Below are 41333 nucleotides of genomic sequence, written 5' to 3'. Positions count from 1 at the left end.
GGCCTCGGCGGCCGAGCGCTGGGCAGTCGGCCGATCGGGGCGCTCGTCGCGCGCAGGCGCCGGCGCGTCGACGCCGAGCACGGAGCGAGCGCGGGCGACGTGGGCCGTCTCGGCGATGACCGCGTACCGCGTGGCGAGCACTTGCATGACTGAGGTGAAATCGCGCCGCCGGCGGTTCACCGAATACGAGACGACGCCGAAGATCATGCCGAACCCGGCGCCGAGCAGCACGGCCGAGATGAGGATGCCGACGGAGGCCCCGGTCGGCGAGAAGATGAAGAGAAGCAGCCCGAGGAATGTGCCGAACCAGGCTCCCGACAGTGCGCCGGCGCCGGCTGCCCGGCCCCAGCTCATGGTGCCCGTGATGCGCTCGACGCTCGTGAGGTCGGTGCCGACGATCGCGAGCTCTTTCACCGGGAACTCCGCCTTGGCGAGGGCGTCGACCGCGGACTGGGCCTCGGCATAGGTCTCGAAGCTCGCCACCGTCTCGCCGCTCGGCAGGGTCGGGAAGGTGCGGCCCATGCGGCCGCCGAAGGGCGATTGATTGGTCACCCCGTCATTCTCCCATGCTCCCCGGTGCAGGGCTCGGAAGCAGCCCGCGGGGGCTAAGTTGGAAGCGTGAGCGCCACGAGAGTCTTCGTCGCCCGGCTCGCCGGGTGCGCCGTCTTCGACCCCGCGGGCGATCGAGTCGGCAAGGTGCGCGACGTGCTCGTCGTGTACCGCAAGAACGACCCGCCACGCGTCGTCGGCCTCATCGTCGAGATCCCCGGCAAACGCCGCGTGTTCGTCTCGATCGGCAGGGTCACCTCGATCGGCGCCGGCCAGATCATCACGACTGGCCTCATCAATCTCCGCCGCTTCGAGCAGCGCGGCGGCGAGGTGCGCGTCATCGCCGAGATGCTCGGCCGCAAGGTCGCCTTCAACGACGGCTCGGGCACGGCGACGATCGAAGACGTCGCGATCTCCGAGCACGATCCGGGCGAGTGGGAGGTCGAGCAGCTCTTCGTGCGCCGGCCCAAGGGAGCCTCGCCGTTCTCGAAGGGGCAATCGGCCTACGTCACGTGGCGCGAGGTGCGCGAGACGACCGCGAGCGGTGAGGCGCAGTCGGCCGAGCATCTCATTGCGACCTACTCCGAGCTGAAGCCGGCCGACCTCGCGAGCACCCTGCTCGACCTGCCGGCGCTGCGCCGCCAGGAAGTCGCGGAAGAGCTCTCCGACGACCGGCTCGCCTCCGTGCTCGAGGAGATGCCCGAGACCGACCAGGTGGAGATCCTCTCCCGACTCGGCGACGATCGGGCGGCCGACGTGCTCGACCACATGCAGCCCGACGACGCCGCCGACCTCATCGCGCAGCTCCCCGAAGAGCGCGGTGAACACCTACTCGAGCTCATGGAGCCCGAAGAGGCCGACGACGTGCGATTCCTCCTCTCCTACGGCGCCGACACCGCCGGCGGGCTCATGACGACCGAGCCGATCATCGTCTCGGCCGATGCCACCGTGGCCGAGGGGCTCGCCCTCATCCGCCGCCACGACCTGCCGCCCGCGCTCGGCGCGGCGGTGTGCGTGACACTGCCGCCCTACGAGCCGCCCACCGGCCGCTTCCTCGGCCTCGTGCATTTCCAGCGGATGCTGCGCTATCCCCCGCACGAGCGCCTCGGCACCCTCATCGACCAGGGCCTCGAGCCCGTCACGGCCGACACCTCCGCCGCCGAGGTCAGCCGCATCCTCGCGAGCTACGACCTCGTGTCCGTGCCGGTCGTCGACGAGAAGCACCGACTCGTCGGGGTGGTGACGATTGACGACGTGCTCGACTACCTCCTGCCAGATGACTGGCGAAGTCATCCCGAAGAGGAGGGTGTGGGCAGACGCGCTGCTGCGCGAGCCCAGCTGACGACGGGAAGCATCCCGATCCCACACGGAAGGAGGGCAGGAGATGGCACGCGTTGACGTCGAGGACCGCCGGTTCGACACCCCGAAGGGCATCCGCCGAGCGCCCTCCTTCCGCGGGTCGGGTGACAAGGACCGATTCGGGCGCTTCACCGAGTGGGTGGCCCGTGCGATGGGGACCCCGGGCTTTCTGCTCGGGTTGTCGGTGTTCGCGATCGGCTGGATGCTGTGGAACACGTTCGCACCCGAGCACTACCGCTTCGACTCCGTCGCGATCGGCTTCACGGCGCTCACCCTTGTGCTCTCGCTGCAGGCCTCCTACGCGGCGCCCCTCATCCTCCTCGCGCAGAACCGGCAGGACGACCGCGACCGCGTGCAGATCGAGCAGGACCGGCAGCGCGCCGAACGCAATCTCGCCGACACCGAGTATCTCGCTCGCGAGGTGGTCGCCCTGCGCCTCGCGGTCAAGGAGCTCGCCTCGAAGGACTTCATCCGCGGCGAGCTCCGCACGATGATCGAGGAGCTCGACCGACGCGACGACGAGGAGACGGAACATGCCGTCTCCTGAATCCGACGCGATCGAACGGGCCGTGCACGCGGCGCTCACCGGCGTCATCGACCCCGAGATCCGAAAGCCCGTCACCGAGCTCGACATGGTCGAATCCGTGACGGCGGGCGACGACGGTCGCGTGCACGTCGTGATCCGGCTCACGATCGTCGGATGCCCCGCCTCCGACCGCATCGAACGCGATGTGCGCCAGGCCGCCGAGTCCGTCGCGGGCGCCGGCATGGCCGACGTCACGCTCTCGGTGATGACGCCAGAGCAGCGCGCCGCGCTGACGGAGCGGCTCCGCGGCGGCCGCGCCGCTCGCGGCAATCCCTTCGGCCCGGGCAGCCTCACGCGCGTGATCGCGATCACGAGCGGCAAGGGCGGGGTCGGCAAGTCCACGATCACCGCGAACCTCGCGGTGGCGCTCGCGGCGCGCGGCCTCTCGGTCGGGCTCGTCGACGCCGACGTGCACGGCTTCTCGATCCCCGGCCTCCTCGGGCTCGTCGACGAGGCGGGCGTCGCCGCGCGGCCGACCCGCGTCGACGAGATGATCCTGCCGCCCGTCGCGCACGGCGTGAAGGTCATCTCGATCGGCATGTTCGTCGAACCGACGGAACCGGGCGGGCGCGCGTCATCCGTCGCCGTCGCCTGGCGCGGGCCGATGCTGCACCGAACGCTCAACCAGTTCCTCACCGACGTGTACTTCGGCGACCTCGACGTGCTCCTCGTCGACCTGCCGCCCGGCACCGGCGACGTCGCGATCTCGCTCGGCCAGTTGCTGCCGAACGCCGAGGTCGTCGTGGTGACGACCCCGCAACCGGCGGCGGCGGACGTCGCGGAGCGCTCGGGCGTGGTCGCTCGCCAGACCGGCCAGCGCCTCGTCGGCGTCGTCGAGAACATGGCCGGATTCGTGCAGCCCGGCGGCGAAGTGCTCGACCTCTTCGGCTCGGGCGGCGGCTCACTCGTCGCCGAGCGGCTCTCGGAAGGCCAGACGGCACCCGTGCCGCTCATCGCGAGCGTGCCGCTCAGCATCGCGCTGCGGCAGGGAGGAGACGCGGGCACGCCCGTCGTCATCGCCGCTCCCGACGACCCCGCGGCGCGCGCTATCGAGCACGTCGCCGCGTACCTCGCGGCGCTGCCCAGGGAGCTCGAAGGCCGCCGGCTCGACGTTTCGGTGCGGTGACCGCATGCGCCGCGCCCGCCGCCTCAGCCGGTTCGCGTTCGTTGCCGCTCTCCTGACCGTTCCCGCCCTGCTCGCGGCCTGCACCGGGGCCGCTCCCGGGCAGCCCGGCGACTCGTCGGGTTCCGGCGAGCCCAGCCGCCTCGTGGCATCGATCAAGCAGGGCCGCCTCGACATCGAGGCGCGGCGGCTCGTGGTGCGCCTCTCGAACACCGGCGACACAGCCCTCACGATCGAGGGCTTCGAGTTCGAGGCGGCCACGCTCGCTCCCGGAATGGTACGCACGAAGCCGCTCGAGCTCGCCCCGGGCGAGACGATCGACGTGCGCCTCGACCTCTCGACGAGCGTGTGCGATGTGGAGGTCGGCCCGGCGAGCGTCGTCGCCGACGTGAGCGCGGCCGACGAGGCCGACGCGGCCGACGGCGCCGGGGCCGGCACCCGGGTGACGCTCACTCCCGACGACCCGTTCGACACCCTCGCGCGGATCAATGCCGCAGAGTGCCTCGGCGGGGCCGTGGCGGAGGTCGCCACGTTCACGATGCCCGAGCACCTCACGTCGACGGGATCGGGCGCCGAGCGGCGCGCGTCCATCGACGTGCTCGTCGAGCCTGCGGCATCCGGCACCGACTCACTGCACGTCGAGCGCGTCTACGGCACGACCCTGCTGAACGCCGAGGACGGCATCGATTGGACGCTCGGCATCGACGTCGCGCCGGGCGACGCTCCGTTCACGCTCTCGCTGCCGGTGCGGCCGGCGCGCTGCGACGCGCACGCGATCGCCGACGACAAGCGGGGCACGATCCTGCCGTTCGCGATCGCTGCGGGCGAGCACAAGGGCCGGCTCGATCACCCGTCATCCGACACGCTCAAGGCCGAGCTCTACGCCTATGTCGCCGAGCGCTGCGGCCTCGAGCTGCCGGGCGGCTGAAGCCTGCCTCTTCCGCGGCGCTCGGCGCCGAGCCGTCTCAGGGCCGAGCCGTCTCGGGGCCGAGTGGGTCAACTGTCCTAGACTGTGCGCATGCGCGCCATGACGGCCTCACCCGAACTCTTCGCGAGCCTCACCGACGATGTCGTCGCCTCGGGCTCCGACACCGTCCCCGTCGCCACTCCCTCGACCGGCGAGACGCTCCACGAACTGCCGCGGTCGAGTGCCGGCGACGTGCACGACGCCGTCGCGAGGGCCAGGCTCGCCCAGCTGGCTTGGGCGCGCGCCGGCTTCGCTGAGCGCCGCAGGGTGCTGCTGCGAGCGCACGACCTCGTGCTCGAGCGTCGCGAGCTCCTGCTCGACCTCATCCAGCTCGAGAGCGGCAAGACGCGCGGGCAGGCCTTCGAGGAGGTCTTCGGGGCCGCCTCGCTCACGAGGTACAACGCCCTCGCGGCACGCAGAGTGCTTCGCGGCCGGCGGCGGCGCTCGGGCGTTCCAGTGGTGCTCACGACGAGGGTGCGGTATCGCCCGAGGGGCGTCGCCGGGGTGATCACCCCATGGAACTACGCGCTGAGCCTCGCCGCTATGGACGTCGTGCCCGCACTCGCGGCCGGGTGCGCCGTCGTGCAGAAGGCCGACGACCAGGGCGCGCTCTCGATCCTTGCCCTGCGGCGCGCGTTCATCGACGCGGGCGTGCCCGAGGCGCTGTGGGCCGTCGTCACGGGCGAGGGGTCCGAGGTGGGCGAAGCGCTCACCGACGTCGCCGACTACATCTGCTTCACGGGCTCGACCGCGACCGGCCGCAGGATCGGCGAGAAGGCCGGTCGGCGGCTCGTGGGCGCGTCCCTCGAGCTCGGCGGCAAGAATCCGCTCATCGTGCTCGACGACGTCGATCCAGAGCAGGCGGCGACGGATGCCGCGTACGCGTGCTTCGCGGCCATGGGCCAGTTGTGCGTCTCGATCGAGCGCATCTACGTGCACCGCGCCGTCGCTCGCGCATTCACGCGCGCCCTCATCGATCGGCTCGAACAGGCCAAGCTCGGGTCGTCCCTCGACTACGGGAGCGACTTCGGCTCGCTCGCGAGCGCGGCACAGCTCGCGCGCGTCGAGGCGCACCTCGGCGATGCGCTCGCACTGGGGGCGACGGTGCTCACGGGCGGGCGCCCGCGCACCGACGTGGGGCCTTGGTTCTTCCAGCCGACGGTGCTGATCGGGGTGACGCCGTCCATGCACGTCTACGCCGAGGAGACGTTCGGCGCGATCGCCTCGCTCTACATCGTCGACAGCGAGGAGGAGGCCATCCTTGCGGCCAACGCGAGCGAGTACGGGCTGAACGCCGCGGTGTTCACGGGATCGACGAGGCGCGGGCAGCGCGTCGCGAACGCGCTCGAGGCGGGCAACGTGAACATCAACGAGGGCTACCGCGGCAGCTACTCCTCCTTCGCGGCTCCCATGGGCGGCATGAAGCAATCGGGCGTCGGCCGGCGCAACGGCCCCGAGGGGCTGCTGCGATTCGTGGAGCCGGTCACGATCTCGGCGATGACCGGAGTACTGCAGCTCCCGCGCACCGGGCGCGAGTTCGGGGCGCTCGAGCAACCGCTGCTGCTGCTCGCATGGGTGCTCCGCGGCATCCGGCGCCGCTGACGCGTTCGCTCGGTGAACGCCAGCCGGCTAGTTAGGTGGCTTCGGAGTCGAACGGCGCCTGCTCGTCGGCGCCGAGGGCGTCTCGCTTGCGCTTGCGCTGCAGGTAGGCGGAGTTCTCGTTCACCGCCGCGCGAGCGACGACGGGCTTCTCGGGCTCGTCGGCGAAGGGATCGGCGTCGACGAGGGCCTCACGGATGATGCGCCGCGGATCGTATTGGCGCGGATCGAGCTTCTTCCAGTCGACGTCGTCGAAGTCGGGGCCCATCTCTTCGCGCATGCGGTCTTTCGCACCGGTCGCCATGTCGCGCAGCGACCTCACGAGGCGACCGAGCTGAGCGGCATAGTGCGGCAGCCGTTCTGGGCCGAGCAGGAAGACGGCGATCACCCCGATGATGAGGAGCTTCTCGAACGTCAGACCGAACACCACTACAGGATAGTCGGCGGCGAGGCGTGCGAACGCCAGCTCGCGACGCCTCTAGACTCGGGGGCTGAGAGATGCACCCGGGAGCCGCCACGTGTCTGATCACGACCTGAACTGGAAGTACGTCGACGAGTCGGTCGTCGAGACCGAATCGATCGTCAAGGCGCGCCAGCAGTCGCTCGAGCTCGGCATCGAGCCCGTCTCGCCGGCCATGGGCGCGCAACTGGCCGTGCTCGCCGCCGCGACCCGAGCTGAATCGATCATCGAAGTCGGCACGGGAGTCGGCGTCTCTGGGCTCTGGATGCTGCAGGCCGCCCGGCGCGCGCTGCTCACCTCGATCGACACCGAGACCGAATACCAGCAGCACGCCCGCCAGAATTTCGCCGATGCGGGCATCACGGCGGCGCGAGTGCGCCTCATCGCCGGGCGCGCGAGCGAGGTGCTGCCGCGCATGAACGAGAGCTCATACGACGTCGTCTTCATCGACGCCGACGGCCCCGCAGTGATCGAGTATGCCGAGCACGGACTACGGCTCGCGAAGCCCGGCGGCATCGTGGTCGTCGCGCGGGCGCTCTGGAGAGGCAGGGTCGCCGACCCGGTGCGACGCGATGAGGCGGCGAGTGCGTTCCGCACGCTCATCGGAGAACTTGCCGCATCCACCGCGGTTGCCACCGCGATCTCCCCGGCCGGCGACGGCCTGCTCCAGATCGTGAAGCTGGGTGCCTGAACCGCTTCGGCTCAGGCTGGGTTCACTACGCCACTGAGCACGTTGTAGAGCTCCTTGGCCTCAGCGTCGTTCACCGAGACGACGAGGCGGCCGCCTCCCTCGAGCGGAACTCGAACGATGATGAGGCGACCCTCCTTCACAGCCTCCATAGGCCCGTCTCCGGTGCGTGGCTTCATGGCCGCCATTGAGCTACCCCTTTCGTGGCTGATCTTCCCATTATCGGCTATCGCGGGTGGTGCTGGGAAATCGCGGTGAGCCTGTTGAGTGCCATGGCGGCGCAGCGGATGCCCCGTCGACGGCCGTTTCGTGCGCCGATTCCTACGCCCATCAGGGCGGCGTCCAGTCGAGGCCGTCGATGCCCCAGGCGATCAGGAGCCAGCCGATCTGCAGCAGGAGGGAAAGCGCTACCACGCTCCAGCGGTACCATCTCGCCCTCGGCAGTGCGAGCGCGCCCACGAGCGGGAACATCGGAGCGACGATGCGGAACGTGCTCGACTGCGGGAAGAAGACCGCGAGCAGGTACACCGCGTAGCTCGCGAGCCAGAGCCGCAGGTCGATGCCGAGGCGGCGCACGGCCGGCGTGAAGAGCACGAGGGCGAAGAGCACCACGACAGCGATCACGGCGATCGTGCCGAGCGGCTGCCCGACCCACCATCCGCCCGATTGGAACCACGCGGTGAACGGCACGAGCTCGTGGTAGCCGATGTACGCCGAGCGCCACGCGAGCTCGGTGTCGGTGTACCCATGGAACTCCCCGGTGGCCGCCCACACGATCGCCGGCCAGGCGAGTCCAGCCAGTCCGGTGAAGACGGCGACGGATGCCACGAGTACGCGCTCCCGCACCGGGAACGGATCCTTCCGTCGCGTGAACCATCGCCACAGCCAGTGCAGCCCGAGCGTGAGCGCGAAGGCGAGAGCCCCGGGACGCGTGAACGACCACACGACGACGACGGGCATGAGCCATCCGTACCGCCGGTCGACGAGCAGCAGCAGCGCGAGGGCGAGCAGCAGGAATCCGAGCGACTCGGCGTAACCGAACTGCATGATCGGCGACACCGGGGCGACCGCGAAGAGCACCACGGCGAAGAGCGCGCGGTCGGGTTCGAGGAAGCGGGACATCAGGCGATGCAGCACGAGCGACGCCCCGAGCCCGGCGAGGACCGCGACCACGACCGACGCCACGTTCCACGGCGCTCCCAGCCAGGTGACCGCGCCGACGAGCACGGGATAGACCGGCAGGAACGCCCAGGCGTTCTCGGCGACATGACCGGTCTCGGTGAGCGGCAGTTCGGAGGGATACCCGCCGAGCCAGATGATCTGGTACCAGCGCGCGTCCCACATGTTCGCGTACTCGAAGTAGCCCGGCTGCGCACCTGTCCACGGGTTCGATCCCTGCCGGCTTGCGAACACGAGCACGATGACCGTCGTGATCGCCCTGGCGCCGAAGTAGATGAGGGCGACCTTCGCCCACCACGGTGCGAGGCGCCATCGCACGCGAGTCGACCAGCGGTTGACGCGGAACGGATCGCGCTCCCGCTCGGCCGGCACGGACGAGGTCACGTGGCTGCTCGGCTCAGACGTCGCTCGAGAGCCACGCGCGCAGCGCCCGCTCGCACGAGAGGATCTGGTCGACGCTCACGCGTTCGTCGTCGGCGTGGGCCTTGAGCGGGTCGCCCGGGCCGTAGTTCACGGCCGGGATGCCGAGTGCGCTGAAGCGTGCGACATCCGTCCACCCGTACTTCGGCTTCGCCTCGCCGCCGACGGCACGCACGAACTGCTGGGCGAGCGGCGCGTCGAGCCCCGGCCGGGCGCCCTCGGCCTCGTCGACGACCGTGAGCTCGTACTCGGGGAACATCTCCTTGATGAGGTCGATGGCCTCGGCGACGGTGCGATTCGGCGCGAAGCGGTAGTTGACGTGCAGCATCGCCTCGTCGGGGATGACGTTGCCGGCGATGCCGCCGGTGATGCCCACGGCGTTGAGCCCCTCGCGATAGGCGAGCCCGTCGACGTCGATGGTCTCTGCTTCGTAGGCGGCGAGCCGGTCGAGCGCCGGCACGAGCTTGTGGATCGCGTTCTCGCCGACCCAGCTGCGTGCCGAGTGCGCCCGCAGGCCGTAGGCACGCAGTTCGACGCGGAGGTTGCCGTTGCATCCGCCCTCGACCTGCCCGTTTGACGGCTCTCCCAGGATGGCGAAGTCGCCCTCGAACAGGTCGGGCCGGTGCCGGGCGAGGCGGCCGAGGCCGTTGAGCTCGGCCGAGACCTCCTCGTGGTCGTACCACATCCACGTCACGTCGACGGCGGGCGCGACGAGCTCGAGCGCGAGCTTCAGCTGCACGGCGACGCCGGCCTTCATGTCGACCGTGCCACGGCCCCACAGGAAGGGCTCGCCGGCGATCGTCTCGAACCGGGTGGGCAGGTTGTCGTTGATCGGCACGGTGTCGATGTGGCCGGCGATCACGACGCGGCGTTCGCGACCGAGGTTCGTGCGCGCGACGACCGTGTCGCCGTCGCGCACGATCTCGAGGTGGGATGCCTCAGCCAGTGCGTCCACGATGAGATCGGCCAGCAGCGTCTCGTGACCCGAGACGCTCGGAATGTCGCAGATCGCCTGCGTGATCGCGACGGAGTCGGCGGTGAGGTCGAGTGCCGGCCAGGCTGCAGCGGGAGTGGACATTCCACAAGTCTAGGAGGGCCCCGATACGCTGGAGACATGCCCTCGAACGACGCCTCCCTTCCTCCTGCCCCGCGATCGGCATGGGGCCATGGTCTCGCGACGATCGCCGCCGACGGCACCGTGCTCGACACATGGTTCCCTGCACCTGCGCTCGGCGCGCCCGACGCCTCGGCGACGCCCGTCGAGCTCGAGGCCCTCGCCGGGGGCGACGAGCGCCGAGCCGTCACCGTCGAGGTCGTGGTGGTCTCGATCGACCTCGACGAGGCGCCCACGAGCACCTCAGACGCCTACCTCCGCCTGCACGTGCTCTCACATCTCCTCGTCCGCCCCAACGAGGTGAATCTCGACGACGTCTTCGCCCACCTGCCCGCCGTCGTCTGGACCAACGCCGGCCCGGTGCATCCGGCAGACTTCGACCGTCTTCGACCGACGCTGCAGCGCGCGGGCATCCACGCGACCGGGCTCGACAAGTTCCCGCGCCTGCTCGACTACGTGACGCCCGAACGGGTGCGCATCGCCGATGCCTCGCGCGTTCGCCTCGGCGCCCACCTCGCGCCGGGCACCACCGTCATGCACGAGGGCTTCGTCAACTTCAACGCGGGCACGCTCGGCACCTCCATGATCGAGGGCCGCGTCTCACAGGGCGTCGTCGTGGGCGACGGCTCCGACATCGGCGGCGGGGCGTCGATCATGGGCACCCTCTCGGGCGGCGGCACGCAACGCGTCGCGATCGGCGAGCGCGCCCTCCTCGGCGCCAATTCCGGCATCGGCATCTCCATCGGCGACGATTCGGTCGTCGAGGCCGGCCTCTACGTCACGGCGGGCACGAAGGTCATCGTGCTCGGCGCGGCCGGTGAGCGCCCCCGCACCGTGAAGGCGGTCGAGCTCTCCGGCGTTCCGAACGTGCTGTTCCGCCGCAATTCGCTGAACGGCCAGGTCGAGGTGCTCTCTCGAACGGGCGCGGGAGTGGCCCTCAACACCGCGCTGCACGCCTGACGTTCGGCGCCGGGCTTCTCGGATACAGTGGGGTCCGCGGGCCGCCGGCGGGCGGCCGTCGCCATGCGCATCACGAGGGAGTGACGTGGGTACGGATGCACCGAGAACGCGCCGGCACGGGGGGCTCACGTTCCTCATCGGACTGCTCGTCACCGTGCTCGTGCTCGGCGTCGCGGGCGCCGGCCTCGGCTGGTGGACCGTGCAGCGCTCGTTCCCGACGACGAGCGGGCGCGTCGAGGCCCCGGGCCTCACGGCGGCCGTGACCGTGTACCGCGACGACGCCGGCATCCCGCAGCTCGTCGCCGAGACCGACCACGATCTCTTCTTGGCCCAGGGGTATGTGCACGCGCAAGACCGGTTCTGGGAGATGGACTTCCGCCGTCACGTCACCTCCGGCCGGCTCGCCGAGCTCTTCGGCCAGTCGCAGGTCGGCACCGACGCCTTCATCCGCACGCTCGACTGGCGCGGCGTGGCCGAGCAGGAGTACGAGATGCTCGACGAGCCGTCGCGTGCCCTCTACGACGCCTACGCCGAGGGGGTGAACGCCTACCTCGCCGAGCGCGACGGGGCTGGCCTCTCGCTCGAGTACGCGGTGCTCGGCCTGCAGAATCCCGGCTACTCCCCCGAGCCCTGGTCCCCCGCCGACTCGATCGCGTGGCTCAAGGCGATGGCCTGGGATCTCCGCTCCAACCTCGCCGACGAGATCGACCGGGCCCTGCTCGCCTCGGTGCTGCCGCCGGAGGAGGTCGCCCGGCTGCACCCCGACTACGCATGGAACGCGCAGCCGACGATCCTCGACGGGCCGGTGGCCGCGCCGGCTGGAGCCGACATGCGGCCGCTCGAGGTGCAGCCGCCCGACGCGAGCGCGTCCGCCGACGCCGAAGCCGATGCAGACGCCGACGGATACGCCGACGCGCTCTCCTCACTCAGTGCGATGCTCGACGAGGTGCCGTCGCTCCTCGGCCCTGAGGGCTCCGACATCGGCTCCAACTCGTGGGTGATCTCGGGCGTGCTCACGGAGTCGGGCATGCCGCTGCTCGCCAACGACACGCACCTCGGACCGGCGATGCCGTCGATCTGGGCGCAGATGGGGCTGCACTGCCGCGAGGTCAACGCCGAGTGCGCGTATGACGTCTCGGGATTCACGTTCGCGGGGCTGCCCGGCGTGATCATCGGGCACAACGATCGCATCGCATGGGGCCTCTCGAATCTCGGGCCCGACGTCGCCGACCTCTACCTCGAACGCGTCGACGGCGACGCCTACGAGCTCGACGGCGCCATGGTGCCGCTCACCCTGCGGGAGGAGACCATCGAGGTCGCGGGCGGCGAGCCCGTCGAGATCACCGTCCGCTCCACGGCACGCGGGCCGATCGTCACCGACATCGATGCGGACTTCGAGCGCCTTGCGACCGACTACCCCGCGGCATCCGGCCAATCCGAGGGCGAATACGAGGTGTCGCTGCAGTGGACGGCACTCTCCCCGGGCAACACTCCACAGGCGATTCTCGCACTCGATCGTGCTCGCGACTGGGACGGCTTCCGGGCCGCGGCCGCGCTCTTCGACGTGCCCGCCCAGAACCTCATCTACGCCGATGTCGAAGGCAACATCGGCTACCAGGCCCCTGGCCGCATCCCGGTGCGCACGTCGGGCGACGGCACGGTGCCCCTCCCCGGTTGGACGAGCGAGAACCGCTGGGCGGGAACGATCCCGTTCGACGAACTCCCGAGCGCGCTGAATCCGCCCAGCGGATACCTCGTCACCGCCAACAACCCCATCGTCTCGTCCGGCGAAGCCCTGCTCACCAAGGATTGGGACATGGGCTACCGCGCCGAGGCGATCGACCGGCTCCTCGGCGAACGCATCGCGGCCGGAGAGAAGCTGACCGCCGACTCGCTCGCCGAGATCCAGCTCGACACGAGCGACCCGAACGCCGCGGCGTTCCTGCCCGTGATCGCCTCACTCGAACTCAGTGGCGACGCGGCGCGTGGCGCCGACCTCCTCGACGGCTGGGATGCCACGGCTGACGTCGACAGCGCCGAGGCGGCGTATTTCAGCGTCTTCTGGAGGACACTGCTCGACGAGATGTTCGGCGAACTGCCCGAGGGCACACGACCAAAGGGCGGCGACCGGTGGTTCGCGGTCGTCGGCACACTGCTCGCGGAGCCCGACGCCCGGTGGTGGTCGAACGCCGAAGCGGGAGTCGCCGGTCGCGACGCGATGATCGCGCGAGCGCTCGAGCTCGCGTGGAGCGAGGCGGAGGCCCGCATGGGCGGCGACACCGACTCGTGGCGCTGGGGCCGCCTGCACACGCTCACCCTCACGAACGCGAGCTTCGGCGAGTCGGGCATCGCGCCCATCGAGTGGCTCTTCAACCGCGGGCCGTACGAGCTCGGCGGGGGCTCGTCGATCGTCAACGCGATCGGCTGGGACGCGAGCGTCGGCTACGGCGTGCACTGGGTGCCCTCGATGCGCATGATCGTCGACCTCGGCGACCCGGATGCCTCACGCTGGGTGAACCTCACCGGGGCATCCGGCCACGCCTTCCATGCGAACTACGCCGACCAGACGCCGCTCTGGCAGAGCGGTGAGACGCGGCCGTGGCCGTCGACGCTGGAGGCGATTCACGACGCCGCGCGCGACACCCTGCAGCTTCGGCCGCCTCAGCGTGCCGAAGGGTAGTGCCGCTCGGGCTCGCCGACGTAGAGCTGCTGCGGGCGCCCGATCTTCGACTGCGGGTCGAGGTTCATCTCGCGCCAGTGCGCCATCCAGCCGGGCAGGCGCCCGATCGCGAACAGCACCGTGAACATGCGCGTCGGGAAGCCCATGGCCTTGTAGATGACGCCCGTGTAGAAGTCGACGTTCGGGTAGAGGCGACGCTCCTTGAAGTAGTCGTCTTCGAGGGCGAGCTGCTCGAGCTCTTTCGCGAGGTCGAGCAGCGGGTCGTTCACGCCGAGCCCGGCGAGCACCTGGTCGGCCGACTCCTTGACGAGCTTCGCACGCGGGTCGTAGTTCTTGTAGACGCGGTGCCCGAAGCCCATGAGCTTCACGCCGTCTTCCTTGTTCTTCACTCGCTCGACGAACTTCTGCACGCCCTCACCCGAGTCGCGGATGCGGGCGAGCATCTGCAGCACGGCCTCGTTCGCGCCGCCGTGCAGCGGGCCCGAGAGCGCCTGGATGCCGGCGGAGATCGACGCGTAGAGGTTGGCCCCGGTCGATCCGACGAGGCGAACGGTGGAGGTCGACGCGTTCTGCTCGTGGTCTTCATGGAGGATGAGCAGGCGATCGAGTGCCTTCGAGAGCACCGGGTCGATCTCGTAGCGCTCGGCCATGTTGCCGAAGTTCAGCTTCAGGAAGTTGTCGACGAAGTTCAGCGAGTTGTCAGGGTAGAGGAAGGCCTGCCCGATGCTCTTCTTGTGCGCGTACGCCGCGATGACGGGCAGCTTCGCGAGCAGCCGCACGGTCGTGAGCTCGACGTGGTCGGGGTCGTGCGGGTCGGACGTGTCCTCGTAGTACGTCGACAGCGCAGAGACGGCACTCGAGAGGGTCGACATGGGGTGCGCGGTGTGCGGCAGCGACGAGAAGAACCGCTTGAGGTCTTCGTGCAGCAGCGTGTGGTGCCGGATCTTCTCGTCGAACTCGCCGAGCTGGTCGGCGGTCGGCAGCTCGCCGTAGATGAGGAGCCACGCCACCTCGAGGAACGTCGAGTTCGCCGCGAGCTCCTCGATCGGATACCCGCGGTAGCGCAGGATCCCCTGCTCGCCGTCGATGTAGGTGATCGACGACCGCGTCGACGCGGTGTTCACGAAGCCGTAGTCGAGAGCCGTGAGGCCGGTCTGGCGCGTGAAGGTCGAGAGGTCGAGGCTCGAATTGCCGTCGACGGCCGGGGTGATCGGGAACTCGGCCGTGCCGCCCGGGAAGGTGAGGGTGGCGGTTCCGGGGGTCTGCCCGGCCGCCTTGTTCACGACGTCGCTCACGGCGCCTCCTGTGATCGTCACTTGTCGGTCACCTGCTTTCCGGCCCGTCGCCGGTCGGCGACCGCGGCCCGGACTACAGCCTAGACGGGCTCGAGGCACACTGTGGCATCCGCCAAAGCATCAGTGCTTCCATTGGCGGTGATCACAGCGAGGGCCGGATGTCACGTCGCGGGCGCACTGCGCAAACGCCCTGCCGCGACCTCCACGCGTTCATCGCTCGCCGTGAGCGACAGTCGCACGTGCTCGGGAAAGTGCACGGCGTAGAAGTAGCCGGGGCCGGCCACGATGCCGAGATCCGCGAGCCGGGCGATCGAATCCCAGCCGTCGCGGCCCTCGGTGGCCCACAGGTAGAGGCCGCCTTCGCTGTGGTCGATGCGGAATCCGGCCGATTCGAGCGCCGGCCTCAGAAGATCGCGACGCACACGATAGCGCTCCTTCTGCGCCGCGACGTGCTCGTCGTCGCCGAGGGCGGCGACCATGGCCGCCTGCAACGGTGCCGGCAGCATCAGGCCGGCATGCTTGCGCACGTTCGTGAGCCTGGCGATCGTGTCGCGGCATCCGGCGACGAACGCGCCACGGTAGCCGGCCATGTTCGATTGCTTCGAGAGCGAGTAGATCGCGAGGGTGTGCACGTCGTCGCCGTCGGTCACACGGGGGTCGAGGAGGCTCGGCACGGGTTCGGTCGCCCAGCGGCCGTCCCAGCCGAGTTCGGCGTAGCACTCGTCGCTCACGATCACGGCGCCGAGCTCGCGGGCGCGCGCCCTGGCCGCCCGGAGCTCGTCGACGTCGAGCACGCGGCCGTCGGGGTTGGCCGGGCTGTTCAGCCAGACGAGCCGAGTCGCAGTGGGCCAATCGGCCGGGTCGTCGGAGGCCATCGCCGTGGCGCCGGCGAGCACCGCCCCCATCTCATAGGTGGGGTATGCGGCTCGAGGGTGCACGACGACATCGCCCTCGCCGAGGCCCAGCATGAACGGCAGCATCGCGACGAGCTCTTTCGAGCCGATGGTGGGGAGCACGGATGCCTCGTCGAGGCCGGTGACCCCGCGGCGCCGCGCGAACCACTCGACGATGGCCCGGCGGAGCGCCGGGGTGCCGACGGTCTGCGGATAGGCGTGCGCATCGGTCGCGGCCGCGAGCGCCTCGCGCACGACGTCGGGCGTGGGATCGACGGGCGAGCCGATCGAGAGGTCGACGACGCCGCCGGGGTGCGCCGCCGCGCGCTCGCGGTACGGCGCCATGAGGTCCCACGGGTAGTCGGGCAGCGCTCCGAGCGCCATGCTCAGTGGACCTGTGGCGGGAGGACGGCGATGACCGGGTGGTCCTTCGCGATCACGCCGACCTTCGCGGCGCCGCCGGGCGAACCGATGTCGTCGAAGAACTCGACGTTCGCCTTGTAGTAGTCGGCCCACATGTCGGGCAGGTCGTCTTCGTAGTAGATCGCCTCGACGGGGCACACGGGCTCGCAGGCGCCGCAGTCGACGCACTCGTCGGGATGGATGTAGAGCGAGCGCTCACCTTCGTAGATGCAGTCGACGGGGCATTCGTCGATGCATGCGCGGTCTTTCACGTCGACACACGGGAGGGCGATGACATAGGTCACGGTGGGTTCGCTGTCCCTTCGAAGGCTGGACCTCCAGTCTATGCGCCGGTGCGCCCGGTCGTCGGCAGCTTGGGCCACGCGACCACCAGTACCGCGATGAACGCGGGCGCGATCGACCACACCGTGCCGACGAGATCACCCGCCACGAGCACCGAGGCGCCAGACCCGGCATACGTGAGCAGCGCCGTGACGCCGATGACCCCTGCGGCGGCCGCGGCGGCCGCCCCACGGCCACCCGCGACCAGGCGGATGCCGAGGAGGAGCCCGGTGACGCCCGCGAGCGCCGCGACGAGACCCCACGGGATCGCGAGGTCGCCGAGGCGCCAGTCGTTGCGGTGGCCGACGGTCGTGACGGCGCCGTAGACCGCGCCGATGACGAATGCGACGACGGCGGCGGTCACGCGGCCCTGCGCGGTCGTCGGGACATGCGCCTCGGACACTGTCGTCACGGCTTCGCGGTGACCGTGTACGAGACGGTCTCGCCCTCGCCGGCGACGAACACGAGGTACTCCGCGTTCGAGTAGACGACGGCGCCGGTGCCCCCAGCCGAGACGGACGTGTCTTCGGAGAAGCCGGCCGCCTGCAGTTCGGACACGGCCTCGGCCACCGGATCGGCCGTGGTCGACGTGATCACGACGACCCAGCCCTCGGCTCCTCCGGCGCCCGCCGCGACCGTGATGTCGCCATCGATGATCGGGACGCTCGTCGGGAAGTCGGCCGGCAGCTCGCCGAGGCTCACATCGCCGCCGGTGGCGCCCTCGATCGCCTCTTCGACACCGCGGTTCACGAGATCGCCGGGGTTCGGGAAGCACGCGCTGAAGAGCGAGGCCGTGATGCCGGCGATGGCCACGGCGATGGCGGCGCGGCTCACGGTGTGCGATGTCGACATGGGGGCTCCTCGAGGTGGCGTGCTGTGACGGGGCCCGGGCGCTGCGGCATCCGTGTCTCCCCTCGGATTCTAGCGCCGCACCTCGGTGCGAGCCATGGCGTAGCGTGGACCCGGAGACGGCGGGCTGGCGCTCGGGGAGGAGTCGATTCGATGGCTGACGCGACGCAGGCGGTGCCCGAACGCGGCGATGCCGCCGAGGTGCGGCTCGAACGAGACGGCCACCTCGCGGTCGTGACGATCGATCGGCCGAAGGCGCTGAACGCCCTCTCGGCGTCGGTGCTCACGGCACTCGGCGAGACGTTCGACGCTCTCGCTGCCGAAGGTCCTGCCGTGCGCGGCGTCATCCTCACCGGCGCCGGCGGGCGGGCCTTCGTGGCGGGCGCCGACATCGTGGCCCTGTCCGAGCTCACGCCCGAGCAGGGCGCCGAACTCGGCCGGCTCGGGCACCGTGTCGCCGCCACGATCGAGTCGCTCGCGGCTCCCGTCATCGCGTGCGTCGACGGCTTCGCCCTCGGCGGCGGACTCGAACTCGCGCTCGCCTGCGACCTCATCTACGCGACGGATGCCTCGAGCTTCGGCCAGCCCGAGGTCAAGCTCGGTCTCGTGCCGGGCTTCGGCGGCACCGTGCGGCTCCCCCGCGCCGTCGGCCTCGCTCGCGCGAAGGAGCTCATCTACACCGGTCGCCGCATCGATGCGGCCGAGGCGGTCGCCGCCGGGCTCGTGACCCGGAGCTTCCCTGACCGCGAATCCCTGCTGGCCGGGGCGCGCACGACGCTCGAGCAGGTCGCCGAGAACTCCGCGTCCGCCGTGGCGATCGCCAAGCGGGTGCTCGTCGCGGCATCCGGCACGCCGACCGAGACGGCGACGCAGCTCGAGGTTCGCGGATTCGAAGACGCGTTCCGCACGGACGACATGCGCGAAGGCGTCGCGGCGTTCATCGAGAAGCGAGAGCCGCGCTTCACCGGATCGTGATCGGCAGCCGATCGTGATCGGCACCCGATCGTGATCGGCGATCAGCCGATGTGAGCCTCGAGCCAGGCGAAGCCGTCGAACCGCACGCCGTCGGCGCCGAACATCTCGAGGTGCAGGTGCGGACCAGTCGACTGGCCCGTCGACCCGACGAGGCCGACGGTCTGGCCGGCCGTGACCTGCTGACCGACGGCGACTGCGAGCGAGCCGTACTGCATGTGCGCGTAGGAGCTCGTGACGAGCTCGCCGTCGATGTTGTGCTGCACCTCGACGTTCACGCCGAGCCCGCCGCCGTTCTCGGTCGCGAGCACGACGACACCGTCGGCGATGGACATCACGGGAGTGCCGTTGCCGGGGTTGAAGTCGACCCCGTCGTGCATCGTCGAGCAACCGGCACAGGGCGCGTCGCGCGGACCGAAGCCCGAACTGCGGTTCTCGGGCGAGAGCACCGGCCACACGACGAGGTCGGATTGGACGATCGAGACGCTGCCGACGTTCGCGACCTCGGAGAAGATGGGCGGCGGCGCTGCCTCGACGGCGTAGCCCTCAGCCGCGAGCAGCGGGGTCTCGGCCTCACTGGCGACCTCGACGGTCTGCGGCGTGAGCGAGATGGTGTCATCGATCGGGGCGTAGACGGAGGCGCGGGGCTCGGACTCGGTCGCGGTGATCGCGAGCGCGGGAAGGCTCGTGGCGATCATCATGCCGCCGACGAAGGTCATCGCGATGACGGACATGCCGGGGCGCACAGTGCGGGTGGTTCGAGCGGTGCGGGGGGTGCGGGAGCGGGTAGGGGGCGCATCGGCCGCGCGGCGGCCACGTGTGGGGGAAGGAGTCATCAGTTGGGTTACGTATCAGGTTTCGGGTTTGAGATCGTTATCGGTTTGAGACAATCTCAGCTACCGTAGCCCAGCTAGTCTGGGAGGTTCCTCTGTGGCTCATGCGATTCGGCCGTGAGCGACGGTGACCTGCGGGCACGAAATGCAGCGGCCCGCCGGTCGAATGACCGCCGGGCCGCCGCCGCGAAGGGCGCTGCGCGCTATGCCTGCTTCTTCAAGCGCGACGTCAGCCGAGCGCGCGCCGTCTGGTCGAGCTCGACCTTGCGGATGCGCACCGCGGCGGGCGTGACCTCGACGCACTCGTCTTCACGGGCGAACTCGAGGCACTCCTCGAGCGAGAGCTGACGCGAGGGCGTCATCGACTCGAAGGTGTCGGAGGTCGACTGACGCATGTTGGTCAGCTTCTTCTCCTTCGTGATGTTCACGTCCATGTCGTCGTTGCGCGAGTTCTCGCCGATGACCATTCCCTCGTAGACCTCTTCGGTCGGGTTGACGAAGAAGGTCATGCGCTCCTGCAGGGCGATGATCGCGAACGGCGTCACGACTCCCGAGCGGTCGGCGACGATCGAACCGTTGTTGCGGGTCACGATCTGGCCGGCCCACGCGTCGTAGCCGTGCGAGATCGCGTTCGCGATGCCGGTGCCGCGCGTGGTGGTCATGAACTCGGTGCGGAAGCCGATGAGGCCGCGGCTCGGCACGATAAACTCCATGCGCACCCAGCCCGTGCCGTGGTTCGCCATGTTGTCCATGCGGCCCTTACGGGCGGCCAGCAACTGGGTGATCGCGCCGAGGTACTCTTCGGGCGCGTCGATCGTGAGGTGCTCGTAGGGCTCGTGCGTCTTGCCGTCGACCTGCTTCGTGACCACCTGCGGCTTGCCGACGGTGAGCTCGAAGCCCTCACGGCGCATCTGCTCGACCAGGATGGCGAGCGCGAGCTCTCCGCGACCCTGCACCTCCCACGCATCGGGCCTGCCGATGTCGAGCACCTTGAGCGACACGTTGCCGACGAGTTCGCGGTCGAGGCGGTCTTTCACCATGCGGGCGGTGAGCTTGTGGCCCTTGACCTTGCCGACGAGCGGCGAGGTGTTCGTGCCGATCGTCATCGAGATCGCCGGCTCGTCGACCGCGATGATCGGCAGCGGTCGCACGTCTTCGGGGTCGGCGAGCGTGTCGCCGATCATGATGTCTTCGAAGCCCGCGACCACGGCGATGTCGCCTGGACCGGCGCTCTCCGCCGGGTACCGGTCGAGCGCCTTCGTGAGGAAGAGCTCGGTGACGCGCACGTTCTGCACGGAGCCGTCGTGCCGCACCCAGGCGACCGTCTGGCCCTTCTTGATGTTGCCATGGAAGACACGGAGCAGCGCGAGGCGGCCGAGGAAGGGCGAGGCGTCGAGGTTCGTCACGTGCGCCTGCAGCGGGTGCTCGTCGTCGTAGACGGGAGCCGGGATGTGCTGGAGGATCGCCTCGAACAGCGGCTCGAGGTCAGCGTTGTCGGGCAGCTCGCCGTTGCCGGGCTTGTTGTGGCTCGCCGCGCCGTTGCGCCCAGAGGCGTACACGACGGGAACGTCGAGGATCGCGTCGAGATCGAGGTCGGGCACGTCGTCGGCCAGGTCGGAGGCGAGGCCGAGAAGCAGGTCTTGACTCTCGGCGACGACCTCGTCGATGCGCGCGTCGGGACGGTCGGTCTTGTTGACGAGCAGGATCACCGGCATGCGAGCCTCGAGCGCCTTACGGAGCACGAAGCGGGTCTGGGGCAACGGGCCCTCGCTCGAGTCGACGAGCAGCACGACGCCGTCGACCATCGAGAGGCCGCGCTCGACCTCGCCACCGAAGTCGGCGTGACCCGGTGTGTCGATGACGTTGATCGTGATCGGCCCGTCGGTGGCGTGCACGCCCTTGTACGAGATGGCCGTGTTCTTGGCGAGGATCGTGATGCCCTTTTCACGCTCGAGCTCGTTGGAGTCCATCGCGCGCTCTTCGACGTGGGCGTGCTCGGCGAACGAGTGCGTCTGGTTGAGCATGGCGTCGACGAGCGTGGTCTTGCCGTGGTCGACGTGTGCGACGATCGCGACGTTGCGCAGGTCGTTGCGTGTGGCGTTGGCCATTGTTGTCCTCAGGATGCTGGGCTTCGGGGAGTTCGCGTGCGGCCCTTGCGGGCGGCGCGGTGGCAGCGTGGAAGCGCGTGGTGTGAAGGTCTGTGGGAGCGCGCGGAGCCGAGTCGCGGCGCGCGCTCGTCCAGCCTACCGTGCGCGTGCGGTATTCAGCTGGGAACGACGGCGCCCGGCATCCGTTTCGTGCGGATGCCGGGCGCCGTCGAGGTGCTTGGAGCTACGCGCCGAGCTCGATGCCCGCGCCGGGGATCGCCGCGAGCAGGTCGCGGGTGTACTGCTCCTGCGGGTTGTCGAACACCTCGTCGGTGGTCGCCGACTCGACGATCCTGCCCTGCTGCATCACGCACACGTTGTCGGCGATGACGCGCACGACGGCGAGGTCGTGCGTGATGAAGAGGTAGGTGAGCCCCAGCTCGGACTGCAGGTCGGCGAGCAGGCGCAGGATCTGCGCCTGGACGAGCACGTCGAGGGCGGAGACCGCCTCGTCGAGCACGACGATCTCGGGCTTCAGCGCGAGCGCACGCGCGATGGCGATGCGCTGGCGCTGGCCGCCGGAGAGTTCGTTCGGGTAGCGCCCGACGAGCGTGCGCGGCAGCGACACCTGATCGAGCAGCTCGAACACGCGTGCACGACGCGACGCACTCGTGCCGAACTTGTGGGTCGACAGCGGCTCGGAGATCGTGTTGCCGATGTTGCGCAGGGGGTTCAGCGATCCGTACGGGTCTTGGAAGACCGGCTGCATGCGGCTCCGAAGGTGGAAGAGCTCCTTGCCCGTGACACTCGCGAGGTCGTGGCCACCGACGACGATCTTGCCGCTGGTCGCCTCCTCGAGCTTCAGGAGCATCTTCGCCACGGTCGACTTGCCCGAGCCGGATTCACCGACGAGCGCCATGGTGGTGCCCTTCGGGATCTGGAACGACACCTTGTCGACGGCCGTGAACTCGCCCGAACCGCGAATCTTGAAGACCTTCGTCAGGTCTTCGACGATGATCGCGGGCGCAGCGGATGCGGCCTCGGCAAGCGCCTCGACGCGAGCCTCGGCGGTCGCGATGAGGTCGATGGCCTCACCGGCCGCGGAGGCCGCGTCGGACTGCATCGACGACTCCGCCTCGGAGATGCTCGCGCTCGACTGGATGCGGCGCGAAGCGAGGCTCGGCGCCGCGGCCACGAGCCGCTGCGTGTACGGGTGCTGCGGGTTCTGCAGGATCTGCACGGAGGGGCCGGACTCGACGACCTTGCCCTTGTACATGACGACGAGCTGCTCGGCGCGTTCAGCCGCGAGGCCGAGGTCGTGCGTGATGAAGAGCAGGGTCGTGCCGAGCTCTCGCGTGAGCGACTCGAGGTGATCGAGGATGACGCGCTGCACCGTGACGTCGAGCGCCGAGGTCGGCTCGTCGGCGATGAGGAGCTGCGGGTCGGCCGCGAGGCCCATGCCGATGAGCACGCGCTGCCGCATGCCGCCCGAGAACTGGTGCGGGAACTGGCGGAGCCGCCGATCGGCGTCGGCCAGGCCCGCTTGGTTCAGCACCTCGATGGCGCGCTTCTTGACATCTTTGCGGCCCGTCGCGATGCCATTCGCCTTGATGGCCTCCTCGACCTGGAAGCCGATCGACCACACCGGGTTGAGGTTCGACATCGGGTCTTGCGGCACGAAGCCGATCTTGCGACCGCGGACGGCTTCCATGTCCTTCTTCGACGCCTTGGTCAGGTCTTGACCGTCGAGCAGGATCTGGCCGCCCGAGATGTGACCTGTTCCGGGCAGGAGGTTGATGATGGCGTGCGCGGTCGTGGACTTGCCCGAACCCGACTCCCCCACGATCGCGAGGCTCTGCCCTCGATACAGGGTGATGTTCACGCCGTCGACGGCCTTCACGACGCCGTCTTGAGTGTGGAATCCGACCTCGAGGTTCTTGATCTCGAGGATCGGACGCTCGTCAGTGCTCGTGGTGGCCTGCTGCACGTCGGTTCCGTTCACGATCTCGGTCATCGCTGGGCCCTCGCCTTCGGGTCGAGCGCATCTCGGACGACCTCGCCGAGCATGATGAAGCTCAGGACGGTGACCGACAGTGCGATGGAGGGCAGGATCAGCGTCTGGGGCGCCGTGCGCAAGTCATGTTGCGCTGCAGAGATGTCATTGCCCCACGACATCGTCGAGGTGGGCAATCCGACGCCGAGGAACGACAGCGTCGCCTCGGCGACGATCGCCGACGCGAGGGAGATCGTCGTGATGACGATGACGGGCGCGATCGAGTTCGGCAGCACATGCCGGAGCAGGATCCTGAAGCGGGAGACGCCGAGCGCCGTCGCCGCCATGACGAAGTCGGCGTTCTTCACCCGGAGGATCTCGGCTCTCAGCACACGTGCCGTGGCCGGCCACGCGAATGCTCCGATCGCGAGCGAGATCACCCACACGTTCGCGTACCGCGACAGGACCGACATGACGACCACGGCGGCGAGGATGTAGGGGATCGAGAAGAAGATGTCTCCGATGCGGGAGAGCACGGCATCGAGCCATCCTCCGTAGAACCCCGAGATGGCGCCGAACACGATTCCGAGGAACGCGATGAGGAACGTCACGATGAGGCCCACCGAGAGCGACGTGGACGTGCCGTGGATGATGCGCGAGTAGATGTCGCAGCCCTGCTTCGTGAACCCGAGAGGGTGACCGGCGGTCGGGCCGCCGTTGCTGTTCGAGAGCTGGCAGTCGTTGTTCGGCGCCACCTGCGTGAACCACCCCGGGAACAGGGCGACGATGACGACGAGCAGGATGAGGGCCGCCGAGATCCAGAACATGGGGCGCTTGCGGACATCGGCCCAGGCGTCCCGCCAGAGGTTGGAGGGCTTGCCGTCGGCCTTGACCGAGTCGATTGCGACGAGCGGCGTCTCATCGATCGGAGCGACGAAGTGCTGCTGGTCGGGTCTGGTGTTACTTGGCATAGCGGATCCTCGGGTCGAGAACGGCGTAGAACAGATCGATCAGCAGGTTCACCACGAGATAGATCAGCACCATGACGGTGACGAAGGCGACGACGGTGGGGTTCTCCCCGCGAATGATCGCCTGGTAGACGGTACGGCCGACGCCCGGAACGTTGAAGATGCCCTCGGTCACGACGGCACCGACCATCAGCACGCCGAAGTCGACGCCGAGGTACGTGACGACCGGGATCAGGGAGTTGCGGAGGATGTGCACCGGCACGATGCGGTTTCGAGAGAGGCCCTTGCTCGCGGCGGTGCGAACGAAGTCCTGGCTCTCGGTTTCGATGACCGACGCCCTCGTCAGTCGCACGATCTGCGCGAAGCTGCCGGTCGCCAGCACGATCGCCGGCAGGACGAGGTCGGACCAGGGCGCGCCGGAGCCCACCGTGGTCCGGAACCAGCCGAGCTGGATGCCGAAGACGAACTGGCCCACGAAGCCCACGACGAAGATGGGCAGCGAGATGAAGATGAGGCTCACGACGAGGGCGCTCGCATCGAAGATGCCGCCCTTGCGAAGACCCGAGACGAGGCCTGCGGCGATTCCGCCGACCATCAGGAAGACCGTGGAGAGGAACGCGAGGCGCAGCGTTACCGGGAAGGTCTGGGCGAGGATCTCGACGACCGGCTGCCCCGAGAACGAGACGCCGAGGTCGCCTCGGAAGATGTTGCCGAGGAAGATGAAGTACTGGATGATGAACGGCTGGTCGAGGTTGTAGCGTTCGCGCAACTGCTCGAGCACCGCGGGGGGCGGTGTCTTCTCACCGAAGAGCCCGACGATCGGATCGCCCGGCATGGCGAAGACCATGAAGTAGATCAGGAAGGTGGTGCCGAGCAGCACGGGGATCGCCTGCAGGACTCGGCGCACGATGTAGCCGGCCATGGATCAGGCCTCGCTGTTCGTGGTTGTTGACATGTTGAAGGAACCTCACCCTTTGCGAGTTCGTCCACACGATGCTACGCCGATCGGCCGAGCACCGGGGATACGTGGGAGTGGGGCGGCAGCCGATCGGCTGCCGCCCCACGGGCGCCTCAGAGTCTAACCCCGAGCCGCCCCGGAACGAGAACTACTCGCTCTTGGTGATCTGGTGGAGGATCGGCCAGCTGTCCCAGCCGAACTCGACGTTGTCCACCTGCTCGCCCCAGGCACCCATCGAGTTCGTGTACCAGAGCGGGATGGCGGGGAGGTCCTCGAAGAGGATCTCCTGAGCCTGCTGGAACTTCTCGATACCGGCCTCGACCTCGGTCGCGGCCGAACCCTCGTCGAGCAGCGTGTCGAACTCGGGGTTCGAGTAGTCGCCGTCGTTCGAACCGGCGCCGGTGCCGAAGATCGGCCCGAGCCCGTTGAACATCGACGGGTAGTCGAACTGCCATCCGGTGCGGAAGGGCGTCTGGATGACGCGGTCGGTGATGGACGTGCGGAACTCGGCGAAGGTGGGGACCGGCGCACCGGCCGCCTCGATGCCGAGGTTGTTCTTGATCTGGTTCGCGACCGCCTCGACCCAGCCCTGGTTGGGGCCATCGGCGTTGTACCCGAGCTGGAACGAACCGGTCCACGGGCTGATCGCGTCAGCCTGAGCCCACAGGTCCTTCGCCAGGTCGACGTCGAACTCGAGCACCTCGGAGCCGGGGATGTCTTCCGAGTAGCCGTCGATGACCGGCGACGTGAAGTCCTTGGCCGGCGTGCGGGTGCCGTTGAAGATCACGTCGGTGATCTCTGCACGGTCGATCGCGTGCGAGATCGCGGCACGGCGGAGCTTGCCCTCTTCACCGCTGAAGTGCGCCAGGCGCTCGGGGATCGTGATCGTGGCGTTCGCCGCAGCGGGCTGGTTCACCGAACGACCCTCGAACTCCTCCTGGAACGTCTCGAGCGCGCTGTCGGGGATCTCCTGGATCACGTCGAGGTTGCCGCCCTGCAGGTCGGCGTATGCGGCATCCGTGCTGGCGTAGAGGATCATGTCGACGCCGCCGTTCTGCGCCTCGCGCGGACCGTCGTAGTCCTCGTTCTTCACGAGGTCGATGCGCTCGTTGTGCTTCCAGGCGCCTTCCTCTTCGAACATGTACGGGCCGTTGCCGATCGGGTTCTCGCCGAAGGCCTCGATGTCTTCCCAAGCCGATGCGGGCACCGGGAAGTACGCCGTGTAGCCGAGGCGAAGCGGGAAGTCGGACTCGGGCTGCTTGAGCGTCACGGTGAACGTGAGGTCGTCGACGACCTCGAGACCCGACATCTCGGGGACGTTCTCGTCGTAGCTGAAGCCCTCGATGCTCTCGAAGAAGTAGCTCGAGAGCTGCGCGTTGTCGAGTGCGGCCCCGTAGTTCCATGCCGTCACGAAGGACTCGGCGTCGACGGGGTCGCCGTTGGTGAAGGTCAGGCCCTCGCGGATCTTGATCGTGTAGGTCTGTGCGTCGTCGGTCTCGATCGACTCGGCGACGTCGTTGTGCACGGCGCCCTCGGCGTCGTAGTACACGAGGCCCGCGAAGACGTTCTGGATGACGAGTCCGCCGCCGACCTCGTTGGTGTTGGTCGGGACCAGCGGGTTCTGGGGCTCGGTGTTGTTGACCGTGACGATGGCCGACGAGGCTTCGCCCGCTCCGGGCGACTCGGGCGAGCCAGTCGTGCAGCCGGCGAGCGTGAGTGCTCCCGCGGCGGCAAGAGCAATGGCGGCAACGCCGATTCTCTTGATCTTCAATTTTCCTCCTGTGAGACGTGCGTCGACAACACGGCTCGTGGCCGCGCTGGAGCGCTGGTAGATCGAGACTATGAACCCCGTCACCGCGAAGCAAACCCGTGAGCCAAACCGTTACCCACGCGCAACCTAGCGACACATCGTTCGGTGGAATCCACCGTGGCTCGCAGGATTCTTGCGCTCAGGGCCCCTTGTGCGAGGATTGCTGCATGCCCGCCGCACGCCGCCTGCGACTCGAACTGGTCGTCGTTCTCGGGCTCTCCCTCGGGGCGTCTGCGGTGTATTCGATCGTCGCGCTCGTTGCGAAGCTCACCGAGGAGACACCGCTCCGCGACCAGTCCGTCGCGCTGAATCCGTCGCGATCGCCGCGCGAGTGGCTCGACTTCACCTACCAGTTCCTCGACGTGTTCTTCGGGCTCTTCGCCGTCGCGCTCGCGCTCTACCTGCTGTGGCAGCCGGGCCGGAGCCCGTTCCGGCGGATCGGCCTCGATCTGACGCGACCCGGCCGCGATGCGGCATCCGCTCTCCTGCTCATGCTCGTGATCGGCGTGCCGGGGCTCGCGCTCTATGCCGCCGGGCGCGCATCGGGCATCACGGTCGCCGTGCAGGCGTCCCCCGCCGACTGGTTCTGGTGGACGGTGCCGATACTCCTGTTCCGGGCGCTCGAGGCCGCCTTGACCGAGGAGATCATCGTGGTCGGCTACTTCTTCACGCGCCTCCGCGAACTCGGCGTGGGGCCGTGGGCGACCATCGTGTCGAGCGCGCTGCTCCGAGGCAGTTATCACCTCTACCAGGGCTTCGGTCCGTTCGCCGGGAACGTCATCATGGGCGTGCTCTTCGGCTGGTGCTACGAACGCTGGGGGCGCACGATGCCGCTCGTCATCGCGCACTGGATCCTCGACGTCGTGTCGTTCGTCGGCTACCCGCTCGCGGTGGGCTGGTGGCCCGAGTTCTTCGCCCCGCCCGCGGGGTGACGTTCGGTTCGACGAGACGGATGCCGCGGCCGCATCGGCTGCGGCACATGCTCGCTCCCTGAGAGCGCCACGACCGTCGCGGGCCTGGCCGGCAACGCCTCCTCGGGCGGCTCGACCCGGAGGTCGGAGTCCGCTGCCCGCACCCTGGCACCGTCGATCCAGCTGGCCCTGCTGGGCGTGCAGACCACCGAGAACATCTCGCCGACGTAGAGCCCGCTGCGAGACAGGTCGCTGATCGACTCGGCACGACGCAGGGCGTCGGCGAGGGCCGGGTTGCGGCGATCGAGGAGACCGGCGCGCTGTTCGAGCCCGAAGCTGCGAGAGCCGGCGAGCGTGCATCCCACCATGACGCCCACGAAGGCGAGTGTCGCGAATACGGCGAGGAGATCGACCATGTCCAGCCTCCCAAAATACGAGAGAACCTCAGTGTACTCCCGGGGTGCGTCGGACGGGAGCACCAGGGGGCGCGGCCGTCACGCCGCGCCCCGCCAGCCTCACGCGTGACCGGTCAGTCCTGGATCTTCTCGCCCGCGGGCGTCAGCACCCACCACACGTCGTTCACGCCTTGCCCGTTGACGTCGCCGGGTGCCTCGTCGCCCGCGAAGTAGTACAGCGGCCAGCCGTTGAGCGTCACCTGGGGCTCACCGTCGATGCCCTCGATCGTGCCGAGCTCCCCTTCGATGCCCTCGGCCACCGGCGGCTCGTCGGAATCGGTCGTCACGGCGGGCCAGTTCGTCGCGCACTCGCCCTCGCACGTGCTCGAATCGCCGCCCTGCGTGTCGTTGTCGAACATGTAGACGGTCATCCCATCGGCGTCGACGACGATCTCACCCAGGTCGGAGTCGGTGGTCGTGAGGAGCGCGTCCGACTCCACCGATTCGGTCTCGGGCGCTTCCGTCTCGATCGATGTGTCGTCGTCGACCGGCTCGTCCGTGGCCGGGCTCGTACATCCGGCGAGTGCGACGGCGAGCGCCGCGACGGCCACTCCGGTGATGATGCGGAACCTCATGGTGTTTCCCCTTCTCGTTCGTGACCGCGGAAGGGCGGTCGAAGGGAACACGATGCCGGGGCCGCAACGGTTCATCCCTGCCGTCAATCGGGGTCGCCGACCAGCAGCACATCCCCGCTGCCGAGCGCGCGGACCTCGAGCGAAGCGATGTCCTCGAGCCCCAGCGACGTGCCCGCCTCGAGCCGGGCCGTCTTCCCCGGATTCGCACGCCAACTCGAGACTTCACTGCTGTTGCCGTCGCGATCGACGACATAAAGCGCGTAGGGCCAGCCGCCATCGGGCGCCTTCGAATACCCTGCGTCGCCGTAGCGGCAGTCGAGCTCGATGCGTGTTCCCCAGCCGACCTGCGTCAATGTCGCCGTCGCGGAGACCGGCACCTCCGTGACGGCCTCGAACGCCACCGTCTGGGCGTCGGCCGGGGAGCGAACGAACGCGAGCGGAACGAGGATCGCCGTGAGCACGACGACGACGGCAGCGGCAACCGCCACGAGCCCGAGTCGGATGCTGCGGACGCGACGACGCTGCCCCTCACGGCGTACTGCGGCGAGCAATTCGGCACGAGGCGCACGCACGGCGCCGGCCTGCTCCTCGAGCAGCGCCGAGGCGCGCTCGGGCGTCAGTCGAGCGAGCAGGCCCGGGATCGGCGTGAGCTCGGCGACGGATCGGCGGCACACCTCGCACGACTCGAGGTGCTCCTCGTATTCGCGGCGCTCGGCGGGCGAGAGCGCGCCGAGCACGTAGGCCGAGTCCCATTCGGCGAAGCGCGCGTGATCGGGGTTCATCGCGTCACTCCCTTCTCCTGCATCGCGAGACGGAGGGCCTTGAGTCCGTAGTGCAGGCGCGACTTCACGGTGCCCTCGGGGATGGCGAGCCGCCGCGCGACCTCCGCGATGCTGCATCCGCCGTAGTACGCGTGCACGATGACCGCGCGGTGCTCGTAGTCCAGCGCGGCGAGCGCCTCCTCGACGAGAAGACTCTCGAACAGCGCATCCGTGAGGTCCTCCTGCCCGCGCTCCGGCACGTCGGCGACGCCGATCTCATGTCGACGGCGGGCGCTGCGCACGTCGTCGATCACGAGGTTTCGCGCGACCGTGAACATCCACGACCTCGTCGAGGCCGGCTCCTGCGCGAGGATCCGCGGACTCCGCCACGCGCGGAGCAGCGTCTCCTGCACGATGTCGTCGGCACCCGCGGGGTCGCCCGTGAGGTGCACGACGTATCGCCAGACCGATGGTGCGTGGGCGTCGTACAGCGCGGCGAGCCGGCTGTCGTCTTCGGGCGGCATCCGTCACCTCCTGCCGATCACAACGAGGCAGCGGGGCGAACGGTTCATTCCGCGCACTCGTGAACCGAGCGGGCCGTCGCCTCGTGTCCTCATCATGGATGCTTCGCACATCGTCGAGATCGCAGCGGAAGACGTGCTCCAGGTCGCGGGCCTTCCGCTCCACCCGCTCATCGTGCACGCCGTGGTCGTGCTCACACCGCTCACAGTACTCGCGCTGCTCCTCGGCACCTTCTGGCCCGCAGCACGGCGGCGCCTCGGCATCGTGACGCCCCTCGGGGCGCTCGTCGTGCTCGTGCTCGTGCCGATCACCGTGCTCGCCGGCCAGACGCTCGCCGAGGTGATCGGCCCGATCCCCGCCGTGGAGCGTCACCAGGAGCTCGGCGAGATGCTCCTGCCCTGGGCGATCGCGCTCTTCGTCGTCGCCGCGGCGCAATGGGCGTGGTTCCGCTTCGGCGACGCACGCATGCGCGAGGGGTCGCCGACCGCAGCCCGCGCCGTCGTGATCGGCCTCGCCGCGGCATCCGTCGTCATCGGTGTCGGCACGGTCGTACTGCTCGTGCTCATTGGCGACTCGGGATCCCGTGCAGTCTGGGGCGGGACCCTGGGCTGAGCCCGATTCGCTACGCGAACGCCTCCACCGGCGGGCAGGCGCACACCAGGTTGCGGTCGCCGTAGGCCTGGTCGATGCGCCGCACGGGGGCCCAGTACTTGTTGCGCACGAGCGAGTGCACGGGGTAGACCGCCTGCTCCCGCGTGTACGGATGCGTCCACTCCCCCGCGATCACCGATTCGGCCGTGTGCGGGGCGTTGCGGAGCGGGTTGTCGTCGGCCGGCCACTCGCCGCGGCCCACGGCGTCGGCCTCCGCCTTGATCGCGATCATCGCCTCGACGAACCGATCGAGCTCGGCGAGATCCTCCGACTCGGTTGGCTCGACCATGAGGGTGCCCGCGACCGGGAACGACATCGTGGGCGCGTGGAAGCCGTAGTCGATGAGTCGCTTGGCCACGTCGTCGACGCTCACCCCGGTTGCGGCGGCGAGCGGCCGCAGGTCGAGGATGCACTCGTGGGCCACGAGTCCGTTGTCGCCCGTGTAGAGCACGGGGAAGTGCTCGCGGAGCCGCACCGCGACGTAGTTCGCGGCGAGCACCGCGGTGGCGGTGGCCTGGGTGAGGCCCTCCGAGCCCATCATGCGCACGTACGCCCATGAGATCGGGAGGATCGAGGGGCTGCCGTATGGCGCCGCCGATACCGGGCCGCCGTCGTGCGTCACGCCGCCGGAGTGCTCGGAGCTCTGGGCGAGCGGATGCCCCGGCAGGTATGGCGCGAGATGCGCCTTCGCAGCAACAGGCCCGACACCCGGGCCGCCACCGCCGTGCGGGATGCAGAACGTCTTGTGCAGGTTCAAGTGCGACACGTCGCCGCCGAAGTCGCCGAAGCGCGCGTAGCCGAGGAGGGCGTTGAGGTTCGCGCCGTCGACGTACACCTGGCCGCCGGCGTCGTGCACGGCTTGCGTGATCTGCTTCACCTCGTGCTCGTAGACGCCGTGCGTCGACGGGTAGGTGATCATGAGCGCGGCGATGCCGGCCGCGTGCTCGGCGATCTTCGCGCGGAGGTCGTCGAGGTCGACGTTGCCGAGCTCGTCGCACGCGACCACGACCACGCGCATGCCGGCGAGCACCGCGGAGGCTGCGTTGGTGCCGTGCGCGCTCGAGGGGATGAGGCAGATGTTGCGGGCGTCGTCGCCGTTGGCGCGGTGGTAGCCGCGGATCGCCAGGAGGCCGGCGAGCTCGCCCTGACTGCCCGCATTCGGCTGCAGCGACACCGTGTCATAGCCAGTGACCTCCGCGAGCCACTGCTCGAGCTGCTCGATGAGCGCGAGCGAGCCGACGACGTCGGCCTCTGGCGCGAACGGGTGCAGGTTCGCGAACTCGGGCCACGTGACCGATTGCATCTCGGTGGCCGCATTGAGCTTCATCGTGCACGAGCCGAGCGGGATCATGCCCCGGTCGAGCGCGTAGTCGCGGTCGGCGAGCTGCTTGAGGTAGCGCATCATCTGCGTCTCGGACTGGTGCGTGTTGAAGACGGGGTGCTCGAGGTACCCGCTCGTGCGGCGGAGCTCTACTGGCAGGCTCTCGGGCAGCGTACGGAGGTTCACGGGCACCGGCGTGCGCGCGTCGAGCCCGAAGGCCTCGACCACGAGCGACAGCTCGGCCTCGGTCGTCGTCTCGTCGACGGCGATGTGCACGGTCGCCTCGTCGGCTCGCCACACGTTCACGCCGAGCTCGCGGGCGCGCTCGACGACATTGTCGGCGAGCCCGGGCACGTGCACTCGGATCGTGTCGAAGTACTCGGCGTGCGCGAGCGCCAGCCCATTCCCCGAGAGCACGTCGGCGAGTGCCTTCGCCTTCGCCGCGGTCGACACGGCGATGTGACGGATGCCGCGGGGCCCGTGGTACACCGCGTACATCGATGCCATCACGGCGAGCAGCACCTGTGCGGTGCAGATGTTCGACGTCGCCTTCTCGCGGCGGATGTGCTGCTCGCGCGCCTGGAGGCTCAAACGATAGGCGGGGTGCCCCGCGGCATCCTGCGAGACGCCGACGAGCCGGCCCGGCAGCTGCCGCTCGAGTCCCTTGCGCACCGCCATGTAGCCCGCGTGCGGCCCGCCGAAGCCCATCGGCACGCCGAATCGCTGCGTGGTGCCCACCGCGACATCCGCGCCGAGCTCGCCGGGGCTCGTGAGGAGTGCCATCGCGAGCAGGTCGGCCGCGACGACGGCGAGCGCGCCCTGCGACTTCGACGCGGCGATGACGGATGCCGGATTCCACACCCGGCCCGATGCGCCCGGGTACTGCACGAAGACGCCGAAGTGCTCGCCGAGATCCTCGAGGCGGGGACCTGGGCCACCCTCCCCGGCGAGCTCCGCGAGCGGCGCGACGACGAGGTCGATCCCGACCGCCTCCGCCCGGGAGACGAGCAGGGCGTGCGTCTGCGGCAGCGCGTCGGAGTCGACGATGAAGCGATTCGACGGGGACTTCGAGGCACGACGGGCCAGCAGCATCCCCTCGACGACCGCGGTGCCCTCGTCGAGCATCGACGAGTTCGCCGTGTCGAGCCCCGTGAGGTCGGACACCATCGTCTGGAAGTTGATGAGCGCCTCGAGCCGGCCCTGTGAGATCTCGGGCTGGTAGGGCGTGTAGGCCGTGTACCAGCTCGGGTTCTCGAGCACGTTCCGCTGGATGACCGACGGGGTGATCGTGCCCGAGTAGCCGAGCCCGATCATCGACGTGCGCACGGTGTTCTGCTCGGCGAGGGCGGCGAGCTCGGCGAGGGCCTCTCGCTCGGTCGCCGCGGCGGGGATCGCCGAGTCCAGCACCTCGCCCATGCGGATCGACGACGGCACGGCCGCGGCCATGAGCTTGTCGAGCGACTCGTAGCCGACCTCGGCGAGCATGCGCTCGTGGTCGGCCGGGGTCGTGCCGATGTGACGACGCCCGAACGCGTCGACGTCGAAGGCCGAGGAGGCCTGCTGCATGGTGGGTCCTTTGCTGTCGGTCGGGTCTGTTGGGCGCGGCGGCGTCACTCGCCGGTGAGCGCGCGGTACTCGTCGTGGCTGAGGAGCTTCGGCAGCGACGTCGTCGAGACCTTGATGAGCCAGCCCTCGCCGAACGGGTCGCTGTTCACGAGCTCGGGCGAGTCGACGACCGCCTGGTTCGCTTCGACGATCTCGCCGTCGACGGGGGCGAACAGCTCGCCGACCGACTTCGTCGACTCGATCTCGCCGATCACGGTGCCGGCGGTGACCGTGCTGCCCGCAGCGGGAAGGTCGACGTAGACCACGTCGCCGAGCTTCTCGGCCGCGTAGTCGGTGATGCCGATGGTCGCGATGTCGCCGTCGACCCGGATCCACTCGTGTTCTTCCGTGTACTGCAGGGCGGTCTGGTCGGTCATGGGATGCTCCTCGAGGTTCGTCGGTCGTGCGTGAAGGTGGTCAGGCGTTGCGCTTGTAGAAGGGCAGGGCGACGACGGATGCCGGCACGCGCGTGCCCCGCACGTCGAGGTACAGCTCGCGGCCGGTCTCCGCGGCATCCGGAGCCACGAACGCCATCGCGATCGGGTGGCCGAGCGTCGGCGAGAGCGCGCCGCTCGTCACGACGCCGACGCGCGCGGCATCCGCTCCATCGCCGTCGAAGACCTCGTAGCCGGCGCGGCCCGCGCGACGCCCCTCGGCGGCGAGACCGACGAGCACCGGGGCATCCGCTGCCGGCCCGTGCTCGATCGCGGCCCGGCCGACGAAGTCCCCTTCTTTCGAGAGCGCGACGACGCGGCCGAGTCCGGCCTGCACCGGAAGGATGTCGCGATTGAGCTCGTGGCCGTAGAGCGGCATGCCCGCCTCGAGACGCAGCGTGTCGCGGCTCGCGAGGCCGGCGGGCACGAGGGCGTGCGCGGCGCCTGCTTCGGTGAGGGCCTCCCAGAGTGCGGTGGCGTGCTCGGGGGCGACGTAGAGCTCGAAGCCGTCTTCGCCCGTGTAGCCCGTGCGGGCGATGAGCGTCGGCTCACCACGGAACGCGCCGGCGATCGCACGGTAGTAGCGGAGCGAGGCGAGGGCCTCTGGCACGTCCTCCCCATCGGGGTGACCGCTCTCGATCGTGAACCCGGGGGTGGCGAGCAGAATCTCCCGCGACGCCGGCCCCTGCACGGCGATGAGCGCGACGTCGTCGCTCTCGTCGAAGACGTTGGTGTCGAAGCCGCCCGCCCGGGCGCGGAGCTCGTCGGCGACGACCTCGCGGTTCGACGCGTTCGCGACGACCATGTAGCGGTCGTCGCCCGTGCGATACACGACGAGGTCGTCGATGATGCCGCCGTCTTCGGCGAGGAGCAACGAGTACTTCGCCTGGCCGATCTCGATCGCCGAGAGCTTGCCGGCGAGCGCGAAGTCGAGGGCCGCCGCCGACTCGGGGCCGATGAGCACGATCTCGCCCATATGGGAGAGGTCGAAGATCCCGGCGGCGTTGCGCACGGCATGGTGCTCGGCGAGATCGCTCGAGTAGCGCACGGGCATCTGCCAGCCGGCGAAGTCGGTGAAGGAGGCACCCGCGGCGCGGTGCACCCCATCGAGGGGGCTGAGTCGTTCGGTCACGAGAGCTCTCCAGAGTCGCAAGACGGTCGGCGGATGCCGCTGGGAACTCCCCCTCTGTCATGAGCCTGAGAGTTTCACGCGTGGTTCGCGCTTTCACCTTCGGCGGGATGTGGCGGGAATGCCCGATCCGCTTTTCAGAGTGGCCTGTTCATCGCGGTGTGCGACCTGAGAGATTGGCGGGGAGGCTTGCTCCTTCGGTGCCGGTCAGCGCCTGCTGGTGCAGAACTGCCCGGCTCTCCCGCGATGCGTCGATGGCCCGATGTGAGGTTGTACCGCCGATCCTAGCCGACGGCGGCTCCCCTCGGCGGGCGGGCGTCGAGTGTCACGCGCTCACTCGGGCCGGTTGCCGTGCGCGTCGTGCTCGAACGCGGTGGTGACGCCCTCATAGGCGAGCGTCATCATCATCCCGGCGGCCGCGTGCGACAGGTCGTGGCAGTGGTCCATCCAGATGCCGGGATTGTCGGCGACGAGTGCGAGCTCCCAGACCTCGCCGGGGCGCACGTCGACGGTGTCGAGCCAGAGCGGCGCGCCCGTGGCGGCGACGCCGTCGCGGGAGAGCACGAGCACGTGATGGCCGTGCACGTGCATGGGGTGCATGTCGAAGCCGCGATTCGCGATCGTGATCTTCACCACGTCGCCCTCGCGCACCTCGATCGGGGCGATGTGCGGGAACACCGCCCCGTTCACGGCGTACGCGTAGCCGGGTGCGCCGCCGACGAACCTCGGGAGGCGGTCGAGCACCAGCTCGGCCTCCGCGGTGAACGGGCCGAGCTCGGGTCGAGCACCGTCGCCATAGGCGAGCAGGTCGAGCTCAGGCACCTCGATCACCTCGCGCGGCAATCGGGCGTCCTCGCCGGTGTCGGTCTCGACGCCGGGCGGAGCGATGACGACGACGGATGCCGCGGAGAGGTCGGTCTCGAACCGCACCGCCTCGGCGGGCATCGTGAACACGAGGTCGGCGCGCGCGCCGGCTCCGAGGCGAACCGACCGGTGCTCGACCGCCTCGCCCCCGGCGAGATCCCTGCCGTCGACCGCGGCGACGCGGAACGGCGCTCCGGCGAGCGTCACGCGGATCGGCGTCTGCTCGGTGTTGACGACTCGGAGCCGCACCGACTCGCCCTCTTCTGCGGTGAACGACTGCAGCCCGTCGGTCGCGCCGATCACGGTCTCGCCGCCGAGGCGATGCACCGGAAGGGCGAGGTCGAGCGACTCCGCGACGCCGCCCTCGGGCTCGACGACGAGCATGCCGTAGAGGCCGCGGCGCACCCCCTCGGACGCGGCTTGGTGGGTGTGATACCAGTACGTGCCCGGCTCATCGGCACTGAAGCGGTACGTGAAGCGCTCGCCGGGGGCGACGGCGTCCTGCGTCACGCCGGCGACGCCGTCCTCGCCGTTCGGCACGTCGTAACCGTGCCAGTGCAGCGTCACGCCGTCGTCGATGTCGCGGTTCACGAGCGAGACCTCCACGAGCTCGCCCTCCGTGACACGGAGCTCCGGCCCGGCGACACCGTCGCCGCCGAATCCCCATGCCTCGACGCGCTCGCTCGACGAGAGCGTCACCAGGTGCCGGGCAGCGGTCAGCTCGACGGCGTGCAGCTCGCCCGGCGCGTCGTCGGGGGTGCGAAGCGCGGTCACGGGGACGGCCGGCGCCCCGCCGGTCGGCACGGATGCTCCATGGAGGTGTAGACCTGACGCCGCGATGGTCGGCGCCGCTGTGTCGGAGAGCCACGACCAGCCGGCCCCGCCGACGAGGAGCACGGCGAGCAGTCCTGCGAAGCCGGCCGCGACCCGGCGACCACGCTGCCCGAGGAGTGCCCACGTGAGGCCGGTCGCGAGCGCCGCTGCGGCTGCGAGCACGGCGGTCGCGACGGGCTGCGGCGGATATCCGACGAGCCACGTGGCGAGGACAGCCGCGATCATGGCATACGCCCCGCCGAGCATGAGGGTGCGAGCGAGGAGCACCCGGCCGCCGCGAAGCCACCAGACGATGCCCGCCCCGCTCGCCACGAGCCCGACGAGGGTGAGGGGCAGGCCGACGGTGACCTTCTCCCCGGCGAACCACCACCCGTGCCCGGCGAGCACAATCGTCATGGCGGCGGCTGCAGCGAGCGCGACCGTGCCGCCCGCGGCGAGCGCGAGCACCGTCATCCGCTCTCGCCGGCTCGGTCGGGCCGCCGGCGATCCCGCACTGAAGCCCGCAGCGAGCCAGAGCCCTGCACCGGCGATGCCGGCGAGCGACTGCAGCAGGAGGAGGGCCGTGGTGGTCATCGCACCCGTTTCACTGCTCCGATGGTGCGTTGCATGGGATGGTGTGGTGCCCCCGACGGATCAGGCTCTCGGCGTCGCAGCGGGGGCTTCTTCCGCCTCGGCCACCGGCCTGCCGGCCGTGACGGGCACCCCGTCGCGAACCAGGCGCCGGGCCCGCACCACGAGCAGCACGCCGAGGAGCAGGATGGCCGTGCCGTTCACCGCGTGGAGCGAGAGGAGCAGCGTGGCGGCCAGCGGCGGGCTGGCGTGGCTGTCGGGGCCGAGCCCGAAGATCGCGCCCGTGATGATGAACAGCACCGTCTGGAAGAGGATGAGCACGAGCGGCAGCACACTGAGCCAGACCGTGCGCTTGCCGGCCCGCGCGAGGGCGGCGCTGACGATGAGCAGGATCGCGAGGATCGGCAGCACGATGCGGCCGTTCGTGCCGTGCCAGGAGAAGAGCTCGTCTTCGGGGTTCGAGAAGACGCCGACGGCGGCGAAGTACAGCTGGAGGACGACGGCTACCGTGAAGAGCACGGCGACGGTCAGGAACAGTTTTCGCATGGGACACCTCTCGGGTAAGGCGGCACTTCGGGTTCGGGTGCCCGCGGTAGACCTTCAGACGCAGGCCCAGACCCATGCTCGCGTCGTGGGCTCCCTTGCACATCAGTGGTAGTACGCAGCCATAGCCGGTGCAATCCCTCATCAGGGGCACACGCAGTCACGCGATTCGCGTTCAGGTCAGGATGACTGTAAGCTGTCACCATACTTCGAGTCGATCCGACTCGAAGGCCCTCGAGCAGGAGGTGACGGATGCCACGACCCGGTGAAGCAGGCGCGCAGGCGCGTCTCGCGGTCTCGACCGTCATCTTCGCGCTCAGCCCCGACGCGGGCGCCGCCGCGCCGAGCCTCCGGATCCCCCTCGTGCGCCGACTCCGTGAGCCGGGCGCCGGGCGCTGGGCCCTCCCCGGCGGATGGCTCCCCGTCGACGAAGGACTCGACGAGGCCGCGGGCCGCACGCTCAACGAGACCACGGGTCTCGCGCCGACCTACCTCGAACAGCTCTACACCTTCGGAGCGCCCGACCGCTCCCCCGACGAGCGCGTCGTCTCCGTTGTGTACTGGGCGCTCGTGCACTCCGACGAGGTCGAACGCGCCGTCAGCGACGAGAACGTGTGCTGGTTCGACGAAGACGACCTGCCCGAGCTCGCGTTCGACCACCTCGAGATCCTCGAGTACGCCCTCTGGCGGCTCCGCACCAAACTCCAGTACTCGCGCATCGCGCACGCACTCCTCGGCGAGACCTTCACGATGGCCGAGCTCCGCGGCGTGCACGAGGCCGTGCTTCGCACGAGGCTCGATCCCGCCAACTTCCGCCGCACGATGGAGGCGTCGGGCACCCTCGTCGACACCGGCCAACGGCTCGCCGGCACTCCGCACCGGCCCCCGGCCCTCTACCGCTTCGACACCGCGTCCGCGCGCGGCGGCGATCCGATCCACCACCCCACCCGAACGAGGAACGCGTCATGACCATCGCCCCTCCCGCCAGCGACGTGCGCGCCGCGGCATCCGTCGACCGCTCGATCCGCCTGATCACGAAAGGCGCGAGCGGTGGCGAGACCTGTTCTCCCGAACTCGCGAAGGGGCCCTGGGAGTTCGACCGCGGCCCCGCCGGCTACGGCCCCGGATCGTCTATGGGCGACGTCATCCCCACGGGCTCGCCGCGCCAGGGCGCGCTGCCCGAGGCGTACCGCACGGCGAGCGACGCCGAGCTGCACGACCGCATCCTCGCCGCGAAGGCGACGCTCGGCGACCGCGTCGTCGTGCTCGGCCACTTCTACCAGCGCGACGAGGTCATCGAGCACGCCGACTTCGTGGGTGATTCCTTCCAGCTCGCGAACGCCGCGCTGACCCGGCCCGACGCCGAGGCCATCGTGTTCTGCGGCGTGCACTTCATGGCCGAGACCGCCGACCTGCTCTCGACGCCCGACCAGGCCGTCATCCTGCCGAACCTCGCCGCGGGTTGCTCGATGGCCGACATGGCCGACGAGTCGAGCGTCGAGGAGTGCTGGGAGCAGCTCGAGTCGGTGTACGGCGACCTCGCCGCGGTCGACGCCGACGGTCGAGTGCCCGTCATCCCCGTCACGTACATGAACTCCTCGGCCGCACTCAAGGGCTTCGTGGGCCGCAACGGCGGCATCGTCTGCACGTCGTCGAACGCGAAGACCGTGCTCGAGTGGGCGTTCGAGCGCGGGCAGCGGGTGCTCTTCTTCCCCGACCAGCACCTCGGCCGGAACACCGCGAAGGCGATGGGCGTGCCGCTCGAGCAGATGCCGATGTGGAACCCGCGCAAGCCGCTCGGCGGCAACACCGCCGACGAGCTCGAAGACGCCCGCGTCATCCTCTGGCACGGGTTCTGCTCAGTGCACAAGCGCTTCACGGTCGACCAGATCGCCGCGGCCCGTGAGACCCACCCCGGCGTGCAGGTCATCGTGCACCCCGAGTGCCCCATGCCGGTCGTCGACGCCGCGGATGCCGCGGGCTCGACGGACTTCATCGTGAAGGCCATCCAGGCCGCCCCCGCCGGCTCGACCTTCGCGATCGGCACCGAGATCAACCTCGTGCAGCGCCTCGCCGCCGAGTACCCGCAGCACACGATCTTCTGCCTCGACCCCGTCGTGTGCCCGTGCTCGACGATGTACCGCATCCACCCGGGCTACCTCGCGTGGGTGCTCGAAGAGCTCGTCGCGGGCCGCGTCGTCAATCGCATCACGGTGCCCGAGGCGGTGGCCGACCCGGCGCGACTCGCGCTCGAGCGCATGCTCGCGGCGAAGCCGCCGGCCGCGGTCGTCGGCGCAGCGAGCACGGGGGCCTGACATGGCACGCGTGCTCGTCATCGGCGGCGGCATCGCCGGACTCTGGACGGCGGTGAAGGCCACGGATGCCGGGCACACGGTGGAGCTCGTCACGAAAGCGGAGCTCGCCGAGGGCAACACCCGCTATGCGCAAGGCGGCATCGCCGCGGCGCTCTTCCCCGACGACTCGGCGCAGCGGCACTTCGCCGACACGATGGAAGCGGGCGCGGGCCTCGCCGATCCCGCTGCCGTGCACGTGCTCTGCACAGAGGGCCCCGCACGGGTCCGAGACCTCATCCGCTTCGGCGTCGAGTTCGACCGCGACGAGTCCGGGCTCTCCCGCGGGCTCGAGGCCGCGCACTCCCGCGCCCGCGTCATGCACGCCGGCGGCGACGCCACGGGTTCGGCGATCGAGTCGGCGCTCGTCGCCACCGTGCGCCGCCGCGCCGTGCGGATCGACGAGGGCACGATGCTCGTCGACCTCGTCGTCGAGCGCGGGCGGGTGACGGGAGCGAAACTGCTCGAGGCATCCGGAACCATCGTCGAGAGCCGGGCCGACGTCGTCGTGCTCGCGACCGGCGGCAGCGGATGCCTCTACCGGCACACCACGAATCCCGTGGTGGCCACCGGCGACGGCGTCGCGGCGGCCTGGCGCGCCGGCGCGCTCGTCGCCGACCTCGAGTTCACCCAGTTCCACCCGACCGCGCTCGCGGCACCGGGCACGCCGCTCATCTCCGAGGCGGTGCGCGGCGAGGGCGCCGTCGTGCGCGACCGCGAC

General features: G+C 69.7%; 39 protein-coding genes and 2 riboswitches. Of the genes, 14 read left to right on the top strand and 25 right to left on the bottom strand.

Annotated elements, in window-relative coordinates:
• Positions 1-552: YflT domain-containing protein (locus tag ESP51_RS16170; RefSeq protein ID WP_206737329.1), on the bottom strand; the 552-nt coding region annotated here is incomplete at its 3' end.
• Between the two features lie 66 nt (positions 553-618).
• Between ESP51_RS16170 and ESP51_RS16165 the strand changes: the two genes are divergently transcribed.
• From ESP51_RS16165 to ESP51_RS16145, 5 genes are all read left to right on the top strand, one after another.
• Positions 619-1947, top strand: a complete 1329-nt coding sequence (locus ESP51_RS16165; RefSeq protein WP_129521929.1) for a magnesium transporter MgtE N-terminal domain-containing protein — start codon at positions 619-621, stop codon at positions 1945-1947.
• Positions 1934-2455 (top strand): DUF1003 domain-containing protein, encoded by a 522-nt coding sequence (locus ESP51_RS16160; protein ID WP_129521928.1) that lies wholly within the window; start codon positions 1934-1936, stop codon positions 2453-2455. Before ESP51_RS16165 ends, ESP51_RS16160 begins: the two co-directional genes overlap by 14 nt.
• Positions 2442-3620, top strand: coding sequence for an Mrp/NBP35 family ATP-binding protein (locus ESP51_RS16155; RefSeq protein WP_129521927.1), 1179 nt, complete (start codon positions 2442-2444; stop codon positions 3618-3620). Before ESP51_RS16160 ends, ESP51_RS16155 begins: the two co-directional genes overlap by 14 nt.
• Before the next feature lie 4 nt (positions 3621-3624).
• On the top strand, positions 3625-4545 hold the full coding sequence (locus ESP51_RS16150; RefSeq protein ID WP_129521926.1) for a hypothetical protein: 921 nt from the start codon (positions 3625-3627) through the stop codon (positions 4543-4545).
• A 90-nt stretch (positions 4546-4635) separates the two neighbouring features.
• Entirely contained in the window at positions 4636-6186 is a 1551-nt protein-coding gene (locus tag ESP51_RS16145; protein WP_129521925.1) for a succinic semialdehyde dehydrogenase, read from the top strand.
• A 31-nt stretch (positions 6187-6217) separates the two neighbouring features.
• Here ESP51_RS16145 and ESP51_RS16140 read toward each other — a convergent pair whose 3' ends face one another.
• Complete coding sequence (locus ESP51_RS16140; protein WP_129521924.1) at positions 6218-6610, bottom strand: sec-independent translocase; 393 nt, start codon at positions 6608-6610, stop codon at positions 6218-6220.
• Positions 6611-6701: 91 nt separating this feature from the next.
• Between ESP51_RS16140 and ESP51_RS16135 the strand changes: the two genes are divergently transcribed.
• The gene (locus tag ESP51_RS16135) at positions 6702-7334 is read left to right on the top strand and encodes an O-methyltransferase (protein ID WP_129521923.1); all 633 of its coding nucleotides are present in this window, start codon (positions 6702-6704) and stop codon (positions 7332-7334) included.
• 11 nt (positions 7335-7345) lie between these two features.
• On the opposite strand, the gene ESP51_RS16130 is transcribed toward ESP51_RS16135, so the two are convergent.
• The 3 genes from ESP51_RS16130 to dapE all read right to left on the bottom strand — a co-directional run bounded on the left by ESP51_RS16130 (position 7346) and on the right by dapE (position 10008).
• Positions 7346-7519, bottom strand: a complete 174-nt coding sequence (locus ESP51_RS16130; protein WP_129521922.1) for a DUF3117 domain-containing protein — start codon at positions 7517-7519, stop codon at positions 7346-7348.
• 142 nt (positions 7520-7661) lie between these two features.
• Positions 7662-8894, bottom strand: coding sequence for a hypothetical protein (locus tag ESP51_RS16125; RefSeq protein WP_241843213.1), 1233 nt, complete (start codon positions 8892-8894; stop codon positions 7662-7664).
• Positions 8895-8907: 13 nt separating this feature from the next.
• Positions 8908-10008: a succinyl-diaminopimelate desuccinylase gene (gene dapE / locus ESP51_RS16120; RefSeq protein ID WP_129521921.1), complete on the bottom strand. Its 1101-nt coding sequence runs from the start codon at positions 10006-10008 to the stop codon at positions 8908-8910.
• A 36-nt stretch (positions 10009-10044) separates the two neighbouring features.
• Here dapE and dapD point away from each other — a divergent pair, with 36 nt between their 5' ends.
• Positions 10045-11004: a 2,3,4,5-tetrahydropyridine-2,6-dicarboxylate N-succinyltransferase gene (gene dapD, locus ESP51_RS16115; RefSeq protein ID WP_129521920.1), complete on the top strand. Its 960-nt coding sequence runs from the start codon at positions 10045-10047 to the stop codon at positions 11002-11004.
• Between the two features lie 85 nt (positions 11005-11089).
• Positions 11090-13684, top strand: coding sequence for a penicillin acylase family protein (locus ESP51_RS16110; RefSeq protein ID WP_129521919.1), 2595 nt, complete (start codon positions 11090-11092; stop codon positions 13682-13684).
• Here ESP51_RS16110 and ESP51_RS16105 read toward each other — a convergent pair.
• From ESP51_RS16105 to ESP51_RS16085, 5 genes are all read right to left on the bottom strand, one after another.
• Positions 13666-14979 carry a citrate synthase gene (locus ESP51_RS16105; RefSeq protein WP_241843212.1) on the bottom strand — a complete coding sequence of 438 codons (1314 nt, stop codon included), beginning with the start codon at positions 14977-14979 and terminating at the stop codon, positions 13666-13668. The two genes, ESP51_RS16110 and ESP51_RS16105, sit on opposite strands and share 19 nt — an antisense overlap.
• Before the next feature lie 161 nt (positions 14980-15140).
• Entirely contained in the window at positions 15141-16256 is a 1116-nt protein-coding gene (dapC, locus tag ESP51_RS16100; protein ID WP_129521918.1) for a succinyldiaminopimelate transaminase, read from the bottom strand.
• A 2-nt stretch (positions 16257-16258) separates the two neighbouring features.
• The gene (gene fdxA / locus ESP51_RS16095) at positions 16259-16579 is read right to left on the bottom strand and encodes a ferredoxin (RefSeq protein ID WP_129521917.1); all 321 of its coding nucleotides are present in this window, start codon (positions 16577-16579) and stop codon (positions 16259-16261) included.
• A 38-nt stretch (positions 16580-16617) separates the two neighbouring features.
• Positions 16618-17028, bottom strand: a complete 411-nt coding sequence (locus ESP51_RS16090; protein WP_129521916.1) for a hypothetical protein — start codon at positions 17026-17028, stop codon at positions 16618-16620.
• A complete protein-coding gene (locus ESP51_RS16085) occupies positions 17025-17468 on the bottom strand; it encodes a hypothetical protein (RefSeq protein ID WP_129521915.1) in 444 nt (147 codons plus the stop codon). The genes ESP51_RS16090 and ESP51_RS16085 overlap by 4 nt, the downstream gene beginning before the upstream one ends.
• Positions 17469-17618: 150 nt before the next feature.
• Here ESP51_RS16085 and ESP51_RS16080 point away from each other — a divergent pair, with 150 nt between their 5' ends.
• Complete coding sequence (locus tag ESP51_RS16080; protein WP_129521914.1) at positions 17619-18440, top strand: enoyl-CoA hydratase/isomerase family protein; 822 nt, start codon at positions 17619-17621, stop codon at positions 18438-18440.
• Between the two features lie 41 nt (positions 18441-18481).
• Here the strand turns inward: ESP51_RS16080 and ESP51_RS16075 are convergent, their stop codons facing one another.
• From ESP51_RS16075 to ESP51_RS16050, 6 genes are all read right to left on the bottom strand, one after another.
• Positions 18482-19171: a M23 family metallopeptidase gene (locus tag ESP51_RS16075; RefSeq protein WP_129521913.1), complete on the bottom strand. Its 690-nt coding sequence runs from the start codon at positions 19169-19171 to the stop codon at positions 18482-18484.
• A 302-nt stretch (positions 19172-19473) separates the two neighbouring features.
• Entirely contained in the window at positions 19474-21378 is a 1905-nt protein-coding gene (gene typA / locus ESP51_RS16070) for a translational GTPase TypA (RefSeq protein WP_129521912.1), read from the bottom strand.
• A gap of 223 nt (positions 21379-21601) precedes the next feature.
• Positions 21602-23371 carry a dipeptide ABC transporter ATP-binding protein gene (locus ESP51_RS16065; protein ID WP_129521911.1) on the bottom strand — a complete coding sequence of 590 codons (1770 nt, stop codon included), beginning with the start codon at positions 23369-23371 and terminating at the stop codon, positions 21602-21604.
• Positions 23368-24321 (bottom strand): ABC transporter permease, encoded by a 954-nt coding sequence (locus ESP51_RS16060; protein ID WP_129521910.1) that lies wholly within the window; start codon positions 24319-24321, stop codon positions 23368-23370. The genes ESP51_RS16065 and ESP51_RS16060 overlap by 4 nt, the downstream gene beginning before the upstream one ends.
• Complete coding sequence (locus ESP51_RS16055; RefSeq protein WP_129521909.1) at positions 24311-25240, bottom strand: ABC transporter permease; 930 nt, start codon at positions 25238-25240, stop codon at positions 24311-24313. The genes ESP51_RS16060 and ESP51_RS16055 overlap by 11 nt, the downstream gene beginning before the upstream one ends.
• 184 nt (positions 25241-25424) lie before the next feature.
• Complete coding sequence (locus ESP51_RS16050; RefSeq protein ID WP_129521908.1) at positions 25425-27047, bottom strand: peptide ABC transporter substrate-binding protein; 1623 nt, start codon at positions 27045-27047, stop codon at positions 25425-25427.
• 206 nt (positions 27048-27253) lie between these two features.
• On the opposite strand from ESP51_RS16050, the gene ESP51_RS16045 reads away from it, so the two are divergent.
• Positions 27254-28018, top strand: a complete 765-nt coding sequence (locus ESP51_RS16045) for a CPBP family intramembrane glutamic endopeptidase (RefSeq protein WP_129521907.1) — start codon at positions 27254-27256, stop codon at positions 28016-28018.
• Here ESP51_RS16045 and ESP51_RS16040 read toward each other — a convergent pair.
• The 4 genes from ESP51_RS16040 to ESP51_RS16025 form a co-directional block, all read right to left on the bottom strand.
• On the bottom strand, positions 27964-28413 hold the full coding sequence (locus tag ESP51_RS16040) for a hypothetical protein (protein WP_129521906.1): 450 nt from the start codon (positions 28411-28413) through the stop codon (positions 27964-27966). The genes ESP51_RS16045 and ESP51_RS16040 overlap by 55 nt on opposite strands.
• Before the next feature lie 113 nt (positions 28414-28526).
• On the bottom strand, positions 28527-29027 hold the full coding sequence (locus ESP51_RS16035) for a COG4315 family predicted lipoprotein (RefSeq protein ID WP_129521905.1): 501 nt from the start codon (positions 29025-29027) through the stop codon (positions 28527-28529).
• 83 nt (positions 29028-29110) lie between these two features.
• Positions 29111-29809: an anti-sigma factor family protein gene (locus ESP51_RS16030; protein ID WP_164990556.1), complete on the bottom strand. Its 699-nt coding sequence runs from the start codon at positions 29807-29809 to the stop codon at positions 29111-29113.
• Positions 29806-30312, bottom strand: a complete 507-nt coding sequence (locus ESP51_RS16025; RefSeq protein ID WP_129521903.1) for a sigma-70 family RNA polymerase sigma factor — start codon at positions 30310-30312, stop codon at positions 29806-29808. Before ESP51_RS16025 ends, ESP51_RS16030 begins: the two co-directional genes overlap by 4 nt.
• A 94-nt stretch (positions 30313-30406) precedes the next feature.
• Between ESP51_RS16025 and ESP51_RS16020 the strand changes: the two genes are divergently transcribed.
• Complete coding sequence (locus ESP51_RS16020) at positions 30407-30922, top strand: DUF2231 domain-containing protein (protein ID WP_129521902.1); 516 nt, start codon at positions 30407-30409, stop codon at positions 30920-30922.
• 10 nt (positions 30923-30932) lie between these two features.
• Here the strand turns inward: ESP51_RS16020 and gcvP are convergent, their stop codons facing one another.
• The 5 genes from gcvP to ESP51_RS15995 all read right to left on the bottom strand — a co-directional run bounded on the left by gcvP (position 30933) and on the right by ESP51_RS15995 (position 38264).
• Positions 30933-33848 carry an aminomethyl-transferring glycine dehydrogenase gene (gcvP, locus tag ESP51_RS16015; protein ID WP_129521901.1) on the bottom strand — a complete coding sequence of 972 codons (2916 nt, stop codon included), beginning with the start codon at positions 33846-33848 and terminating at the stop codon, positions 30933-30935.
• A gap of 44 nt (positions 33849-33892) precedes the next feature.
• On the bottom strand, positions 33893-34264 hold the full coding sequence (gene gcvH / locus ESP51_RS16010) for a glycine cleavage system protein GcvH (RefSeq protein ID WP_129521900.1): 372 nt from the start codon (positions 34262-34264) through the stop codon (positions 33893-33895).
• A 40-nt stretch (positions 34265-34304) separates the two neighbouring features.
• The gene (gcvT, locus tag ESP51_RS16005) at positions 34305-35453 is read right to left on the bottom strand and encodes a glycine cleavage system aminomethyltransferase GcvT (protein ID WP_129521899.1); all 1149 of its coding nucleotides are present in this window, start codon (positions 35451-35453) and stop codon (positions 34305-34307) included.
• A gap of 44 nt (positions 35454-35497) precedes the next feature.
• Positions 35498-35597: riboswitch (glycine riboswitch) on the bottom strand.
• Positions 35598-35704, bottom strand: a riboswitch (glycine riboswitch).
• 79 nt (positions 35705-35783) lie between these two features.
• Positions 35784-37721, bottom strand: a complete 1938-nt coding sequence (locus ESP51_RS16000) for a multicopper oxidase family protein (RefSeq protein WP_129521898.1) — start codon at positions 37719-37721, stop codon at positions 35784-35786.
• Between the two features lie 60 nt (positions 37722-37781).
• Entirely contained in the window at positions 37782-38264 is a 483-nt protein-coding gene (locus tag ESP51_RS15995) for a DUF6220 domain-containing protein (RefSeq protein WP_129521897.1), read from the bottom strand.
• A gap of 249 nt (positions 38265-38513) precedes the next feature.
• Here ESP51_RS15995 and ESP51_RS15990 point away from each other — a divergent pair, with 249 nt between their 5' ends.
• The 3 genes from ESP51_RS15990 to ESP51_RS15980 form a co-directional block, all read left to right on the top strand.
• A complete protein-coding gene (locus ESP51_RS15990; protein WP_129521896.1) occupies positions 38514-39230 on the top strand; it encodes an NUDIX hydrolase in 717 nt (238 codons plus the stop codon).
• Positions 39227-40576: a quinolinate synthase NadA gene (gene nadA, locus ESP51_RS15985; RefSeq protein WP_129521895.1), complete on the top strand. Its 1350-nt coding sequence runs from the start codon at positions 39227-39229 to the stop codon at positions 40574-40576. The genes ESP51_RS15990 and nadA overlap by 4 nt, the downstream gene beginning before the upstream one ends.
• 1 nt (position 40577) lies before the next feature.
• On the top strand, positions 40578-41333 hold a 756-nt coding region (locus tag ESP51_RS15980), incomplete at its 3' end, for an FAD-dependent oxidoreductase (protein WP_129521894.1).

The organism is Agromyces albus (assembly GCF_004134825.1).
GTDB classification, from domain to species: domain Bacteria; phylum Actinomycetota; class Actinomycetes; order Actinomycetales; family Microbacteriaceae; genus Agromyces; species Agromyces albus.
The sequence above is the reverse complement of the archived record's forward strand: the minus strand, read 5'-3'. Positions and strand labels throughout refer to the sequence as shown.

Coding starts and splice junctions, on each gene's coding strand:
- ESP51_RS16150 (WP_129521926.1), top strand. CDS start 3,625: ATGCGCCGCGCCCGCCGCCTCAGCCGGTTCGCGTTCGTTGCCGCTCTC.
- nadA (WP_129521895.1), top strand. CDS start 39,227: ATGACCATCGCCCCTCCCGCCAGCGACGTGCGCGCCGCGGCATCCGTC.
- ESP51_RS16060 (WP_129521910.1), bottom strand. CDS start 24,321: ATGCCAAGTAACACCAGACCCGACCAGCAGCACTTCGTCGCTCCGATC.
- ESP51_RS16130 (WP_129521922.1), bottom strand. CDS start 7,519: ATGGCGGCCATGAAGCCACGCACCGGAGACGGGCCTATGGAGGCTGTG.
- ESP51_RS16085 (WP_129521915.1), bottom strand. CDS start 17,468: ATGTCGACATCGCACACCGTGAGCCGCGCCGCCATCGCCGTGGCCATC.
- ESP51_RS16025 (WP_129521903.1), bottom strand. CDS start 30,312: ATGCCGCCCGAAGACGACAGCCGGCTCGCCGCGCTGTACGACGCCCAC.
- dapD (WP_129521920.1), top strand. CDS start 10,045: ATGCCCTCGAACGACGCCTCCCTTCCTCCTGCCCCGCGATCGGCATGG.
- ESP51_RS16000 (WP_129521898.1), bottom strand. CDS start 37,721: ATGACCACCACGGCCCTCCTCCTGCTGCAGTCGCTCGCCGGCATCGCC.
- dapE (WP_129521921.1), bottom strand. CDS start 10,008: ATGTCCACTCCCGCTGCAGCCTGGCCGGCACTCGACCTCACCGCCGAC.
- ESP51_RS16160 (WP_129521928.1), top strand. CDS start 1,934: ATGGCACGCGTTGACGTCGAGGACCGCCGGTTCGACACCCCGAAGGGC.
- ESP51_RS16030 (WP_164990556.1), bottom strand. CDS start 29,809: ATGAACCCCGATCACGCGCGCTTCGCCGAATGGGACTCGGCCTACGTG.
- gcvH (WP_129521900.1), bottom strand. CDS start 34,264: ATGACCGACCAGACCGCCCTGCAGTACACGGAAGAACACGAGTGGATC.
- ESP51_RS15990 (WP_129521896.1), top strand. CDS start 38,514: ATGCCACGACCCGGTGAAGCAGGCGCGCAGGCGCGTCTCGCGGTCTCG.
- ESP51_RS16040 (WP_129521906.1), bottom strand. CDS start 28,413: ATGGTCGATCTCCTCGCCGTATTCGCGACACTCGCCTTCGTGGGCGTC.
- dapC (WP_129521918.1), bottom strand. CDS start 16,256: ATGGCGCTCGGAGCGCTGCCCGACTACCCGTGGGACCTCATGGCGCCG.
- ESP51_RS16020 (WP_129521902.1), top strand. CDS start 30,407: ATGGATGCTTCGCACATCGTCGAGATCGCAGCGGAAGACGTGCTCCAG.
- ESP51_RS16055 (WP_129521909.1), bottom strand. CDS start 25,240: ATGGCCGGCTACATCGTGCGCCGAGTCCTGCAGGCGATCCCCGTGCTG.
- ESP51_RS16065 (WP_129521911.1), bottom strand. CDS start 23,371: ATGACCGAGATCGTGAACGGAACCGACGTGCAGCAGGCCACCACGAGC.
- gcvP (WP_129521901.1), bottom strand. CDS start 33,848: ATGCAGCAGGCCTCCTCGGCCTTCGACGTCGACGCGTTCGGGCGTCGT.
- typA (WP_129521912.1), bottom strand. CDS start 21,378: ATGGCCAACGCCACACGCAACGACCTGCGCAACGTCGCGATCGTCGCA.
- ESP51_RS16035 (WP_129521905.1), bottom strand. CDS start 29,027: ATGAGGTTCCGCATCATCACCGGAGTGGCCGTCGCGGCGCTCGCCGTC.
- ESP51_RS16080 (WP_129521914.1), top strand. CDS start 17,619: ATGGCTGACGCGACGCAGGCGGTGCCCGAACGCGGCGATGCCGCCGAG.
- ESP51_RS16045 (WP_129521907.1), top strand. CDS start 27,254: ATGCCCGCCGCACGCCGCCTGCGACTCGAACTGGTCGTCGTTCTCGGG.
- ESP51_RS16155 (WP_129521927.1), top strand. CDS start 2,442: ATGCCGTCTCCTGAATCCGACGCGATCGAACGGGCCGTGCACGCGGCG.
- ESP51_RS15995 (WP_129521897.1), bottom strand. CDS start 38,264: ATGCGAAAACTGTTCCTGACCGTCGCCGTGCTCTTCACGGTAGCCGTC.
- ESP51_RS16075 (WP_129521913.1), bottom strand. CDS start 19,171: ATGTCCGTCATCGCGATGACCTTCGTCGGCGGCATGATGATCGCCACG.
- ESP51_RS16145 (WP_129521925.1), top strand. CDS start 4,636: ATGCGCGCCATGACGGCCTCACCCGAACTCTTCGCGAGCCTCACCGAC.